Genomic DNA, 40,836 nt, shown 5'->3' with positions numbered 1-40,836 from the left:
CGTCGGAGGCGTCGGAGGCGTCGGAGGCGTCGGAGGCGTCGGAGGCGTCGGAGGCGTCGGAGGCGTCGGAGGCGTCGGAGGCGTCGGAGGCGTCGGGGATGTCGTACCCCATGGATCCGCCGAGGTAGGTGACGGCGACGTAGAACAGGCGGCGGGCGTCCCGCTCCTTCCGCCAGTGCGGGTAGCAGGCCCGGAGCGCGGTCACCGAGCGCAGCAGCGCGCGGCGGTAGCCGTGGTGTTCCCCGGGTACGAAGGGCTCGGCGTGGCCCAGGTCCAGCAGGCCGTCGGGCACCTCGCCGGGCACCGGCCAGACGCCCTCCTCGTCGGTGCGGGCCTCGGCCCCCGCGGTACGCAGGGCCTCGGTGACGGCGCGGGCGAGCGGCGGCGTTCCGCCGAGCACGAGGACCTTGGCTCCGCGCAGGGCCGGTGCGGGATCGGCCGGCAGGTCGGGTTCGGTGACGGTCCGCCAGCGGACGCGCCGCACCGGCGCCACGGGGCGGGTCTCCGTGGGCCGGGCCGGGGCGGGGCGGCTCATGCCGGGGGTGCCTTCCGCTCGGCCGGGTCGTGGTGCCCGATGTGCACGACGACGCCGGGCTGCGGGCGCAGGGAGACGAGGGCCGTCGGGCGGACCGGGTGGCCCTCGGCCGGCCGGAGCCGGTAGCGCTGCGCCACCATGGCGACGGCGAGCCGCAGTTCCAGCAGGGCGAGGTCCATGCCGATGCATTTGCGGGCACCGCCGCCGAACGGGAAGTAGTCGTAGCGGTCGCGCTGCCGCGGCGTGCTCCCGGTCCGGCTGCCGCCGTTCGTGGCCGTGCCCGCGTGCGCGGGGCAGAACCGCTCCGGGGCGTAGGTCTCGGGGTCGTCCCAGACGGCGGGGTTGTGGTGGGCGGCGTACACCGGGACGAGCACCGTGCTGCCGGCCGGGACGTGGTGGCCGGCGATGTGGTCGTCGGCCACGGTGTCCCGGGGGAACAGCCAGATCGGCGGATACAGGCGCAGCGACTCGTCGACGACGGCGCGCAGGTACGGCATTTCGTCGAGGTCCTCGGCCGTGGGCACCCGGCCGGCGAGCACCGCGTCCAGTTCGGCGTCGAGCCTGGTGCGGACGTCGTCGTGCCGGGCGATCGCGTGCAGCGTCCAGGCGAGAGCACAGCCGGTGGTCTCGTGGCCCGCGAGGAACAGGGTCTTGAGCTCGGCGCGGATCTGCCGCTGGGTGAACGGCTCGCCGGTGACCTCGTGGGTGGCCTTCAGCAGGGCGGCGACCACGCTGTCGGGGCTTCCCCCGCCGCGCCGGTGGAGGTCGATGATCTCGTCCATGACGTCGTTGAGGGTCCGTTGGTGCCGCCTGAGCCGGCGCTGGTACGTGGTGGGCACCCAGCGGGGCAGCAGCTGCTTGACCTCGCCGGTGAGGATCATGGCCTTCAGGGAGAAGCGGACCGCGGGCAGCAGCCGGTCGGCGTACTGACGCAGGTCGACGCCGAACAGCATGCGGCCGAGGACGCCCATCGCCAGCCACATCATGTCGTCGGTGATGTCGACCGGTTCGCCGGAGGCCGCGTGGGGCTCCCAGCGCTCCAGCAGTTCCTCCACCGTGTCGGTGACGGTGGCTGACCGGGCCCGCAGCGCGGCCCGGTGGAAGAAGGGCCGGCTGACCGCGCGGCGGGTCCGCCACTCTGCGCCGTCGGTGGTCAGCATGCCCCGCCCGAAGAACAGGTGGAAGCCCCGGTAGAACCTGCCGCGCACGTAGTTCCGCGCGTTGTCCTGAAGGACGTGCCGGACCGCCTCGGGCGCGGTCACCTGGTGGACCAGGTAGGGCCCCATCTTCATCCGGACCACGCCGCCGTACTGGCGCTGAAGTTCCGTCAGCAGACGGAGGGTGTCCTTCTTGAAGCTGCTCAGCGCGCCGAACAGCACACTGCCGGTGGGCCCCGGGGCCCTGTGCCGGCGCTCCTCCACGGGGTCGGTGGTCGTCGTGCGGTCCCCCATCAGCCGGCCTTCCTGAGCGTCTCGGTGTCTGCCGGGTCGGGAAGCGGCCGCTTGTCCGGGGAGTACAGGCGCCCGGAGTCCGCGTCCACGTAGCCGACGACGGTGGCGGAGATGTCCTGCATCTGGACGACGACCCGGCCGTCCGGTGTCACGGCGACGAACCGGTTGTCGGGTGCGGGTCCCGTCATGTCGAAGGCGGGCGGGGTGGCGTAGAGGTGGAGCCGGCCGTACCGCCTGGTCAGTTCGATGTCGTTGGCCTCCTCGTACAGGTCCACCCGGCGGATGGACAGAGGTGCGGCGATGGGCACGAGCCGGCCGTCCTCCAGGTGCAGGACCCCCGTGCGGGCCAGGCCGTCGAGCAGGATCGCCGGGGTGAGGAACCGGGACAGGGCGGGGTCACGCTCGGCGAGGGCGGCGCGGTAGACGGACCGTTTGCCCAGGGGGTGCAGCCGGGTGCGTCCGGTGGAGACGAAGGGACCGGTCAGGGACACCGGGGACGCCGGTACGTGGTAGGGATCGACGACCGGGATGTCGTCGGCGTCGTCCCAGTGCCGCCAGGACGGGGCCTCGGGTGGGTCGCGGCGCAGCAGCACCCGTGCGGTGAAGTGCACCTTGTCCTCGACCAGCAGGACGCCGCCGGGGGCCCGTACGTCTCCGGTGACGGACACCTCGACGACGGTGACGTCGTCCCCGCGGTCCACCACCCGGCCGGTGATCTTCTTGGGGGCGGGGCGGGCGCCCGGGTGGACGCGCAGGAAGTTCTCGAACCGGAGGTCCTCCAGGGCTACGGCTCGCAGGCCGGGCACCAGGTGGCGTGCGGCCTCCACGGCGATCTCCACGACGAACGTGCCCGGCAGGGTCGGTACGCCGCGGACGGTGTGGTGGGCGAGGTAGCCGTCGGTGCCCAGGTCGAAGGCGCAGGCGAAGACCGCGGAGTCGGCGTCGGCGGACACCGGCCGGCGCAGGTAGAACGCGCCCTTGCCGGGCACGGCGGACAGGGCAGGCACGGCGGGCAGGGCGGGCTCGGCCGCGTCGGACGCGAGATAGCCGGGGTAGAAGCGCTCGACCGTCTCGCGTTCCGCCGCGCCGATGTGCACCACCGACGCCCTGCGGCGGTCCGCGTGCAGTTCCTGCAGGAAGTGGTGGATGCCCTCGCCCACCGGCATGTGACTGTAGGACCCGCCGCGTCGGAAGTACGCCTCGGTCAGCTCGCCGGCTCCCATCCCGACGCCGCCCCACAGTGTCCAGCCGACGGTGAACTCGTCGGCGCCCTGTGCGGCGGCCGACGCGGCGGCCGTCGCCAGGTAGTCGTTGCCGGCCGCGTAGTCGGGCTCGCCGAGCTGGCCGAAGTGGCCCAGCAGGGAACCGAAGTTGCACCAGATCGCCGGCGGCCGGTCGGCGAACGCCCGCTTGAGGTTGCGGTAGGCGAGGGTCTTCAGGTCGCGGATCGCCCGGAACTCGGCGAAGTCCTTGTCCTTGATCAGGGCGGAGCGGTTGCGTCCGGCCGCGTTGATGAGCAGGTCCACGGCCGACTGCTCGGCCAGCACCCGGTCCACGGCCCGCGCTACGGCCCCCTCGTCCCGGACGTCGCAGGTCAGGTAGGTGACCCGGCCGGGTCCGCAGTACTCCTCCAGTCGGCGCAGGGTGCGGCGGGCCGCGCGGGCGTCCAGCAGCCGGTCGAAGGCGCGGTTGATGTCCGCCACCGTGCGGCCGCCGGCCGCGAGATGCTCGCGGATGTACGACTGCCGGCCGGCGGCGAACGTGTCGTCGTCCCCGTCGAAGACGTCGTCGGGGTAGTCGTCCAGCGGGTTGCTGCCCAGCAGATAGATCCGCGGACGGAAGTGCTCGGCGAGGGCGCTCACCACCGCGGCCGTGATGCCACGGGCACCGCCGGCGGCGACCACCACCGACTCGGGGCCGAGGCGGGCCGCGACGGTCTTCCCTTCCCTCTTCCCTTCCCTGGTTCCGGGCAGGGCCTTCTCAGGACGGAGGGTGGGGGCGTAGCGCCGGCCGTCCCGGTGGACGACCACGGGGAAGGTGCGTACGGCCCGTGTCTCCCGCTCCACGAGCAGGGCACCCTTGCGCGGCCCCCGTTCGTCGGTGGCCAGCAGGAAGGTCAGGGCGTCGGGCAGTTCCAGGCCCGCGCACTTGACCAGTCCGGAGAACAGGCCGGTGCAGGCGTGCGGGACACCGTCGGTGACGGCGCCGAGGAGAAGGGTGAGGAACGACGATCCGGCGGCCGCCAGGTCGGTGTGGGCGGTCTGCAGGACCAGGAACGCCGTGTCGTGGAGGGCGGTGAGGGACGGGGCGAGGCCGTCCCGGCTGCCGGTGGAGTCCGAGGGTGGCGCCGAGCGCGCGAGATCGGTGACGATCCGCAGATGCCGTACGGGGCCGTGGTCCGCGAGCGCCGCGCGCACCGCCTCCGGGGTGGGGTGGGGCAGGTGGTGCCGACCGGGCCGGGTCACGCTGATGGGCGCGGTGCACAGGACGGTCGCGTCGGGCGGCAGGTGCCGCAGGGAGGCTTCCAGGTCGGGCAGGTCGGTGAGGACGACGACACCGGGTGGCAGGAAGGGGACGCGCTCGTGCGGATCGGGACCGGTCGGGTCGGTCACTTCGGTCAGCTCGGTCAGTTCCGCCACGTGACGAACCGTCCGCAGGGCTTCGCCCGTGGCCGTCCGCTCGCCGTCGAGGAAGGCGGCGGGCAGGCGCTCGGGGTCCGGTTCGGCGGGGATGTCGAGGGTGAGGCGGACCGTGCTCTTCGGGCTGCCGGTCGCGCAGGTGATGTCCACCGTGCCGGGCCTGCCCAGCAGGGCCTGGAGGGCGCCCAGGGCGCCGGCGGCGCCCAGGTAGCGGGCGTTGGCGGGTGCGGCCGGGACGGACGCGGCGGGACTCGTGCCCGCCGGGGTCGGCGGAGGCGGCAGGAGGTCGATGCGGTGGTCGCCGGGTGGTGTGTCACCGACCGTCAGGTCCGCGACCCGGCCGAGGATCGGCAGCCCTTCCGCGTGGGCCCTGGACTCGGTGGTGAGGGCGAACAGGACGGCGCCCTCGGCGAGTCGCGCATCGGCCACGCCCTCGGGGAGCCCGGCCAGCAGGGTGGCGTACTCCGGCAGACTGTTGCCGTTGATGCCGCCCGCCAGCGCGAAGTCCAGCCGGCCGGCCCGGAGATACCGCGCGGCCGTCTCGATGGCGGTCAGGCTCGAGGCGTACCCGGAGTCGAGGGTGATGTTGGGGCCCTTGAGGTCGAAGTAGTTGGCGACCCGGGCCGAGATGACGTTGGGCATCATGCCGGGGAACGCGTCCTCGGTGGACGCCGGTATCTCGTCGCGCACGAGCCGGCGCAGCTCCGTCAGCAGCTCGGGCAGTCCGGGCAGCGATGCCGTGGCCTGGTCCTCGGTGAGGGCCTTGTCGATGTCGTCGAGGAAGCAGCGGTTGGCGTACAGCATGGCCGCTCGGGTGGGGCCCATGTGGCCGACGAAGACACCGGTCGACGCGGTGGTGGCGTCCCAGAACTCCGTGAGCCTGCCCCGCAGGTCGTGCGCGCACTCCAGGATCATCAGCTGGCAGCGGTCGATGGCGCGGACCGTCGCGGGAGGCAGCCGTACCCGGTGCAGGGGCGGCGTCGGGTAGGCGGAGCCGAAGCTCTCGGCCGGTCCGTCGCCCCGCCCGGCGAGCCACTCGACGACACCGTCCCGGTCGAGGCCGGGGACGTGGGCGGACCATCCGACGACGACCACCGGGTCTTCGGCGCCGACGGGGGCACCGGGAGGCAGGGCCCGGGTGCGGTGCTCCGGTACGCGGTGCTCCGACACACGATGTTCCTGTACGAGGAGATGCGCGTTCGTGCCGCCGAAGCCGAAGCCGGACACGGCGACGGTACGGGGCCGGTCGGCCGGTGCGGGCCAGGGTACGTTCTCGGTCGGGATCTCCAGCAGGGTGTCGTCCAGGCGGAACGACTCGGGCGCCCGCGTGAACCGGAACTGCTTCGGGATCGTGCCGTGCTCCATGGCCAGCAGCGCCTCGATGACGGACACGACGCCGGCCGCCCACCCGGTGTGACCGATCAGGGACTTGTTGGAGGTGACGTACGCCGGCCGCGTCCTGCCGAAGTGCTCGCGCAGGGTGGTGAACTCGGCGAGGTCTCCGGCCGGGGTGCCCGTGGCGTGGGCGATGATCCAGTCGACGTCGGCGGGCGAGGTGCCCTCGGCGAAGGCCGCGCGGACCGCGAGGTCCTGTCCGGCCGCGTTCGGCGCGTAGATCGCCTTGCCCCGGCCGTCGGAGGAGGCCCCGACCGACTTGAGCACGCCGAGGATCCGGTCGCCGTCACGCCGTGCGTCGCGAAGGCGCTTCATCACGACGACGCCCGCGCCGTCGGCGAAGATCACGCCGTCCGCGTCCGCGTCCAGGGAGTGGACCGCCCCGCGCCGGGACAGGCCCTGCAGCTTGGAGAACAGCACGGTGCCGCGCGGGGCCAGGGCGAACGCGCCGCCGCAGACGGCGATGTCGTGCTTGCCGCTCAACAGGCCCTTGGCGCCGATGTCGATGGCGTAGAGCGAGGAGGAGCAGGCGGTGTCGATCATCTGCAGCTCGGTGTCGGCCGGCAGGACGCCCGCCATCGCCAGCTGCCCGACCCGGTGCGGCAGAAACCTCTCCGGGGCGTGTGCGCCATGCCGGTACCGCCGGGCCAGGGTGTCGTGGACCGCGTCCAGGAGGTGCTCGCGTTGCGGGGCGGTGAGGTCCAGCGCGCCGACGATCTGCCGGGCCCGTGCGTCCGTGCCGGCGAGGACTCCGGCCTCCTCCAGGTGCTGGCTGCCGTCGGGGGTGTAGCCCACCAGGAAGGAATGGCGGGCAGACGGGGCGCGCCGTACCCCGCTCAGCGCCTGTACCAGGCTGTGGCGCAGCCAGGTGGTCGTCAACTCGTGGTCTTCCGTCGGGTCCATCGTGTCGACGGCTCCGGCGACCGGACGGAAGTCGGTGATGAAGACACAGGTGTCCTGGTACGACTTGTCGAGCGCCGAGGGGTCGGCGGCATGGAAGGTCGAGCGCTCCCAGCGGTCCGCGGGCACGGGGGCGAAGAGGTCCGCTCCGGTCGTGCGCAACTCCCAGAACTCCTCGGGGCTGTTGGCACCGGCGACGGCCAGGCCCATGCCGACGATGGCGATGTCGTCGTCCACGGCACCGCCGGCCACGCCGGGTTCGACGGCTGTGGCGGGTTCGGCGTCCGCGAGTGGTTCGACGTTCGTGGCAGGTCCGGCGGACGCGGCAAGGATCTCGTCGGTCGACGGCCCCGCCGTCGTACCGCCCTGCTCCTGCACCCGCGCAGCCCCCGGCTTTCCTCGCGGTGGCGACAGGAGTGCCGCCCCCAGGGACAGTCCCCCGTCGGCGAGGATGGTCTGGCCGGTGATCCAGCGGGATTCGTCCGAGGCGAGGAAGGCCACGAGGGCGGCGAACTCCTCCGGTGTGCCGAGCCGGCCCAGCGGCGTGGCATCCCGGATGACCTCCTGCAGCGCCTCGGCATCCGGGAACGCGTCGGCCACCTCACTGACCAGCATGGCCGCGGACGCGGTGTTGACCCTGATGCCGAGCGGGGCGAACTCCACCGCCAGATAACGGGTGACGGCCTCGACCGCGGCCTTGGCCGGCGCGCACGCCAGGTAGTTGGCCATCACCATCTGGGAGCTGCCGAGAGCCGACATCTGGACGATCGAGCCGCCGCCCCGCCGGGCCATGAGCGGCGCCGCCGCCCGCGCGCAGCGCAGGCTCCCCTTGTAGTTGGTGTCGAGGGCCTTGTCGAGGTCGGCGTCGGTGATCCGGTCGAGCGGGAGCAGCGCGCCGTTCGCCGCGTTGTTGACCAGGATGTCGAGATGACCGAAGCGTTCGTCGATCTCGGCGAACATCCGGTCGACCTGGTCCTGTCGTGCCACGGAGGCCCTGATCAGATCGACCCGGGCACCGAGGGCGGTGAGTTCCGCCTGGGTGCGCAGGGCCTCGTCGTGGGAGTGGAAGTAGTTGACCAGGACGTGGGCGCCACGCTCGGCGAGGGTCCTGGCCACGCTCCGGCCGATGTTCCTGGCACCGCCGGTGACCAGGGCGATTCTGCCCCTGAGCTGCTGCATCGCGGGATTGCTCCTTGTCGCGCGGTCCGGGACCGGGCGGCGCGGCGGCCCGCGGCGCCCGGTCGGGGTGGGTCGCTCAGGCGGCGGCGACGGACAGGTCGCCGCCCGTCAAATGGGCCTGCAGCAGATCGACCACCTTGCCGACGGTGTCGCAGTCGGACAGCCGGAAGCCGCTGTCCGTGGGCACGATGCCGTAGCGACCGGTGACGCGGTTCAGCAGCTCCACCTGTTTGACGGAGTCGATGCCGAGTTCGGCCTCCAGCAGGACGTCCTCGGTGAAGACTTCCTCGGGATACTCCAGCGCCTGCGCGTACAGCGCCCGGACGGTGGCGAGGAGCTCCGCCCGGCCGACGGGCTCGGGGCGCGCGACGGACGGCACCTGCACCGGACCGGCAGGCACGGCGGGCCCAACCGGAACTGTGGGAGCTGCGGGCGCGGCGAGTGCGGCGGGTTCCGCGGACATCCGCGCCCGGACGCGCTCGACGAGTTGCGTGCCGTACGCCGCCCAGAACCGCTCGAAGGACTCGGGACCGGAGTCGGACGGCCCGGAATCGGGCAGCCCGGCGATGGCCTCCTCCACGCCCAGCCGTCCGGCCGAGTCCAGCGTGAAGGTCGACCGGACGGTGACCTGTGCGGCGTCGCCCAGGACGCGTCGGACACACCGGCCCAGCGAGCCGAGCCCGCCCGCCTCGACGAACGTGGTGACGCCCCGGTCGTGCAGCTCGCGCACCGTCCCGGCGAAGTCGACCGTCCTGACGAGGTGTTCGGCGAGAAGGGTGGCCAGGTCGTCGTCCGCGCGGTACGCCCGGCCCAGGATCGGCGAGTACACCGCTCCCTGCGGCGCCTGCCGGGGCAGGCGGGCGATCCGGGCGGCGAGCGGTGCCCGCAGGGGCTCCAGCGCCGGGTTGTGGAACGCGAACGGCGACTTCAGCAGCAGGCCGCCGGCGTTCAGCTCACGGGCGACGCGCAGCACGGCCAGCACGGAGCGCTCGGGCCCGCTGATCACCGTCTGCCGGTCGTGGTTCTCGGCGGCCACCGCCAGGGCCGGGTCGTCGAGCAGTCCGAGCAGATGCCGCGCTCGCCGCCCGTCGAGCGCCAGTGCCGCCATCCGGCCGACGGCGGGCCGCGCCGCCTGAAGGACATGAAGGCGTTCGGCGACCACGCGCGCGCCGTCCTCCACCGAGAACGCCTCGGCGGCGACGAGCGCCGCGATCTCGCCGAGGCTGTGGCCCACGAGGAATCGCGGCCGCAGACCGTTTTCCCGCAGAATGCGCCAGGCTGCCACATCGCTGCTGTAAATCGCCAGCTGGGACACCCAGGTCGGCTGTCGCAGGAGTTCTTCCGCGGTCATCGGGGTGCCTTCGAAGAGGGCGGTGGAGACCGCGCTCCCGAAGATTTCCTCGGCGACCGTGTCAACTGCCTTGAAAGTCTGGTCGACTTGCTGGTATTTCATTCTGGCGGCACGCAGCGCCGCTCCGTCGAATCCGCCTTGGCCCGGAAAGAGAACCGCCGTATCGTCTGTCGTCATCCCCGTTGTGACTCCACTCGATTTGAAGCGTCAATACACTTGCGGAACACGAGACTTGAGGAGCTTGATCAGGTACTGAATAAGTCAACCATCTCTCCGGTGCGTGGCGCACCGGACGAAAGTACGACGTGACCGTCACGCCCTCACCGCGAGCTGAGCGCGACCCGGTGCGTATAGGCCTGCGCGACCAGGCCGGCCTGCAGCCGTGAGTCCAGGCGCAGCTTGGCGAGGATGTGGGTGACGTGGGACTTCACCGTGCGTTCGGTGACGTGGAGGGACGCCGAGACGGCCTGGTTGGACAGCCCCCGGCCGAGGAGGATGAACACGTCGAATTCGCGGTCCGTGAGTTCCTCGATGCGGCGCACGGGGTCGGCCACCCAGTCGGCACCGCTTTCACCGATCAGCGAGCTGATGCGTCTCCATTCCTGTCCGGACTCCCCTCTGTTGTCCGCCACTTCATGCCTGGTCTCAGAGAGCAGGGCGATCAACATTCCCCCTTTGCTGATCAACGGGGCACCGCACTGACGGGTACCCCGGAACCGTGCGGCCTCGTGTGAGGGCGGGCGGCGAAATCACCTGATCGTCGATGATCGGGGCCGCTCACCCGGCCGCGCGGAAGACACACTCCGTCGACGTCGGCGCCGTTGGCCGGATTTCATGGCCCGATCGCCGCTGGACTCGGCTGATTCCCGTGGATGCCGGGGAACTTGAACCTGTCCGGTAAGCGGAGCTGCGCCTACACACTAGCAAGACCGGCGCCTGGTTTCCATGGGGGAATGGAGAAATCACTTTGTCACGGAAAACCGGTCAACGCCCTTTCCCGCTCGGGGAGTCGAGGACCGGCTCGAGGCCGTCGGCCGCCGTCTCGGGTTCCTTCCGGAGCCGGATGATCCGGTGCGCGAGCCATATACGCCGACGGCGAGGAGCGCGCCGGGAAGCCCGGACCCGGTCCACGGCATCAGTGCGAAGTCGCCGACACAGGCCAGCAGGGCGACGGCAGCAGCGCGACTCCGGCGGCGACGACGGCGAGCGCCCGGCCCCGCTGGTGCGGCGGGGCCGGCGGGGTCACGGCGACGGGGGCGACCGGTGTGACGGCGGCGGCGCCGGCGGCCGCCACCAGCCGGCGGGTCAGCGCGACGCCGTAGGACGGCGCGACGGCGGTGCCGATGGCGAACGTGGCCGAGGTCAGAACGAACGAACGAGGGTTCACCTGGGGTCCTCCGTTGAGGAAGCGGTCGCGTGGGAGCACGTCGACGGCTCTGGAACAGCGGGCCTGCGTCCACGCCTGAGGGCCGCGGCCCGTCGCTCCGGCGGCCCTCCGGAGCGACGGGGGCTCGCCGGAGGGGGTTCGCTTGGAGCGACGGGGCCGGCCGACCGGCTTTCGCACGGAGCAGCGGGGCTCGCCGGCCGGCGGTCGTACGGCTCAGCTCAGGCTGCCGACGAGGCCCACATGGAAGGGGGTGAGCTCGTCGTGGCGCCCGGCGAGTACCTTCGCCAGCCACTCGGGGTCGCCCAGCAGGGCCCGGCCGACCGCCACGAGGTCGAACTCGTCACGCTCCATGCGGTCGAGCAGTTCCGCGAGGTCCGTGACGCGGGCCTGCTCACCCTGGAACACCTGGAGGAACTCGTTGCTCAGACCCACCGCGCCGACGCTGATGGCGGGCTTGCCGGAGACCTTCTTCGCCCAGCCCGCGAGGTTGAGGTCGGAGCCCTCGAACTCGGGGAGGTGGAAGCGCCGGGTGGAGCAGTGGAAGATGTCCGCGCCCGCCTCCGCCAGCAGGCCGAGGAGGGTCTCGAGTTCCTGCGGGGTCTCGGCGACGCGTGCCTCGTAGTGGTTCACCTTCCACTGGGAGAGCCGGAAGGAGATCGGGAACTCCTCGGACACGGCTGCCCGGCAGGCGGCGACGATCTCGGCGGCGAAGCGGGCACGGCCGGCGACGTCACCGCCGTAGCCGTCGGTGCGCCGGTTGGTGTGGGGCCAGAGGAACTGGTCGATCAGGTAGCCGTGTCCGCCGTGGATCTCGACCCCGTCGAAGCCCACGGCTTCGGCGGCGGCCGCGGCGGAGGCGTAGGCGGCGACCACGTTGTCGATGTCGGCCTGGGTCATCGCGTGACCCGAGTGCGTGCCGTCCAGGGCGATGCCGGACGGGCCGATCCGCGGGGCGTCCGGCACGGGCGGATTGCCGGGGGTGCGGTCCATGCCGACGTGCCACAGCTGCGGCATGATCCTGCCGCCCTCCTGGTGGACGGCGTCGGCCACCGCGGACCAGCCGGCCAGCGCCTCGTCGCCGTGGAAGTGCGGGACCCGGGAGCTGTTGCCCGCGGAGTCGTGGCCGACGTACGTGCCCTCGGTGATGATCAGGCCGACGCCGCCGGCCGCCCGCCGGGCGTAGTAACGGGCCACGTCCTCGCCGGGTACGCCCCCGGGGGAGAACTCGCGCGTCATCGGCGCCATCACGACACGGTTGGGCAGGCTGAGACCTCCCAGGGAGAAGGGACGGACCAGGATGTCCTGGGCACGCTGGACCGGATTCGTGGGCATCGGTGTCTGCCTTCGGTAGGGAGCCGACCGCACGGCGTCGGGGGATTGGATTACACCGTGCGGTCGGCGGCTTGGGTGGGTTGGTGAAACCGGGGTGGTGCGGGCCGGGGGCGGGCCGGGCCGCCGTTCCCCGGGACGCCCGGGTCGTGGCGGGCCAGGCCGCCGTTCCCGGGACGCCCCGGTGGCGGCGAGCCGGGCCGCCCTTCCCCGGGATGCCCCGGCGCGAGCCCGGCCGCCCGTCTCCGGGATGCCCCGGCGCGGGCCCGGCCCGCGCTCAGTCCGCAGGAGGAGCGGGCACGGTGTCCTTCCCCGGGGCGCTTCCGGGCAGGGTCGCCGCCGGGGCCGGGGCGGGGGTCGGCGTCGCGCGGATGAACCACGCGGTGACGAACGCGACCACCGACAGCACGGCCGCGCCGACCACGACACCGTGCAGTCCGCTGCTGACGGCGTCCTCGACGGTGCGGCGTACACCGTCGGGCATGTCCTTCAGCAGGGCGGGGGTCAGCTCGCCGCCGGTGATCAGCCGCTCCTCGGTGCCGGAGCCGAGCCGTTCGGCCAGGACGTCCGCCATGCGGCTGCTGTGCACGGCTCCGAGGACGGCGACCCCGAGGGAGCCGCCGATGGTGCGCACCAGGGTGACGGTGCCGGTGGCGGCGCCCATGTCGCGCGGGGCGGCGTGGTTCATGGTGGTGAGCAGGGTGCTCTGCATGAGGATCCCGACGCCGATCCCGACGACGAGGGTGAGTGCCGAGGCCGCGGCGAGCGGGGTGTCCGTGCCGAGCACGAGCAGCAGCAGCGCGCCGACGACGGTGACGGTGCCGCCGGTGAGCGGCACGACGCGGTCCAGTCCCCCGCGGTCCATCAGCCGCCCGGTGGTCAGCTGGGCCGTCAGCATGCCGAGCATCAGCGGCAGGATCAGCATGCCGCTGACCGTGGACGAGGCGCCCTGGACGAACTGCATGTACTGCGGAAGGTAGTTGATGACGGACACCAGGACGGCGCCCACCAGGAAGCTGAGGACCTGGGCGAGGGTGAACTCCCGGCTGGTGAACAGCCGGGGCGGCGTGATGGGTTCGGCGGCACGCTGTTCGACGCGGACGAACCAGGCCAGGCTCAGCACGACCGCCACCGCCAGCGCGGCGATCTGCCAGGACGTCCACGCGTAGGTCGTGCCGGCCCAGCCGGCGAGCAGGGTGAGGGCCAGGATGCCGGTGGTCAGCAGGGTCGCGCCGAGGTAGTCGACCCGTCCTGTGACGCGCTGCGCGGGCAGCCGTACGCCCTTGGCGACGGCCACCAGGGCGACGAGGCCGACGGGGACGTTGACGTAGAACGTCCAGCGCCAGTCCATGTAGTCGGTGATGAATCCGCCGAGCAGAGGGCCGCCGACGAACGACACCGGCAGCATGACGCCCACCATGGACTGGATACGGCCGCGCTCCTGCGGGGGCACCAGCACGCCGATGACCGCGAGTGCCCCGACCATCAGGCCGCCGGCGCCGAGGCCCTGGACGGCCCGGAAGGCGATGAGCTGTCCCATGCTCTGTGCCAGGCCGCACAACACCGTGCCGATCAGGAACAGCACCACGGAGTTGGTGTAGGCGCCCTTGCGGCCGTAGAGGTCGCCGAGTTTGCCCCACAGGGGGGTGGCGGCGGCCATGGTGAGCAGGTACGCCGTGACCGACCAGGAGAAGTGCTCCAGGCCGCCGAGATCGCCGACGATCGTGGGCAGCGCGGTGCTGACGATCTGTCCGTCGAGCGTCGCCAGGAAGATGCCGAGCATCAGTCCGAAGACGCCGAGCCGGGGCAGGGCGGGCCGGTCGGGCGCCGGAGCGGGGGTCGGGGTGGGTGTCGGGGTGTCGTTCATCGCTGTCCCCAGGTCACGAGTCGCGGGACGTCAGACGGCGTACGGACGGACACGCCTGGCCTCGCGCAGGGCGTGCGCCCACCAGGTGAGCTGGTCGAGCATGGCCTTGGCGGCGACGTCGCAGCCGGGGTCGGTGGGCTTGCCGTCCGCGCCGAAGACCTCGCCGTAGTTGTGGAAGCTGACGGTGTTGCGGATGGTGACGGCGTGCAGTTCCGCCAGCACCACCCGGAGCTGTTCGACGGCGCGCAGGCCGCCGGCGAGGCCGCCGTAGGAGACGAAGCCGACCGGCTTGGCGTGCCACTGCTCGTTGTGCCAGTCGATGGCGTTCTTCAGCGGCGCCGGGAAGCTGTGGTTGTACTCGGGGGTGACGATCACGAAGGCGTCGGCCTCGGCGAGCCGCGGCGACACCGCGCCGAGCTGGGTCAGTACCTCGTCGGAGGGGGTCTGGCCGTAGGCGGGGAAGACGGTCGGCAGTGGCGTGTCGACGAGGTCGACGAGATCGGCCGTCAGGTCGTCGCGCTGGGCGATGTGTTCGGTGATCCAGTCGGCGACGACCGGCCCGAACCGCCCGTCCCGTGTACTGCCGATGATCACCGCGGTCCGCAGGGGGCCGCCGGTCGCGTCAGCCATGGAAAGCACCTCCGGGGTGTGTACGCCGTATCCTCGACGTACAACGTACACATCCGCGTGTACGTTGTCCACTCCTGATACGCTGTACACAGCGACGTCCGGCGGAAGGAACCCATGCGATGGCCTCCCAGGAGAGACAGGTACAGACCGACGAGCGGGACCACGTCTCCGTGTGGGAACGCCTCGAACGGCCGACACCGGCCCCCCGCACCACGCTCACCCCGCAGCGGATCGCCAGGGCGGCGGTCGGCATCGCCGACGCCGAGGGACTGGACGCGGTCACCATGCGACGCCTGGCCACCGAACTCGGCGTGGCGCCCATGGCCGCGTACCGCTACGTCACCGGCAAGGACGAACTCCTCGAACTGATGGTCGACTTCGTCTACGGCGAACTGGACCTGCCGGACGGCACGGAGGGCTGGCGCACGACCATGCGCACGCTGGCCCTGCGGACCCGGGAGGTCCTGCTGCGGCACTCGTGGGTGACCCGGGCGACCTGGTGCGCGCCCACCCCGAACCAGCTGGCCGTACCGGAGGCCGCGCTGGACGCACTGGACGGCCTGGGGCTCGACGCGGACACGGCGATGGCGGTCTACAGCACCGTCACCGCGTATGTGCACGGCGCGGTCGACTCGGAGGTCGGCCTGACGCAGCTGCTGCGCGTGCGGGGCTGGGCCAGCCGCGAGGAGGCCCGCTCGGGACTCGCCTCGCAGATGGCCTGGCTGATGAGCACCGGCCGGTTCCCGATGTACGCGCGCTACATCGGCGAGGCCGACCGCAAGGACGACCTGCTGTGGCAGTTCGAGACCGGCCTGGACTGCGTCCTCGACGGCATCGCGGCCCGTCTGTCGGTCTGACCACATATCCGGAACAGCACACTCAGAAAAAGCGAAGGCCCGCTACAGAGAAAATACATGTAGCGGGCCTTCTCTTGTCCCTACCGGAATCCGCGAAATAGGTTCGCCGTACTTCGAGGCGGTGGGGGAAATGACACACGGATTCACGGAAACCACGAAGACCACATGCACGACGACAGAGCCGCTGGAGTGCGAGGGCGCCCGTTGCCGACGCGGCGAGGAGGCGGGCCGGGCCCGTGATCTCGCCGCCGCCGGCAGCCGGCTCTGCCCGACCTGCCGGCTCCGGCTCACCCATGATCTGCGGCGGCTGCCGCGCCTGTACGACGAGTGCGGACAGCTGCTCACCGGTGCCGACCGACCCCGGGACCGCACCTCCGGCGGCCCGCTGCCCGGCATGCCCTTCAACACGGCGGCCGCCGACGCCCGCACGGCGATCCTCGGGATCCTGCGCTCCTGGGCCGCACTGGTGATCGAGGAGCGAAGTGCCGGCGCCCCGCGCGACACCCCGCGGGAGATCGCCGCGTTCCTGCTGCGGCACACCGACTGGCTCGCCGCCCATCCGGCGGCCGGCGAGCTGTCCGACGAGGTCACCGACTGTGTCCGCCGGGCCCGCCGGGTGATCGAACCCCGCCCCGGGCACCGGGTCCCGGTGGGCGGCTGCGTGGTGCCCGACTGCTCGGGCGTGCTGACGGCGGCGGCCCGGCCCGACGGCTCCGGGACCGGTGTGGAGATCGGCTGCGACACCGATCCAGGGCACCGCTGGTCCGGTCGGGACTGGCTGCGGCGCGGCGAGCGGTCCACTCCCGAGCAAGAGTCGCGGGAGCCGGCTGTCCGCTGGATGACCGCCCGCGACATCGCCCTGCTGTGGGGCATCGCGCCCGGCAGCGTGTACCGCCGCGCCAGCGAGGACCGCTGGCGCCGCCGGGCCCGCAACGGCCGCACCTACTACCACGAGCAGGACATCCACGCATCGCTCGGCGCCCGCGCCTGACCGGTGCCGGGGGAACTACCGGAAAATAGAAGCTCCGCCAGGGTGAAACACCCGGGCGGAGCTTCTTTTTATTGGCCGCCCATGGAATTTTGATTGGCCGCCCACAGACCCGACTTGACACGGGTTTGACACAAGTTTGTGGTCGAACTGGAAAATCTGCATTGACATCGGCGGGGATTCCGAAGAAGCTCTTCATTAGCTTCCGCAGCACTGTGTCGATTCATCCGGCACACACATCACGGCCGACAAAAGCGGCCCGTCCGAGGCGGCGCACCGATGTTCCCCTTCCGGTGCGCCGCCTCGTCGTATCCACCCTTCCGACGCCCCCGGAGGACACATCCATGGACGCTTCCGTCATCGTCGCCGGCGCGGGTCCCACCGGACTCATGCTCGCCGGGGAACTACGCCTCGCGGGGATCGACGTCATCGTGCTGGACCGGCTCGAGGAGCGCACCGGCGAGTCCCGCGGACTGGGATTCACCACCCGGACGATGGAGGTCTTCGACCAGCGCGGCCTGCTGCACCGCTTCGGCGACATGGGCACGAGCAACGCCGGGCACTTCGGCGGCCTGCCGGTCGACTTCGGTGTGCTCGACAGCATCCACCAGGCGGCCAAGACCGTGCCCCAGTCGGACACCGAGACGATGCTCGAAGGCTGGGTGCGTGAGCTGGGTGTCGACATCCGGCGCGGCCACGAGCTGGTCAGCCTGCGCGATCACGGCGACCACGTCGAGGTCGGGGTGCGCGGCCCCGACGGCGAGGAGAGCCGGCTGACGGCTCCCTACCTCGTCGGCTGCGACGGCGGCCGCAGCACCGTGCGCAAGGCCGCCGGCTTCGACTTCCCGGGCACCGCCGCGACCATGGAGATGTACCTGGCGGACATCAAGGGCGTGGACCTCACACCCCGTCTGATCGGCGAGACGTACCCCGGCGGCATGGTGATGTGCGGCCCGCTCGGCGACCGCGGGGTCACCCGCATCATCGTCTGCGAGCGCGGCACCCCGCCCCGCCGGCGCACCGAGCCGCCCGCCTACGCGGAGGTCGCCGCGGCCTGGCAGCGGATCACCGGCATCGACATCTCGCACGCCGAGCACGAGTGGGTGAGCGCGTTCGGCGACGCGACCCGGCTGGTCACCGCGTACCGGCGCGGCCGGGTGCTGCTGGCCGGGGACGCCGCGCACATCCATCTGCCGGCCGGCGGCCAGGGCATGAACACCGGCATCCAGGACGCCGTGAACCTGGGCTGGAAGCTGGCCGCCGTGGTCCGCGGCACCGCGCCCGAGGCACTGCTCGACACCTACCACGGCGAGCGGTACCCGGTGGGCGAGCGGCTGATGATGAACACCAAGGCCCAGGGTCTGCTCTTCCTCAGCGGCGAGGAGGTCCAGCCGCTGCGCGACGTGCTGGCCGAGCTGATCCGCTACGAGGAGGTCAGCCGCCATCTCGCCGGCATGGTGAGCGGCCTGGAGATCCGTTACGACGTCGGCCCGGGCAGGCACCCGCTGCTGGGGCTGCGCATGCCGCATCTGGAGCTGGTGGGCGACCGGCGCAAGACCAGCAGCACCGAACTGCTGCGCGCGGGGCGGGGTGTGCTGCTCGACCTGGAGGACAACGCCGTCCTCCGCGACCGCGCGGCCGGCTGGGCGGACCGGCTGGACATCGTCACGGCGGAGCCCCACGGCGTCCTGGCCGGCAGCGCGCTCTCGGGCACCTCGGCGGTCCTGGTGCGGCCCGACGGACATGTGGCCTGGGCCGCGCCGGGCAGCCATCACGACCTGCCCATGGCACTGGAGCGCTGGTTCGGGCCGACCCGGACCCAGCAGTTCTGACAAGGAGAGACTCATGCACAGCACGTTGATCGTGGCCCGGATGGAACCCCGTTCGGCCGAGGACGTGGCCCGCCTCTTCGGCGAGTTCGACGGCACGGACATGCCGCACGCGATGGGCACCCGGCGCCGGCAGCTCTTCTCGTACCGCGGGCTGTACTTCCATCTGCAGGACTTCGACTCCGAGGACGGCGGCGAGCGGATAGAGGAGGCGAAGACGGACCCGCGGTTCATCGGCATCAGCGAGGACCTCAAGCCGTTCATCACCGCCTACGACCCCGCCACCTGGCGCTCCCCCGCCGACGCCATGGCGCAGCGCTTCTACCACTGGACCGCCCTGTGAGCGGCCCGCACGGCCGACGGGTCGTGATCACCGGCATCGGGGTCACCGCGCCCGGCGGCGTGGGCGCCAAGAACTTCTGGAGCCTGCTCTCCGACGGCCGCACCGCCACCCGGCGCATCAGCTTCTTCGACCCGTCGCCGTTCCGCTCGCAGATCGCCGCCGAGGTGGACTTCGACGCCGAACTGCTGGGCCTCGGGGCCCAGGAGATCCGGCGGATGGACCGGGCCGCGCAGTTCGCGGTGGTCACCGCGCGGGAGGCGGTCGCGGACAGCGGCCTGGAGTTCGCGTCCCTGGACCCGCACCGCACGGGTGTGACCATCGGCAGCGCCGTCGGCGCGACGATGGGCCTCGACCAGGAGTACCGCACCGTCAGCGACAGCGGGCGGCTCGACCTCGTCGACCACGAATACGCCGTGCCGCACCTCTACAACTACCTGGTGCCCAGCTCGTTCGCCGCCGAGGTGGCCTGGTCGGTGGGTGCCGAGGGCCCGACCACCGTGGTCTCCACCGGCTGCACCTCCGGTCTCGACGCCGTGGGTTACGCCGCCGAGCTGATCCGTGAGGGCTCGGCCGACGTCATGGTGGCCGGCGCGGCGGACGCCCCGATCTCGCCCATCACCGTGGCCTGTTTCGACGCGATCAAGGCGACCACCCCGCGCAACGACGACCCGGAGCACGCCTCGCGCCCCTTCGACGGGACGCGCAACGGCTTCGTGCTGGGCGAGGGTTCGGCCGTGTTCGTGCTGGAGGAGCTGGACAGCGCCCGGCGGCGCGGCGCCCATGTCTACGCGGAGATCGCCGGGTACGCCACCCGCAGCAACGCCTTCCACATGACGGGTCTGCGCCCCGACGGACGCGAGATGGCCGAGGCGATCCGGGTGGCCCTGGACGAGGCCCGTCTCGCACCCGAGGCCGTCGACTACATCAACGCGCACGGCTCGGGCACCAAGCAGAACGACCGGCACGAGACGGCCGCGTTCAAGCGCAGCCTGGGCGAGCACGCGTACGGCGTGCCCGTCAGCTCCATCAAGTCCATGGTGGGCCATTCGCTGGGCGCGATCGGCTCGATCGAGATCGCGGCGAGCGCGCTGGCGATGGAGCACCATGTCGTGCCGCCCACGGCCAATCTGCACACACCCGACCCCGAGTGCGACCTCGACTACGTTCCGGTGACCGCGCGGGACTGGAGGACCGACGCGGTGCTGTCGGTGGGCAGTGGTTTCGGCGGGTTCCAGAGCGCCATGGTGCTCGCCCGCCCCGATCGGAGGGCAGCATGAGCGCGACGGGTGCCAGGGTCGCCGTCACCGGGCTGGGCGTCGTCGCCCCCAACGGGCTGGGCACGGAGGCGTATTGGGCCGCGACCCGCAAGGGGACCAGCGGCATCGGCCGGATCACCCGCTTCGTCCCCGACCGCTATCCGGCCCAACTGGCCGGTGAGGTCGAGGGGTTCGTCGCGGAGGAGCATCTGCCGGGCCGGCTGCTGCCGCAGACCGACCGGATGACCCAGCTCGCGCTCGTGGCCGCCGACTGGGCGTTCCAGGACGCGGCGGTGCGCCCCGAGGAACTGCCCGAGTTCGAGATGGGCGTGATCACGGCCAGCTCGTCGGGCGGCTTCGAGTTCGGCCAGCGCGAGCTGCAGGCCCTGTGGAGCAAGGGCGGCCGGTACGTCAGCGCGTACCAGTCCTTCGCCTGGTTCTACGCCGTCAACAGCGGCCAGATCTCCATCCGCAACGGCATGCGCGGCCCGAGCGGTGTGGTCGTCAGCGACCAGGCCGGCGGCCTCGACGCCGTCGCCCAGGCCAGGCGGCAGATCCGCAAGGGCACCCGGCTGGTGATGTCGGGCGCCGTCGACGCCTCGATCTGCCCGTGGGGGTGGGTCGCGCAGATGGCGAGCAACCGGCTGAGCACCAGCCGCGACCCGGAGCGGGCCTACCTCCCCTTCGACACGGCGGCCAGCGGCCATGTGCCCGGCGAGGGCGGCGCCCTGCTCGTCCTGGAGGAACTGGAACAGGCCCGGGCCCGTGGCGCGCGGCAGATCTACGGCGAGATCGCGGGCTACGGCGCCACGCTCGACCCCCGGCCGGGCAGCGGGCGCGCGCCCGGTCTGCGCAAGGCGATCGAGCTGGCGCTGGCCGACGCCCGGGAGGAGCCCGGCGACATCGACGTGGTGTTCGCCGACGCGGCCGCGATCCCCGAGCTGGACCGTATCGAGGCCGAGGCGATCACCGAGGTGTTCGGGGCGCGGGCGGTGCCCGTGACGGCGCCCAAGACGATGACCGGGCGGCTGTACTCGGGGGCGGCGCCGCTGGACCTGGCCGCCGCGTTCCTCGCCATGCGCGACGGGGTGATCCCCCCGTCCATCGGCATCTCCCCTTCCCCCGACCACGACCTCGACCTGGTCGTCGGCGAGGAGCGGACCGCCCCGGTGCGCACGGCCCTGGTGATCGCCCGCGGCCACGGCGGCTACAACTCGGCGGCCGTGGTCCGCGCCGCGGCGTAGAGCAGCCCCGGCCTGTCGCTCCGGCCCCTCCTCTCGCAGCAGCATGCTGCCCCCTTGCTCCGCTCAGCCGTTTCGCAGGGTTCGGCACTGTGAGGTCCGGCCCCGGTCCCACGGCGAGCGGTGGTGGTCACGACGGCGCACGGAGGGCCGGGCGTGACCGCCTCCCCCACATCAGCGACGAAAGGACAGTCACCCATGCCCGCCCATGAGTTCACCCTCGAGGACCTCAAGCGCATCCTGCGCGAGGGAGCCGGCGCGGACGACGGCGTCGATCTCGACGGGGACATCGTCGACACCGACTTCGAGTCGCTGGGCTACGAGTCCCTGGCGATGCTGGAGACCGGCGGCCGGATCGAGCGCGAGTTCGGCGTCACCCTGGACGACGACACGGTCACCGACGCCAAGACGCCGCGTGAGCTGATCGAGGCCGTCAACGCCCTGCTGGTGCCGGCCCGGATCGGCTGAGCCCAGCCCGGACCGCGCCCGCCGGTTCCCGCCGGACACCGTCGATGCCCCCGGCGGGAACCGGCGGCGCGCCTTCTCCCCTTCCCTTTCCCTCCGCTGCCGCCGCGCCCCCGCCGCAGGGGCCCGGCGGCAGCGGCGTGTCCAGCCGCCGTCACCGACGCATCCAGGAGACAGACATGACGCAGCAGCCCCCTAAGGTCGCCCTCGTCACCGGCGCGACCAGCGGTATCGGCCTGGCGGTGACCAGGCTGCTGGCCGCCCAGGGCCACCGGGTGTTCCTCTGCGCCCGCACCGAGGACAGCGTGACCCGTACGGTCAAGGAACTCCTCGACGAGGGAATGGACGTGGACGGCGCGCCGTGCGACGTCCGCTCCCCCGACGACGTCAAGCGGTTCGTGCGGCAGGCCGTCGACCGCTTCGGCACGATCGACGTCCTGGTCAACAACGCGGGCCGATCGGGTGGCGGGGTCACCGCCGACATCGCCGACGAGCTGTGGGACGACGTGATCGACACCAACCTCAACAGCGTCTTCCGTGTGACGCGCGAGGTGCTCACCACGGGCGGCATGCGCGACAAGGACCGCGGCCGGATCATCAACATCGCCTCCACCGCGGGCAAGCAGGGCGTGGTGCTCGGCGCGCCGTACTCCGCCTCCAAGCACGGTGTCGTCGGCTTCACCAAGGCGCTCGGCAACGAGCTGGCGCCCACCGGCATCACCGTCAACGCGGTCTGCCCGGGCTATGTCGAGACCCCGATGGCACAGCGGGTGCGCCAGGGCTACGCGGCCGCCTACGACACCACCGAGGACGCCATCCTCGGCAAGTTCCAGGCGAAGATCCCGCTCGGCCGCTACTCGACCCCCGAGGAGGTCGCGGGCCTGGTCGGCTATCTGGCCTCCGACACCGCCGCGTCCATCACCTCCCAGGCGCTGAACGTCTGCGGCGGCCTGGGCAACTTCTGAGCCCCGGCCCGGCCCCCTCAACCACACGCAGGAGAAGACACGATGACGACCCGCCAGGTCGAGCACGAGATCACCGTCGACGCCCCCGCCGCCGCCGTCTACCGGCTGATCGCCGAGGTGGAGAACTGGCCGCGGATCTTCCCGCCCACCATCTACGTCGAACACGTGGAACGCGGCGTGGGCGAGGAGCGCATCCGGATCTGGGCCACCGCCAACGGCGAGGCGAAGAACTGGTCCTCGCGCCGCACCCTGGACCCGGGGAACCTGCGGATCACCTTCCGCCAGGAGGTCTCCACCCCGCCGGTGGCCGCCATGGGCGGCACCTGGATCATCGAGCCGCTGTCCCTGTCGTCCGCCCGGATCCGGCTGCTGCACGACTACCGGGCCGTCGACGACGACCCGGAGGGCCTGAAGTGGATCGACGAGGCCGTCGACCGCAACTCCCGTGCGGAGCTGGCCGCGCTGAAGACCAACGTCGAACGGGCCCACGCCGCCGAGGAGATCACCTTCTCCTTCGAGGACACCGTGCAGATCGCGGGCTCGGCCAAGGACGCCTACGACTTCGTCAACGAGGCCGATCTGTGGGTGGAGCGGCTGCCGCACGTGGCCTCCGTCCGCTTCTCCGAGGACACCCCGGGACTGCAGACCCTGGAGATGGACACCCGCGCCAAGGACGGCTCCACGCACACCACGAAGTCGTACCGGGTGACCTTCCCGCACCACCGGATCGCGTACAAGCAGGTCACGCTGCCCGCCCTGATGACGCTGCACACCGGCTTCTGGACGTTCACGGAGAACGACGGGGGCGTCGCCGCCACCTCGCAGCACACGGTCGTCCTCAACACCGAGAACATCGCCAGGATCCTGGGCCCCGCGGCGACCGTCGCCGACGCGCGGGCGTACGTCCACAACGCGCTGAGCACCAACAGCCGCGCCACCCTGGGCCACGCCAAGGACTACGCCGAGAACCAGCGCTGACATGGACGGGCTGGACACCGATGTGATCGTCGTCGGCGCCGGACCGGTCGGGCTGATGCTCGCCGGGGAACTGCGCACCGGCGGGGCGCGGGTGACCGTACTGGAACGGCTGGCCGAGCCCACCACCGAGTCACGGGCCTCGGTTCTGCACGCCCGCACGAGGGAACTGCTGCACGAGCGGGGTCTGTCGGACCGGTTCGGGCCGTTGCCCGACGCCGGGCCGGGCCACTTCGGCGGCATCCGCCTCGATCTCGCCGAGGCCGGCGACAGCCCGTACGCCGGGCAGTGGAAGGCGCCGCAGACCCGCGTCGAGGCGGTCCTGGCCGCGTGGGTGCGGGAGCTCGGCGCCGAGGTGCGGCGCGGTCACACGGTGACCGGTCTGGTCGAGGCGCCCGACCGGGTCCATGTCGTCGCCACGGCCCCGGACGGCGAGCGGCTGCGGTTCGCCGCCGCGTACGTCGTCGGCTGCGACGGCGAGGAGAGCGCCGTACGGCGGCTGGCAGGCTTCGACTTTCCCGGGGTCGGTCCCACCAAGGAACTGCTGCGTGCGGACCTGGCGGACATCGACCTGCGGGAGCGGCGCTTCGAGCGGCACCCGGCGGGGGTGGCCAACGCCCGTCGCGGACCGGACGGCGTCACCCGCGTCATGGTGCACGCGTTCGACCGGGTCCCCGGCGCCTCCAGGTCCCCCGCCTTCGCCGAGGTGTGCGACGCCTGGGCACGGGTCACCGGCGAGGACATCAGCGGCGCCCGGCCGCTCTGGGTCAACGCCTTCCACAACGCCCGCAGGCAGGCGGCCCGTTACCGCAAGGGCCGGGTGTTCCTCGCCGGAGACGCCGCCCATGTCCAGCTGCCCGTCGGCGGTCAGGCGCTCAATCTCGGTCTGCAGGACGCGATGGAGCTCGGCGGGACCCTCGCCGCACATGTCACCGGCCGGGTCGGCGCGGAGCTGCTCGACACCTATCACGCGGTCCGCCACCCGGTGGGCGCCCGTGTCCTCGCCAACATCGAGGCGCAGGCCCAGCTGCTGTTCGGCGGGCCCGAAGTGGACGCCGTGCGGGCGGTGTTCGGGGAGCTGCTGCAGATCCCGGCGGCCCGGCGCCACCTCGCCGCGATGATCAGCGGCCTCGACGGCGGCGGTCCCGCCGCGTCCGGGACCCGCGGGCCGGCCGTGCCCGACGCTCCCCCACCGATTCGTCAGCACCTCACGCACAGGAGGATCACCATGGGCAAGCTCACCGGAAAGACCGCGCTCGTCACCGGCTCCAGCCGCGGCATCGGCCGGGCCACCGCCCTGCGGCTGGCGCGCAAGGGCGCGCTCGTCGCGGTGCACTGCTCCAGCAACCGGGAGGCGGCCGAGGAGACCGTCGCCGCGATCGAGAAGGAGGGCGGACGGGCCTTCTCGGTGCTCGCCGAACTCGGGGTCGCGGGCGACGTCCACGAGCTGTTCCTGGCCCTGGAGCGGGAGCTGAAGGAACGCACCGGCGCCACCACCTTGGACATCCTGGTGAACAACGCCGGGGTCATGGGCGGGGTGAACCCCGAGGAGCTCACGCCCGAGCAGTTCGACCGGCTCTTCGCCGTCAACGCCAAGGCGCCGTACTTCCTCGTGCAGCGGGCGCTGAGCAACCTTCCCGACGGCGGCCGGATCGTCAACATCTCCTCCGGGCTGACCCGGGTCGCCAACCCGCAGGAGGTGGCGTACGCGATGACGAAGGGCGCCATCGACCAGCTCACCCTGCACTTCGCCAAGCACCTGGGTCCGCGCGGCATCACCGTGAACAGCGTGGGTCCGGGCATCACCGACAACGGCTCGCCGGTCTTCGACAACCCGGAGGCGGTGGCCGCCATGGCGGGCTACTCGGTCTTCAACCGGGTCGGGGAGGCCCGGGACGTCGCCGACGTGGTGGCCTTCCTCGCGAGCGACGACTCCCGCTGGATCACCGGCTCCTATCTGGACGCCAGCGGCGGCACCCTGCTCGGGGGCTGAGCGGACGGACGGTCAAGCGCATGACGACGCTCTCCTCCCGCCCCGCGCCCCGGACCGGCGCCGGGCGGCGTGCCCTGCTCTTCGTCCTCGCCGGCAACATGCTCATCGACGCCCTCGAGGTGTCCGTCGTGCTGGTCGCCCTGCCGACCGTGGAGCGGGATCTCGGGCTGTCGGCGGTCGCCGGCCAGTGGGTGATGAGCGGCTTCGCCGCCGGGTTCGCGGCGCTGCTGCTGCTCGGTCCGCGCCTCGTCGCGCGGTGGGGCAGGCGGCGCGTGTATCTCGCCGCGCTGCCGGTGTTCATCGCCGCCTCGGTGGTGGGCGGGCTCGCCGACCAGGGGGCCGTGCTGATCGCCACCCGGGTGGTGAAGGGCATGTGCGCGGCGCTGACCGCGCCCACCGGACTGGCCATCATCGGCAGCACGTTCCGGCCGGGGCCCGAGCAGCGCCGCGCGGTGTCGGTGTACTCGCTGTTCGGCGCGGCCGGGTTCACCGCGGGCCTGCTGGCCTCCGGGGCGCTCACCGGGCTGAGCTGGCGCTGGAACCCGGTGTTTCCCGCACCGGTCGCCCTGCTCCTGCTGGTGGCCGGCTTCCGCCTCATCCCACGCGACCCGGCGCCGACGGCCGCCGCGCCGCTCGGCGCGACCCTGGCACGGCTGGCGCGCAACGGCTCGTTCCTCCGGTCGGCGGTGGGCGCGGCGACGCTCAACGGCACGTATCTGGGGCTGCTGCTGCTCCTCACCCACTGGCTGCACGACCAGTGGGGGTGGAGTTCCTGGCGTACGGCGCTCGCCTTCCTGCCGGCCTGTCTGCCCCTCGTGCTCGCCCTGCCCTTCACGGCGCGGATGGTGGGGCGCTTCGGCACCGAACGGCTGATCACGGCCGGCGGCGGCGCGGCGGCGCTCGGCTGCCTGACCGCGCTGCTGACCGGAGCGCCCGGGACGTACGCCGACGGGGTGCTGCCCGCGCTGCTGTGCGTCGAGGCCGGCTTCGTGCTGTCCTTCGCGGCCCTCAACCTTCAGGCCACGTCCGGGATGTCGGCGGAACACCGGGGCGCGGCGGTGCCGGTCTACCAGACGGCCGTACAGCTGGGCGCGGTGCTGGCGCTGCCGGCCGTGGCCGCGGCCGCCGGCCACGGCTACCGCCGGGCGCTGCTGTTCCTCACCGCGCTGTCCGCGGCGGGGGCCCTCACCGCCGCCGTGTCCCACCGCCGGGACGCTCCCCCCACACCCTGACACCGAGTCCCCCCTCACGCGCACGAACGCGAACGGAGATCAACGATGCGTGTTCTGTTCACCATCTTTCCGGCGACGGCACACCTGTATCCGGTCGTGCCGCTGGCCTGGGCGCTGCAGAGCGCCGGGCACGAGGTCGTCGTGGCGAGTCACGCGGGTGTGGTGGATCCCGGGGTGATCGCGAACATCGGCGCGGCGGGTCTCACGGCCGTACCGCTCGGCACGCCCGAGGAGTTGCCGGCCGCCCTCGGTCCGCACACCGGTGACGCCAAGCCCGATCGTCCGTCCCTCGGCTTCGACGCCCACGAGGCGGAGGAGAGCGATGCCTGGCGTTCGGCCCGCTCGATCCTCACCGGTATGTTCCGGCTGCACTACCCGGAGCCGGAGGAGGCGGGCGCCCGTCGGCCCGTCCTCGACAACCTGGTCGACTTCGCCCGCGCCTGGCGCCCCGACCTCGTGCTGTGGGACCCGCTGATGTTCCCCGCGCCGATCGCCGCACGGGTCAGCGGTGCCGCGCACGCCCGCCTGGTCTGGGGCATGGACAACATCGCGGTGATCCACGAGCGCACGAAGAGGGAGCTGGCCGACCCCGCCTCGGAGCTGACCGAACACCCGTGGCTGAGCTGGTTCGGCCCGATGCTGGAACGCTACGGGCTGGAGTTCGGCGACGAGATGCTGCTCGGCCAGTGGACCCTCGACCTGACCCAGTCCCGGATGCGCGCACCGCTCGACCTGACGCACGTCCCGGTACGGCGGGTCCCCTACACCGGCGCCGCCTCCCTCCCCGACTGGCTGCACGCGCGCCCCGAGCGGCCCCGCACGGTGCTGTCCCTGGGCGTGAGCCGGCGCAAGATCTTCGGCAAGTACAGCGGCTTCCCGATGCGGGAGTTCTTCGAGTCGGTGTCCGCCCTGGACATCGAGATCGTCGCGACGCTGAACAGCCATCAGCTGGACGCGGCCGGCACCCTGCCCGACAACGTCCGCGCCCTCCCGTACGTGCCGCTCAACCAGGTTCTGCCGACGAGTTCGGCGATCATCCACCACGGCGGGGGCGGCACCTTCTCCTCGGCCGTCGCCTTCCAGGTGCCGCAGCTGGTGATGCCGCTGGTCATGTGGGACGAGATGGTCACGGCCCGCTATGTGGCCGAGATGGGCGCGGGGCTGGTCGCCGATCCCGACGCCCTCGACGTCACGGGACTGCACAAGCAACTGGTGCGGCTCCTCGAAGACCCGTCGTTCCAGCTCGGCGCCCGCCGTCTGTACGAGGAGATGCTCGCCGCGCCCGCGCCGAAGGACGTCGTTCCCCTGCTGGAGCGACTCACCGCCGAGCGCCGCTGACCGAGTTCGAGAGGACTGACCGTCAGATGCGCGTACTGGTGCTGTCCACCCCCGTACCGACCCACTTCCTGCCGCTGGTGCCCCTGCTGTGGGCGCTGCGTGCGGCCGGACACGAGGTGACCGTCGTCGGCCAGCCCGATGTGCTCGGCGCCGTCCGGGCCTGCGGGCTCACCGGCGTCGGGGTAGGCGAGTCGTTCGACGTCAACGCGATGCTGCTGAAGGGGCTGACCGAGGAGCAGCGGCCGCTGCAGGCACGGCCCCGGCCGGCCCCCGAACTGATCGGCGGATACGGCCGGTTGTGGTGGGCGCACGCCACCTCGCTGCTCGACCGCTACACCGAGGTGGCCGAGGAGTACCGGCCGGAGCTGATCCTCGCCGACCCGCTGGAGTACTGCTCCCTGATCATCGGGGCGCGGCTGGGTGTCCCGGTCGTGCACCACCGCTGGACGGTGGACGCGATCTCCGGCCCGGCCCGGCGCTTCGTCCGTCCCGACTTCCGGGAACTGTGCGAGAAGCTCGGCCTGGCCGGGCTGCCCGACCCGGCGGTCCTGCTCGACCCGTGCCCGCCGTCCCTGCGGATACCTGACGGGGAACCGGGCGTGCCGATCCGGTATGTGCCGTACAGCGGCGGCGCCGACGTGCCGGCCTGGGTGCGGGCGGACCGGGGCCCCGGAGCCGGGCGGCGTCGGGTCGCCGTGTCGCTGGGCAACACCCTGGCCCTGCACGGCGAGCGCTTCGCCCGCGCCCTGCTGCACGCCCTGGCCGCACGGCCCGACACCGAGATCCTCGTGACGCTGCCCGAGCCGTACCGCACGGCGATCGGGCCGCTGCCCGACCAGGTGACGGCGGTCGACCCGCTGCCGCTGCACCTGTTCCTCGGGACCTGCGACGCGATGGTCCATCACGGCGGTGCCGGTACGGCGATGACCGCGACGGCCTTCGGGCTGCCGCAGCTGGCGCTGCCCCAGCTGGCGGACCACTTCCCGCTGGGCGACCGGCTCGCCGCGACCGGGGCGGGCCTGTCCTTCGACACGGCGGCCCAGCAGGACGACCCGCGGGTCGTCGGCGAGGCCCTGGACGACCTGCTGTCCGACCGGCGGTACGCCGAGTCGGCGCGCCACCTGGCCGCGGAGATGGCGGCGATGCCCTCCCCCGCCGCGGTGGCCGCCGATCTGGAGCACCTGGCCGGGGCAGCCGCAGAACCGAGAGAGGCGAGCGTGCAGTGCGCATCGAGGACCTGACCATCCCCGGGACCTACCTGATCACGCCCGATCGGATCCCCGACGAGCGCGGGACGTTCTACGAGTCCCTGCGCGGCGACGCGTTGGAGGAGGTCACCGGGGTCCCCTTCCTGCCGCGGCAGATCAACTACTCCGTCTCCCGGCGCCACACACTGCGCGGGATCCACAGTGTGCGCATCCCGCCCGGACAGGCCAAGTACGTCACGTGCGTGCGCGGCGCGCTGCGCGACATCGTCGTGGACCTGCGGATCGGCTCCCCGACCTTCGGCGAGCACCGGGTCAACGTGCTGGACGCCGACTCCGGCCGATCCGTCTACGTGCCCGAGGGCGTGGGTCACGGGTTCCTCGCGCTCACCGACGACGCGTGCATCTGTTACGTCGTGTCCACCACGTACGTGCCGGGCACGCAGATCGACATCAATCCGCTCGACCCGGAACTCGATCTGCCCTGGGACTGCCCGGGGGCCCCTCTCATCTCGGACAAGGACGCCAAGGCACCCACCGTCGCCGAGGCCGTGCGGGCAGGCCTGCTGCCCCGATTCGACAAGGCAGGAACACCGTGAGGATCCTCTTCGTCGCCGCGGGCAGCCCGGCGACCGTGTTCGCGCTGGCCCCGCTGGCCACCGCCGCCCGCAACGCCGGCCACCAGGTGGTCATGGCCGCGAACGACGACATGGTGCCGCACATCGTCTCGTCGGGCCTGCCGGGCGTGGCGACCACCGATCTGCCGATCCGGCACTTCATCACCACGGACCGGGCCGGCAACCCCGACCGGATCCCCTCCGGCCCGGTGGAGCAGGCGCTGTTCACCGGCCGCTGGTTCGCCCGCATGGCCGCGTCGAGCCTGCCGCGGATGCTGGAGTTCTGCCGCGCCTGGCGGCCCGACCTGATCGTCGGCGGCACGATGAGCTATGTCGCGCCGCTGCTCGCCCTGCACCTGGGTGTGCCGCATGTGCGCCAGACCTGGGACGCCATCGAGGCCGACGGCATCCATCCGGGCGCCGACGCCGAACTCCGGCCGGAACTGGAGCCGTTCGGCCTGGACCGGCTGCCCGACCCCGACCTGTTCGTGGACATCTGCCCGCCGAGCCTGCGCCCGGCGGTCGCCGCCCCCGCGCAGCCGATGCGCTACGTCCCGGCGAACGCCCAACGGCGGCTGGAGCCCTGGATGGTCGGCAGGGGCGAGCGCCGCCGGATCCTCGTGACGTCCGGGAGCCGGGTCGCGAAGGAGAGCTACGACAAGAACTTCGACTTCCTGCGCGGCCTCGCGCGGGACGTCGCCGCCTGGGACGTCGAGCTGATCGTCGCCGCACCGGACCCGGTCGCCGACGCGCTGCGCGACGGTCTGCCGGGTGTCCGGGTCGGCTGGGTGCCGCTCGATCTGGTGGCGCCCACCTGCGATCTGCTCGTGCACCACGCCGGCGGGGTCTCCACCCTGACCGGACTCAACGCCGGTGTACCCCAACTGCTCATCCCCAAGGGCGCCGTGCTGGAGAAGCCTGCCCGGCGCGTCGCCGACTACGGAGCCGCGATCACGCTCCTGCCCGACGAGGAGTCGGCCGACGCGATCGCGGACTCCTGCCAGGAACTGCTGTCCAAGGACGGATACGGCGAGCGGGCCCGTGAACTGGCCCGCGAGATCGCCGCCATGCCCTCGCCCGCCGGCGTGGTCAACGCGCTCGGGCAGCTGGCATGACCAAACGAACCGAGAGGACCTCTCGATGAAGGCTCTGGTGCTCGCAGGCGGGTCCGGTACCCGGCTGCGGCCTTTCAGCTATTCGATGCCCAAACAACTCATCCCGATCGCCAACACCCCGGTCCTGGTCCATGTGCTGGACGCCATCCGGGAGTTGGGGGTGACGGAGGTCGGCGTCATCGTCGGCAACCGGGGGCCCGAGATCGAGGCGGTGCTCGGTGACGGCGCCCGCTTCGGCGTGCGCATCACCTACATCCCTCAGGACGCGCCGCGCGGACTGGCCCACACCGTGGTCATCGCCCGTGACTTCCTCGGCGACGACGACTTCGTGATGTACCTGGGCGACAACATGCTGCCCGACGGAGTCGCCTCGACCGCCGAGGAGTTCACCCGGCACCGCCCCGCCGCGCAGGTCGTCGTGCACAAGGTCGCCGACCCGCGCTCCTTCGGCGTCGCCGAACTCGGCCCCGACGGCGAGGTGCTGCGGCTGGTGGAGAAGCCGCCGCAGCCGCGCAGCGACCTGGCGCTGATCGGCGTGTACTTCTTCACCCCCGCCATCCACGAGGCGGTGGCCGCCATCGAGCCCAGCGCCCGCGGCGAACTGGAGATCACGGACGCCGTCCAGTGGCTGGTGTCCACGGGGGCGGACGTGCGCGCCAGCCGGTACGACGGCTACTGGAAGGACACCGGGAAGGTCGAGGACGTCCTGGAGTGCAACAGCCACCTCCTGGACGGCCTGGCCACCCGCGTCGAGGGACACGTCGACGCCGACAGCGTGCTCGTCGGCCGGGTCGTGGTCGAGGCGGGAGCGCGTGTCGTGCGGTCCCGGGTCGAGGGGCCGGTGATCATCGGCGCGGGCACGGTGCTGCAGGACAGCCATGTCGGCCCGCACACCTCCATCGGGCGGGACTGCCTGGTGACGGACAGCCGGCTGGAGCGCTCCATCGCCCTGGACGAGGCGTCGGTCACCGGCGTGCGCGGCCTGCGCGACTCGCTCATCGGGCGCGCCGCGTCCGTGGGCACCACCGGCCGGGGCACGGACCATCACTGCCTGGTCGTCGGAGATCACACCCGAGTGGAGGTCGCGGCATGAGGATCCTGGTCACCGGAGCGGCAGGCTTCATCGGTTCGCACTTCGTGCGCAGCCTGCTGGCGGACGAGTACAGCGGCTGGGAGGGCGCCCAGGTCACCGCCCTGGACAAGCTGACCTACGCGGGCAACCGGGAGAACCTGCCCGCCTCGCACGAGCGGTTGGTGTTCGTCCGCGGCGACGTCTGCGACCGGGGTCTGCTGCGGGAACTGCTGCCCGGTCACGACGGCGTGGTCCACTTCGCGGCCGAGTCGCACGTCGACCGCTCCCTGGAGGGCGCCGGCGAGTTCTTCCGTACGAACGTGCTGGGCACCCAGACCCTGCTGGACGCCGTGCTGGAGAGCGGGGTCGAGCGGGTCGTGCACGTCTCCACGGACGAGGTGTACGGCTCGATCGAGGAGGGCTCCTGGACGGAGGAGTGGCCACTGGCGCCCAACTCCCCCTACGCGGCCTCGAAGGCCGGCTCCGACCTGGTCGCACGGACGTACTGGCGCACCCACGGCGTGGATCTGTCGATCACCCGCTGCTCCAACAACTACGGGCCGTACCAGCACCCCGAGAAGGTCATCCCGCTGTTCGTGACGAACCTTCTCGAGGGCCGCCAGGTCCCGCTGTACGGCGACGGGCGCAACGTCCGCGAGTGGCTGCACGTGGCCGACCACTGCCGCGGCATCCACCTCGTGCTGAACGACGGGCGGCCCGGCGAGATCTACAACATCGGCGGCGGCAACGAGTACACCAACCTGGCGCTCACCCAGGAGCTGCTGGAACTGACCGGCGCGGGCCAGGAGATGATCCGCCGGGTCGCGGACCGCAAGGCGCACGACCTGCGGTACTCGATCGACGAGTCCAAGATCCGCAGCCAGCTCGGCTACGCGCCGCAGGTCGGCTTCGAGCAGGGCCTGGCGGACACGGTGGCCTGGTACCGGGACAACCCCGACTGGTGGAAGGCCGTCAAGCACGGAACCGGCCGTGCGGCCTGATCACCGGCCGGTGGCCGGGCTGTCGGTCGCGATCCTGGGCGGCACCGGTTTCCTGGGCAGCCGGCTGGGCGCGGCGTTCACCGCGCACGGCGCCCGGGTCCACCTGCTCGCCCGCACCGCCGGGCCCGCGCCCACGCGGCCCGTCCACCCGGCGGCGGACCCCGCGTCGGCGGTCACCGCAGCGCCCGTCCACACGCCGGTCCACGCCGGATCGGCCGCCGCGGCGCCGTCCGGTCCCACCCCGGCCCTCCCGGCATCGGCCGTCGCGGCGCCGGTCCACCCCGGCCCGCCCGTCGCCCACGCCGTGACGGTCGCGCCTCTCGACCTGCTCGCCGCGAGGCCCGAGGAGATCACCGAGGCCCTCCTGGCGGTCGGTGCCGACGTCGTGGTGAACGCGGCCGGGCGGGCCTGGCGGGCCGACGAGGCGGAGATGGCAGCGGGCAACGCCGAACTGGTGGAACGGGTCGTCGCGGCACTCGCCGCGCTGCCCGGTCCGCCGGTCCGGCTGGTCCAGCTCGGCAGCGTCCACGAGTACGGGGCCGGCGCCCCGGACGGGGCCACCGGTGAGGACCACGAGCCCGCCCCGGTGACCCCGTACGGCCGTACCAAGCTCCTGGGCACGCGTGCCGTGCTGCGTGCCGCGCGGGAGCGGGGCGTCGACGGGGTGGTGCTGCGGCTCGCCAACGTGATCGGGGCCGGGGTCCCGCAGGGCAGTCTCTTCGGCCGGGTCGCGGGCCATCTCGGCGAGGCCGCCCGGTCCGGCGCGCGCGGGGAACGGGCCGCCGCACTGCGTCTGCCGCCGCTGCGCGCGGCCCGCGACCTGGTCGACGCCGACGACGTCGCCGACGCGGTGCTGGCGGCGGCCACGGCCCCCGGTGCGGCCGTCACCGGCCGGGTGATCAACGTGGGCCGCGGCGAGGCGGTCCCGATGCGCGGGCTGATCGACCGGATGATCGCGCTCAGCGGGCTGGAGATCCCGCTGGTGGAGGCGGCCGAGGCGCCGGCCTCGCGCACCGACGTCGCCCGGCAGTGCCTGGACGTCTCCCGTGCCCGGGCCCTGCTCGGCTGGCGCCCGCTGCGCAGCGTCGACGACTCGCTGCGCGACCTTCTCGCATCCGTACTGCCGCCGGAGCACCCGCCGCTCGGCACACCACTCGGCATCACGGCCGGCGCACCGGCCGAGGAAGGGAATCGACCATGAGCGACCGCAAGGATCTGATCCTCGAAGAGGTCCGCAAGTACCACCAGGAGGCGTCCCCGGCCCGCGAGTTCATCCCGGGGACGACGGAGATCTGGCCGTCCGGCGCGGTCCTGGAGGACACGGACCGGATGGCTCTGGTGGAGGCCGCCCTGGAGATGCGCATCGCGGCCGGGCCCAGCTCCCGCAAGTTCGAGTCGCAGTTCGCCCGGCGGCTGAAGCGGCGCAAGGCGCACCTGACGAACTCCGGTTCGTCGGCGAACCTGCTGGCCGTGTCGGCGCTGACCTCGCACGTCCTGGAGGACCGCCGGCTGCGGCCGGGCGACGAGGTGATCACGGTCGCGGCGGGCTTCCCGACCACGGTCAACCCGATCCTGCAGAACGGGCTGATCCCCGTCTTCGTGGACGTGGACCTCACCACCTGCAACGCGACCGCCGACCGGGTGGCCGCGGCGATCGGTCCCAAGACCCGGGCCATCATCATCGCGCACGCGCTGGGCAACCCCTTCGAGGTCACCGAGATCGCCCAACTCGCCCAGGAGCACGACCTGTTCCTCATCGAGGACAACTGCGACGCGGTCGGCTCGCTGTACGACGGGAAGCTCACCGGCACCTTCGGCGACCTGACCACCGTCAGCTTCTATCCGGCCCACCACCTCACGATGGGCGAGGGCGGCTGCGTCCTGACGTCCAACCTGGCGCTGGCCCGGGTCGTGGAGTCGCTGCGGGACTGGGGCCGGGACTGCTGGTGCGAGCCGGGTGAGAACGACCGGTGCCTGAAGCGGTTCAAGTACCAGATGGGCACCCTGCCGGCCGGCTACGACCACAAGTACATCTTCTCGCACGTCGGTTACAACCTGAAGGCGACGGACATCCAGGCCGCGCTCGGTCTGACCCAGCTGGCCAAGCTGGACTCCTTCATCGAGTCCCGGCAGCGCAACTGGCGGCGGCTGCGGGAGGGCCTGGACGGCGTTCCGGGGCTGCTGCTGCCCGAGGCGACGCCGCGTTCCGAGCCCAGCTGGTTCGGGTTCGTGATCACCGTGGACCCCGAGGCGCCGTTCAGCCGCGCCGAGCTGGTGGACTTCCTGGAGGACCGCAAGATCGGCACCCGCCGTCTGTTCGCCGGCAACCTGACCCGGCACCCCGCCTACATCGACCAGCCGCACCGGATCGTGGGCGAACTCACCAACAGCGACATCATCACCGAGCACACCTTCTGGATCGGGGTCTACCCGGCGCTCACCGACGAGATGCTGGACTACGTCACCGCCTCGATCAAGGAGTTCGTGGCTGCACGCGGCTGAGCCGGGCGGCGCCCTGCACCCGCGCCCAGGGTGCGGCCGGCGCTCTTGGGCCCTCTTCCTCCTCCAGAGATCGGGACGACGACGTATGGACATTGTGGGAACCGGTTTCCTGGCGCGGAACCTGCGCCCGCTGGCCGAACGGCATCCGGACACGGTGGTCCTCGCGGCCGGGGTGTCGTGGGCGAGCGGGACCTCCGACGAGGACTTCGCCCGCGAGGCGGCCCTGCTGCGCGAGGTCGCGAAGCGGTGCCTGGACACCGGCCGGCGGCTGCTGTTCTTCTCCACCGCGGCGACCGGTATGTACGGACTGGTCGAGGGGCCCGGCCGGGAGGACACCCCGGTGACGCCCTGCACTCCCTACGGCGCGCACAAACTCGCCCTCGAGGAGCTGCTGCGCGACTCCGGCGCCGACCATCTCATCCTCCGGCTGGGTCATCTGGTCGGCCCCGACCAGCCCGAGCACCAGCTGCTGCCCACCCTGGTGCGGCAGTTGCGGCAGGGCGTGGTCCGGGTGCACCGGGGCGCGGCCCGCGACCTGATCGACGTGAGCGACGTCATCACCGTCATCGACCGGCTGCTCGCCACGGACCTGCGGGCCGAGACGGTCAATGTGGCGTCGGGTTTCGCCGTGCCGGTGGAGGACGTCGTCGACCATCTCGCGCAGGCCCTCGGGCTCGAGGCGCGCCGGGAGTTCGTCGAGACCGGCGGCCGGCAGCACGTGATCTCGACCGAGAAGCTGCGCGCCCTGGTGCCGCAGGTCGCGCGCATGGGGTTCGGCCCCGACTACTACCGGCGGATCCTCGGCGACTTCACGGCGTCCGTGCCGTCCGACGCATCCGCCTCCGCCTGACAGAAAGGTCCGTGAGGTTCCCGCGATGAACCGCAACAGCCAGAAGAGGACGAAGCGCACGACCCGTATGACGACCGTGCTGGTCGGCGCCGCGCTGCTCGTGGCCGGCCTCCAGGGGCCCGCCCTCGCGGCGTCGTCCCCCCTGCCCGGGGAAACCGGGACGGTCGCCGCGGCCGAGGCGTCCCACACGGTGGAGCTCGTCTCGACCGCCGAGGGGTTCACCGCTCCGGCGACCACCCGGCCCGGGCTGACCACCTTCCACGCCTCGACCACCCAGGCGGGCAAGGGCTGGATCGGGCTGGCCCGGCTGAAGGACGGCAAGGGCTGGGACGACTTCCTGGGCGCGCTGTCCCGGGCGCTGTCCAACACACCGTCCGACGTCCCCCAGGGGGCGAAGGACCTCGACGAGACGGCCACGCTGCTCGGCGGGCTGGTGATCCATCCCGGACAGCCGGGGTCGTTCACCCAGCGCCTCCGCCCGGGCACCTACCTGCTCTTCGACTATCTGACCGCGGGCGACTCCGCACCGCGTTACCGCTGGCTGACCGTCACCGGTGACGCCGTGGACCAGGGCGCGGCGCCGACCGCGACGGTCGTGTCGAAGAACGTGCCCGGAGTCGGCCCCCGCTTCGAGGTCCGCGGCACCCTGCGTGCCGGACGGCCCCTGCGGTACGTGAACGAGATCCCCGGCCAGGTCAACGAGCTGCTCTTCGTCCAGGTGAAGGAGGGCACGACGGAGGCCGACCTCAAGGCGTACTTCGACGCCCTGCCCGACGACGGCTCGCTTCCGCCGAACTCCCCGTTCACGTCGGTCAGCCTGGGGAGCCTGCATCTGTCCACGGGCGCCTCGTCGGTCGTGCAGGTCCCCCTGGAGCGGACCCGCTACGCCGCGATCACCTGGTCGAAGGACGCCACGGACGGCATCAGGCTCGTCAAGAAGGGCCTGTTCACCCTCGTCGACGTCGGATGAGCCGTACGTCGCGCCTCCCGGACACACCGGACCCATCGCACACGGACCCATCGCACACGGGGAGTTCTCTCTGATGCTGCCTCTGACCCTTCAACCACGTGACGGCGCCGAGCTGTTGGCGGACCGGCTGGCACTGTCGGCCGCCGCCACCGGAGGCGTCCAGCTGTCGACCGCGGACTTCGGCGACTGGCTCGCCGAGCGGGGCCGCGTCAACGCCTTCCGGGTGGACCGGATCCCCTTCGCCGGTCTGGACGGCTGGTCCTTCGAGGAGACCACCGGCAACCTCGTGCACCGCAGCGGCCGGTTCTTCACGGTCGAGGGCCTGCACGTCACCGAGCGGGACGGGCCCTACGGCGACGGCCCGTACGCCGAGTGGCACCAGCCCATCATCAAGCAGCCCGAGGTCGGCATCCTGGGCATCCTGGCCAAGGAGTTCGACGGGGTCCTGCACTTCCTCATGCAGGCGAAGATGGAGCCCGGCAACCCCAACCTGCTCCAGCTGTCCCCCACCGTGCAGGCCACCCGCAGCAACTACACCAAGGCCCACCAGGGCGCGGACGTGAAGTACATCGAGCACTTCGTCGGTCCGGGCCGCGGCCGGATCATCGCGGACGTGCTGCAGTCCGAACACGGTTCGTGGTTCTTCCGCAAGTCCAACCGCAACATGATCGTGGAGGCGGCCGGCGACGTGCCCCTCCTCGACGACTTCTGCTGGCTCACCCTGGGGCAGATCGCGGAGCTGCTGCACCGGGACAATGTCGTCAACATGGACTCGCGTACGGTCCTGTCCTGCCTGCCCGTCGACCGGCGGGCGACCGGCGCGGTGCACTCCGACGCCGATCTGCTGTCCTGGATCACCGGTGAACGCGCCCGGCACGACGTGCACGCCGAGCGTGTCCCGCTGGCCGGGCTGCCCGGCTGGCGGCGCGGCGACATGGCCATCGAGCACGAGGCGGACCGCTACTTCAAGGTCGTCGCCGTCGCCGTGCACGCCGGCAACCGCGAGGTCACCAGCTGGACCCAGCCGTTGTTCGAACCGGTGGGCCTGGGCGTCACGGCCTTCCTCACCCGCACCTTCGACGGCATCCCCCACGTACTGGTGCACGCCCGGGTCGAGGGCGGCTTCCTGGACACCATCGAGCTGGGGCCCACGGTCCAGTACACGCCCGGCAACTACGCCCATCTGCCGGAGAAGGAACGCCCGTTGTTCCTGGACACCGTGCTCGAGGCACCGGCGGAGCGGGTCGGGTACGAGGCCGTGCACTCGGAGGAGGGCGGCCGGTTCCTCAACGCCGAGAGCCGGTACCTGATCGTCGACGCCGACGACCGGGACGTCCCGCTCACCCCGCCGCCCGGCTACTCCTGGGTCACCCCCGACCAGCTGACCTGGCTGGTCCGCCACGGCCACTACCTCAACGTCCAGGCGCGCACACTGCTGGCCTGCCTCAACGCCACCAGGACGGGTGGCCGATGAGCGGCCCGATCCGCATCGGCGTGCTCGGCTGCGCGGACATCGCGGTACGGCGGATGCTGCCAGCGTTCACCGCCTCCCCCGATCTGGAGGTCGCCGCGGTCGCGAGCCGCGACGGGGCCCGGGCCGAGGAGGTCGCGGCGCGCTTCGGCTGCCGTCCCGTCCAGGGGTACGCCGGACTGCTCGACGCCGACGACGTGCAGGCCGTGTACGTGCCGCTGCCGGCCGCGCTGCACGCCCCGTGGGTGGAGGCGGCACTGAACGCGGGCAAGCACGTGCTGGCCGAGAAGCCCCTGACGACGGACCCGGCGAGCACCGAGCGGCTCCTGGACCTCGCCACGAAACAGGGTGTGGCCCTGATGGAGAACGTCATGTTCGTCCATCATCCCCGGCACGAGGCGGTGCGGCGCCTCCTCGCCGAGGGGCGGATCGGCGAACTCCGCGCCTTTCGTGCGGAGTTCGCCATCCCCCCGCTCCCCGACGACGACATCCGGTACGACCCGGAGCTCGGCGGGGGCGCGCTGGCGGACGTCGGCCTGTATCCGCTGCGGGCCGCCCTGCACTTCCTGGGCCCCGCCCTCGAGGTCGTCGGCGCCCGGCTCACCCGGGGTGCCGGACGGCGGGTCGAGACGTCGGGCGCCGCACTGCTGGCCACGCCCGGCGGAGTCACGGCACACCTCACGTTCGGCATGGAGCACTCCTATGTCTCGCGGTACGAACTGTGGGGCAGCGAGGGGCGTATCACAGTCGACCGGGCGTTCACCCCGCCGGCCGACCTCGTGCCCGTCATCGGTGTGCACGGGCGCACCACCGAAGAGATCCGGCCGGCCGCCGCCGACCAGGTCGCGGCCACGGTCGAGGCCTTCGTCGGCGCGGTGCGCGCCGGGTCCGCGCCCCGCGCGGACACCTTGCGCCAGGCCGTCCTGCTGGACGACGTGCGCCGCCGGTCGGCATGAAGGAACTCTCGTTGAACGAGGGCGAGTTGAGTCTTTGGCTGCTGACCCCGCCCGAGCGGGTGCGGCTCGCCTTCGACGAGCTCGACGAGGGCGAGCGGCGGCGTGCGGAGGCCTTCCGGCGGCCCGCCGACCGCGCGCTGTACATCGCCGCGCACATCGCGCTGCGGCGGCTGCTCGGCGCCTGTCTGGGCGTTCCCGCGAGGGACTTGGCGTTCACCCGTGCGGACTGCCCCCGGTGCGGCGGTCCGCACGGGCGTCCCGTGCTGGCCGGCGCCGGACCGGGTGCCCCGCACTTCTCCCTGTCGCACAGCCGGGGCGCGGTGCTCGTCGGTCTGGCCCGGGCACCGGTGGGCGTCGACATCGAACGGCTGCCGCTCCCGGAGCGGGTCGAGGTGTGCCGGTCGGCTCTCCATCCCGGGGAACAGCGGGAGTTGGCCGACGTGGCGGCCCCGGACCGCCCGGCTTCCTTCGCCCGGCTCTGGGCCCGCAAGGAGGCCTATCTGAAAGGGACCGGTGAGGGAGTCGGCGGCTGGACGTCCGAGGTGTATCTGGGCGACGGCGGCCCCGGCGCCCCGCCGCGACCCGACGGCTGGAGCGTCCTCGACGTGCCGTGCGGGCCGGACCACGCGGCGGCCGCGGCGCTCAGGGGTCCGGTCCCCCGGGCCACCGTGCACCGGCTGCCGACCGAGGCGGTGTCGGCCGGTGGCCGCATCCCCGACAGCCGTACGGCGGCGATCCGTACGAGCCTGTCCTGCTCGTGAGGAGGAAATCCACATGACCGCACTGGACGACAGGCCCCTGACCACGGTCGAACCCGTCGACGCGCGCGGGCGGGTCGCGGAGCTGCACGAGATCCGTGCGCGGGCGCTGGCCGGTCCGAGCGAGAAGGCGACCGCGGCGCAGCATGCCAAGGGCAAGCTGACCGCCCGGGA

33 protein-coding genes are annotated in these 40,836 nt (G+C 72.3%); 24 read left to right on the top strand and 9 right to left on the bottom strand.

Annotated elements, in window-relative coordinates:
* The 9 genes from ACIRF9_RS20225 to ACIRF9_RS20185 all read right to left on the bottom strand — a co-directional run.
* A partial coding sequence (locus tag ACIRF9_RS20225) for a hypothetical protein (RefSeq protein ID WP_403823727.1) occupies positions 1-535 on the bottom strand: 535 nt, incomplete at its 3' end.
* A complete protein-coding gene (locus ACIRF9_RS20220; protein ID WP_403823724.1) occupies positions 532-1,986 on the bottom strand; it encodes a cytochrome P450 in 1,455 nt (484 codons plus the stop codon). The genes ACIRF9_RS20225 and ACIRF9_RS20220, both read right to left, overlap by 4 nt.
* Positions 1,986-8,099, bottom strand: coding sequence for an SDR family oxidoreductase (locus ACIRF9_RS20215; RefSeq protein WP_403823721.1), 6,114 nt, complete (start codon positions 8,097-8,099; stop codon positions 1,986-1,988). The genes ACIRF9_RS20220 and ACIRF9_RS20215 overlap by 1 nt, the downstream gene beginning before the upstream one ends.
* A 76-nt stretch (positions 8,100-8,175) precedes the next feature.
* Positions 8,176-9,552, bottom strand: a complete 1,377-nt coding sequence (locus tag ACIRF9_RS20210) for an acyltransferase domain-containing protein (RefSeq protein WP_403823718.1) — start codon at positions 9,550-9,552, stop codon at positions 8,176-8,178.
* Positions 9,553-9,770: 218 nt separating this feature from the next.
* Complete coding sequence (locus ACIRF9_RS20205; protein ID WP_403823715.1) at positions 9,771-10,082, bottom strand: response regulator transcription factor; 312 nt, start codon at positions 10,080-10,082, stop codon at positions 9,771-9,773.
* A 503-nt stretch (positions 10,083-10,585) separates the two neighbouring features.
* A complete protein-coding gene (locus ACIRF9_RS20200) occupies positions 10,586-10,837 on the bottom strand; it encodes a hypothetical protein (protein WP_403823712.1) in 252 nt (83 codons plus the stop codon).
* A 213-nt stretch (positions 10,838-11,050) separates the two neighbouring features.
* Positions 11,051-12,169 carry an NADH:flavin oxidoreductase gene (locus ACIRF9_RS20195; RefSeq protein ID WP_403823709.1) on the bottom strand — a complete coding sequence of 373 codons (1,119 nt, stop codon included), beginning with the start codon at positions 12,167-12,169 and terminating at the stop codon, positions 11,051-11,053.
* A gap of 274 nt (positions 12,170-12,443) precedes the next feature.
* Positions 12,444-14,033, bottom strand: coding sequence for an MDR family MFS transporter (locus tag ACIRF9_RS20190; protein WP_403823706.1), 1,590 nt, complete (start codon positions 14,031-14,033; stop codon positions 12,444-12,446).
* Positions 14,034-14,063: 30 nt separating this feature from the next.
* Positions 14,064-14,663 carry an NADPH-dependent FMN reductase gene (locus ACIRF9_RS20185; protein WP_403823704.1) on the bottom strand — a complete coding sequence of 200 codons (600 nt, stop codon included), beginning with the start codon at positions 14,661-14,663 and terminating at the stop codon, positions 14,064-14,066.
* Between the two features lie 119 nt (positions 14,664-14,782).
* On the opposite strand from ACIRF9_RS20185, the gene ACIRF9_RS20180 reads away from it, so the two are divergent.
* The 24 genes from ACIRF9_RS20180 to ACIRF9_RS20065 all read left to right on the top strand — a co-directional run bounded on the left by ACIRF9_RS20180 (position 14,783) and on the right by ACIRF9_RS20065 (position 40,665).
* Positions 14,783-15,520, top strand: coding sequence for a TetR/AcrR family transcriptional regulator (locus ACIRF9_RS20180; protein ID WP_403823701.1), 738 nt, complete (start codon positions 14,783-14,785; stop codon positions 15,518-15,520).
* A 130-nt stretch (positions 15,521-15,650) separates the two neighbouring features.
* Positions 15,651-16,511, top strand: a complete 861-nt coding sequence (locus ACIRF9_RS20175; protein WP_403823699.1) for a hypothetical protein — start codon at positions 15,651-15,653, stop codon at positions 16,509-16,511.
* Between the two features lie 341 nt (positions 16,512-16,852).
* Positions 16,853-18,340, top strand: a complete 1,488-nt coding sequence (locus ACIRF9_RS20170) for an FAD-dependent monooxygenase (RefSeq protein WP_403823696.1) — start codon at positions 16,853-16,855, stop codon at positions 18,338-18,340.
* A 13-nt stretch (positions 18,341-18,353) separates the two neighbouring features.
* Entirely contained in the window at positions 18,354-18,680 is a 327-nt protein-coding gene (locus ACIRF9_RS20165; protein WP_403823694.1) for a TcmI family type II polyketide cyclase, read from the top strand.
* Positions 18,677-19,957: a beta-ketoacyl-[acyl-carrier-protein] synthase family protein gene (locus ACIRF9_RS20160; protein ID WP_403823691.1), complete on the top strand. Its 1,281-nt coding sequence runs from the start codon at positions 18,677-18,679 to the stop codon at positions 19,955-19,957. The genes ACIRF9_RS20165 and ACIRF9_RS20160 overlap by 4 nt, the downstream gene beginning before the upstream one ends.
* A complete protein-coding gene (locus tag ACIRF9_RS20155) occupies positions 19,954-21,180 on the top strand; it encodes a ketosynthase chain-length factor (RefSeq protein ID WP_403823689.1) in 1,227 nt (408 codons plus the stop codon). The genes ACIRF9_RS20160 and ACIRF9_RS20155 overlap by 4 nt, the downstream gene beginning before the upstream one ends.
* A 195-nt stretch (positions 21,181-21,375) precedes the next feature.
* The gene (locus ACIRF9_RS20150; RefSeq protein ID WP_403823686.1) at positions 21,376-21,645 is read left to right on the top strand and encodes an acyl carrier protein; all 270 of its coding nucleotides are present in this window, start codon (positions 21,376-21,378) and stop codon (positions 21,643-21,645) included.
* 176 nt (positions 21,646-21,821) lie between these two features.
* Positions 21,822-22,607 (top strand): 3-oxoacyl-ACP reductase FabG, encoded by a 786-nt coding sequence (fabG, locus tag ACIRF9_RS20145; protein ID WP_403823684.1) that lies wholly within the window; start codon positions 21,822-21,824, stop codon positions 22,605-22,607.
* A gap of 42 nt (positions 22,608-22,649) precedes the next feature.
* Positions 22,650-23,585 (top strand): aromatase/cyclase, encoded by a 936-nt coding sequence (locus ACIRF9_RS20140; RefSeq protein ID WP_403823681.1) that lies wholly within the window; start codon positions 22,650-22,652, stop codon positions 23,583-23,585.
* Position 23,586: 1 nt separating this feature from the next.
* A complete protein-coding gene (locus tag ACIRF9_RS20135) occupies positions 23,587-25,575 on the top strand; it encodes an SDR family oxidoreductase (RefSeq protein WP_403823680.1) in 1,989 nt (662 codons plus the stop codon).
* A 20-nt stretch (positions 25,576-25,595) separates the two neighbouring features.
* Positions 25,596-26,807, top strand: coding sequence for an MFS transporter (locus tag ACIRF9_RS20130; RefSeq protein WP_403823677.1), 1,212 nt, complete (start codon positions 25,596-25,598; stop codon positions 26,805-26,807).
* Between the two features lie 45 nt (positions 26,808-26,852).
* Positions 26,853-28,145, top strand: a complete 1,293-nt coding sequence (locus ACIRF9_RS20125) for an activator-dependent family glycosyltransferase (protein ID WP_403823674.1) — start codon at positions 26,853-26,855, stop codon at positions 28,143-28,145.
* Positions 28,146-28,171: 26 nt separating this feature from the next.
* Entirely contained in the window at positions 28,172-29,386 is a 1,215-nt protein-coding gene (locus tag ACIRF9_RS20120) for a nucleotide disphospho-sugar-binding domain-containing protein (RefSeq protein ID WP_403823671.1), read from the top strand.
* Positions 29,368-29,949, top strand: a complete 582-nt coding sequence (locus ACIRF9_RS20115) for a dTDP-4-dehydrorhamnose 3,5-epimerase family protein (protein WP_403823668.1) — start codon at positions 29,368-29,370, stop codon at positions 29,947-29,949. The genes ACIRF9_RS20120 and ACIRF9_RS20115 overlap by 19 nt, the downstream gene beginning before the upstream one ends.
* Positions 29,946-31,082: a nucleotide disphospho-sugar-binding domain-containing protein gene (locus ACIRF9_RS20110; protein ID WP_403823665.1), complete on the top strand. Its 1,137-nt coding sequence runs from the start codon at positions 29,946-29,948 to the stop codon at positions 31,080-31,082. Before ACIRF9_RS20115 ends, ACIRF9_RS20110 begins: the two co-directional genes overlap by 4 nt.
* Before the next feature lie 25 nt (positions 31,083-31,107).
* Complete coding sequence (locus ACIRF9_RS20105; protein WP_403823663.1) at positions 31,108-32,175, top strand: glucose-1-phosphate thymidylyltransferase; 1,068 nt, start codon at positions 31,108-31,110, stop codon at positions 32,173-32,175.
* Positions 32,172-33,155: a dTDP-glucose 4,6-dehydratase gene (rfbB, locus tag ACIRF9_RS20100; RefSeq protein ID WP_403823660.1), complete on the top strand. Its 984-nt coding sequence runs from the start codon at positions 32,172-32,174 to the stop codon at positions 33,153-33,155. Before ACIRF9_RS20105 ends, rfbB begins: the two co-directional genes overlap by 4 nt.
* Entirely contained in the window at positions 33,145-34,356 is a 1,212-nt protein-coding gene (locus ACIRF9_RS20095; protein WP_403823657.1) for an NAD-dependent epimerase/dehydratase family protein, read from the top strand. The genes rfbB and ACIRF9_RS20095 overlap by 11 nt, the downstream gene beginning before the upstream one ends.
* Positions 34,353-35,657: a lipopolysaccharide biosynthesis protein RfbH gene (rfbH, locus tag ACIRF9_RS20090; RefSeq protein WP_403823654.1), complete on the top strand. Its 1,305-nt coding sequence runs from the start codon at positions 34,353-34,355 to the stop codon at positions 35,655-35,657. Before ACIRF9_RS20095 ends, rfbH begins: the two co-directional genes overlap by 4 nt.
* 85 nt (positions 35,658-35,742) lie before the next feature.
* Entirely contained in the window at positions 35,743-36,507 is a 765-nt protein-coding gene (locus ACIRF9_RS20085; protein WP_403823651.1) for an NAD-dependent epimerase/dehydratase family protein, read from the top strand.
* Positions 36,508-36,532: 25 nt separating this feature from the next.
* Positions 36,533-37,477 (top strand): hypothetical protein, encoded by a 945-nt coding sequence (locus ACIRF9_RS20080; protein ID WP_403823648.1) that lies wholly within the window; start codon positions 36,533-36,535, stop codon positions 37,475-37,477.
* Between the two features lie 73 nt (positions 37,478-37,550).
* On the top strand, positions 37,551-38,951 hold the full coding sequence (locus ACIRF9_RS20075; RefSeq protein WP_403823646.1) for an NDP-hexose 2,3-dehydratase family protein: 1,401 nt from the start codon (positions 37,551-37,553) through the stop codon (positions 38,949-38,951).
* Entirely contained in the window at positions 38,948-39,904 is a 957-nt protein-coding gene (locus ACIRF9_RS20070; RefSeq protein WP_403823643.1) for a Gfo/Idh/MocA family protein, read from the top strand. Before ACIRF9_RS20075 ends, ACIRF9_RS20070 begins: the two co-directional genes overlap by 4 nt.
* Positions 39,905-39,915: 11 nt before the next feature.
* Positions 39,916-40,665 carry a 4'-phosphopantetheinyl transferase family protein gene (locus tag ACIRF9_RS20065; RefSeq protein WP_403823640.1) on the top strand — a complete coding sequence of 250 codons (750 nt, stop codon included), beginning with the start codon at positions 39,916-39,918 and terminating at the stop codon, positions 40,663-40,665.
* The last annotated feature ends 171 nt before the right edge of the window (positions 40,666-40,836 follow it).

Origin of the sequence: Streptomyces sp. NPDC096132, from assembly GCF_044763345.1 — a bacterium.
Lineage (GTDB): Bacteria > Actinomycetota > Actinomycetes > Streptomycetales > Streptomycetaceae > Streptomyces.
The sequence above is the reverse complement of the archived record's forward strand: the minus strand, read 5'-3'. Positions and strand labels throughout refer to the sequence as shown.

Excerpts from the sequence above, each read along its gene's own strand:
- ACIRF9_RS20220 (WP_403823724.1), bottom strand. The coding sequence starts at position 1,986 with ATGGGGGACCGCACGACGACCACCGACCCCGTGGAGGAGCGCCGGCAC.
- ACIRF9_RS20215 (WP_403823721.1), bottom strand. The coding sequence starts at position 8,099 with ATGCAGCAGCTCAGGGGCAGAATCGCCCTGGTCACCGGCGGTGCCAGG.
- ACIRF9_RS20210 (WP_403823718.1), bottom strand. The coding sequence starts at position 9,552 with ATGAAATACCAGCAAGTCGACCAGACTTTCAAGGCAGTTGACACGGTC.
- ACIRF9_RS20195 (WP_403823709.1), bottom strand. The coding sequence starts at position 12,169 with ATGCCCACGAATCCGGTCCAGCGTGCCCAGGACATCCTGGTCCGTCCC.
- ACIRF9_RS20190 (WP_403823706.1), bottom strand. The coding sequence starts at position 14,033 with ATGAACGACACCCCGACACCCACCCCGACCCCCGCTCCGGCGCCCGAC.
- ACIRF9_RS20185 (WP_403823704.1), bottom strand. The coding sequence starts at position 14,663 with ATGGCTGACGCGACCGGCGGCCCCCTGCGGACCGCGGTGATCATCGGC.
- ACIRF9_RS20180 (WP_403823701.1), top strand. The coding sequence starts at position 14,783 with ATGGCCTCCCAGGAGAGACAGGTACAGACCGACGAGCGGGACCACGTC.
- ACIRF9_RS20175 (WP_403823699.1), top strand. The coding sequence starts at position 15,651 with ATGACACACGGATTCACGGAAACCACGAAGACCACATGCACGACGACA.
- ACIRF9_RS20170 (WP_403823696.1), top strand. The coding sequence starts at position 16,853 with ATGGACGCTTCCGTCATCGTCGCCGGCGCGGGTCCCACCGGACTCATG.
- ACIRF9_RS20165 (WP_403823694.1), top strand. The coding sequence starts at position 18,354 with ATGCACAGCACGTTGATCGTGGCCCGGATGGAACCCCGTTCGGCCGAG.
- ACIRF9_RS20155 (WP_403823689.1), top strand. The coding sequence starts at position 19,954 with ATGAGCGCGACGGGTGCCAGGGTCGCCGTCACCGGGCTGGGCGTCGTC.
- ACIRF9_RS20150 (WP_403823686.1), top strand. The coding sequence starts at position 21,376 with ATGCCCGCCCATGAGTTCACCCTCGAGGACCTCAAGCGCATCCTGCGC.
- fabG (WP_403823684.1), top strand. The coding sequence starts at position 21,822 with ATGACGCAGCAGCCCCCTAAGGTCGCCCTCGTCACCGGCGCGACCAGC.
- ACIRF9_RS20140 (WP_403823681.1), top strand. The coding sequence starts at position 22,650 with ATGACGACCCGCCAGGTCGAGCACGAGATCACCGTCGACGCCCCCGCC.
- ACIRF9_RS20135 (WP_403823680.1), top strand. The coding sequence starts at position 23,587 with ATGGACGGGCTGGACACCGATGTGATCGTCGTCGGCGCCGGACCGGTC.
- ACIRF9_RS20130 (WP_403823677.1), top strand. The coding sequence starts at position 25,596 with ATGACGACGCTCTCCTCCCGCCCCGCGCCCCGGACCGGCGCCGGGCGG.
- ACIRF9_RS20125 (WP_403823674.1), top strand. The coding sequence starts at position 26,853 with ATGCGTGTTCTGTTCACCATCTTTCCGGCGACGGCACACCTGTATCCG.
- ACIRF9_RS20120 (WP_403823671.1), top strand. The coding sequence starts at position 28,172 with ATGCGCGTACTGGTGCTGTCCACCCCCGTACCGACCCACTTCCTGCCG.
- ACIRF9_RS20105 (WP_403823663.1), top strand. The coding sequence starts at position 31,108 with ATGAAGGCTCTGGTGCTCGCAGGCGGGTCCGGTACCCGGCTGCGGCCT.
- rfbB (WP_403823660.1), top strand. The coding sequence starts at position 32,172 with ATGAGGATCCTGGTCACCGGAGCGGCAGGCTTCATCGGTTCGCACTTC.
- rfbH (WP_403823654.1), top strand. The coding sequence starts at position 34,353 with ATGAGCGACCGCAAGGATCTGATCCTCGAAGAGGTCCGCAAGTACCAC.
- ACIRF9_RS20085 (WP_403823651.1), top strand. The coding sequence starts at position 35,743 with ATGGACATTGTGGGAACCGGTTTCCTGGCGCGGAACCTGCGCCCGCTG.
- ACIRF9_RS20080 (WP_403823648.1), top strand. The coding sequence starts at position 36,533 with ATGAACCGCAACAGCCAGAAGAGGACGAAGCGCACGACCCGTATGACG.
- ACIRF9_RS20075 (WP_403823646.1), top strand. The coding sequence starts at position 37,551 with ATGCTGCCTCTGACCCTTCAACCACGTGACGGCGCCGAGCTGTTGGCG.
- ACIRF9_RS20070 (WP_403823643.1), top strand. The coding sequence starts at position 38,948 with ATGAGCGGCCCGATCCGCATCGGCGTGCTCGGCTGCGCGGACATCGCG.